Raw genomic sequence first — 51,877 nt, 5'->3', positions numbered from 1 at the left:
TGCTTTCGTTACCAAAGGTGTGGTCAGCGCAAAAGCCTGGTATTCTTCACGGCCTTCTTTACGCCTGATCAATTCAGTGCCAGTCGTGATATTACCCCATTGATCGGAGCCGCCCATCTGTAATCGGACATTCTTATTCTTATAGAGCCAGTAAAAATCATAGCCCTGCAATAACTGATAGGAGAATTCGGTGAAGGAAATCCCGGTCTCGAGCCGCTTCTTGACCGAATCTTTCGCCATCATATAATTGACGCTGATATGTTTGCCTGCTTCACGCAGGAAACCCAGGAACGAAATCTCCTTAAACCAGTCGTAATTATTGACCATTTCGGCGGAATTGGCGCCACTAGTAAAGTCGAGGAATTTGGTTAGCTGCTGCCGGACTCCTTCCTGGTTACGTCGTAAGGTCTCTTCGGACAGAAACTCTCGCTCAGCGGCTTTTCCCGACGGGTCGCCAATCATACCGGTTGCTCCTCCAACCAGTGCAAACGGTTTGTGGCCAGCTCGCTGCAAATGCACTAGTAACATGACGGTTGCCAGGTTACCGATGTGGAGCGACGCGGCTGTAGGATCGAATCCAATATAGCCCGCCGTCAGTTCTTTCTGGAGTTGTTCTTCAGTACCGGGGGTCATGTCGTTCAACATGCCTCGCCAGCGGAGTTCTTCAATAAAATTCATAAAGAGCGAAAGAGTGCAAGAGCGAAGGAGCGATTTGAGAAGGCGTTTCTTGTTCGCACTTGCACTCTTTCGCTCTTTCGCTCTTTAAATTCTAATAGTCGATTGCAAAATTAATAATTACGGTAAAAGCAACGACGAATCGCCATAACTCAGGAAGCGATAATCGTTTTCTAGTGCTTCCTTATATATACGCTTCCAATCATCGCCAATGAGAGCAGAGATTAAAAGAATCAGCGTTGAGCCGGGTTGGTGGAAATTGGTAACAATACCTTTACACAATTTGAACTGATAACCCGGTGTAATATAGATACCTGTATATGCTACGATTGATTCTTTACGAGAATCGATCAGTGACTGTAATACGACGTTTAACGAATCCTCTGCTTTGGGCTGTTCCTGAATGGGAACCTGATAGGCATAATGCTGGTCGAGTTGGAACGGGTTGGCATCCTGACGTATTAATTTAACGCCCATCCAATACAAACTTTCCAAGGCACGCATGGAGGTTGTCCCAACGGCTACCACAGTATCGATATGCGCGAGCAGATTGCGGAGATTCTGCTGTGTGTACACAACCTCCTCCGTATGCATGTGATGCTGGCGAACATCTTCCGTTTTAATAGGTTGAAATGTTCCAGCCCCTACATGCAGCGTTAAATAGTCATGATCAATTCCTCGGCTGGCCAATGCGTCGAATACAGCCGGGGTGAAATGTAGGCCAGCTGTGGGTGCGGCTACCGCTCCCTCCTGCTTCGAGTAGACAGTCTGGTATGTTTCCCGATCCGTTTCCGTAGCATCACGTTTGAGATAGGGAGGCAACGGAATTTCGCCCGCATAGTGTATGAGCTGAGCGAACGTTAATTCGGCAGGTTGCCAGCTTAATTCAACGGCCGATTGCTCATAAGTATGCCACCGTACCGACAACTTGACCTCTCCGTTTGGCGTTGGCAATGTTGTTTCCAGCGTTTCGTCTGGTTTCCAACGTTTACGATTACCGATCATTCCCTGCCAGACAGCCGAGCCTGTGGCTTCCATTGCCTTACTAATGGGCTGCGAATTCGGGAAGGGATTAAGTAGAAACAGTTCGATAACAGCTCCCGTTGGCTTGGTAAAATGCAGTCGTGCCGGAATGACCTTTGTATTATTAAAGACCAGAAAACTGGTTGCAGGCAATAAATCCGGCAAACTAGTGAATCGTTCATGACGAATCTGGCCCTGCTGGTACACAAGCAGCTTCGACGAATCGCGCTGAGGGAGCGGAAATCTGGCGATACGTTCATCCGGCAGATCGTACTGAAACTGACTCAGTAACAATTCATTTGTTTCAGTCATCGTCACCGGGTTTCATGAACAAACGTATAGGCAACCAAGCCAGTACTGCAATCAGGATCACAGTAGTCAGCGGTAATAACCAGGCGTACTCAATATATCGAATCGGGCGGTCAGAACGATTAAGGAATGAAAGTACCAATAGACCCAAGCCTAGTATCGTATTAATAGATGCGATAATCATGCTAAACCATTCCTTAAAGAGCACGTTGAGCTTTGGCCGATGATTCGCCCAAATAGCCTGATTAGGCACAAGAAGCTGGGGAGTTGGTACACGCAGAAAAAGTCGGGCTACGGCATTAACCAGTGTATTGTTAATCAGGAAAATAGCAATGGCGATGTAAAAAATTGTTTCGCGATTGATCGTTTGAAGTGAGTGATTCTGATCGTCGAACCGAACGTTGACCTCATCGGGATACGAAATATAACTGCTAAATAGCGCGAATAAGAATCCGGCAATGGACAAAATGCGCCACACACGGACAAAAAATGTACCTGCTTTCATTAATACTAATGAGTGATTGAGTGATTGAGTGATTGAGTGACTAGTCTTAATCGCCTGGAATCACTTATGAGATTTACAACTGGCTTTTTTAAATCAGCGCGCAAAGGTACGGCTCGAACGGGGGAAATCCGTTAGCTTAGCCATTTGTTGAGCATTTTGGTTTCGTGATTCTATGAAGATTTACACAAAAACAGGCGATAAAGGCCAAACGGCGTTGATTGGTGGGCGTCGGATAAGCAAAGCCGATTTACGAATTGATGCCTATGGAACGGTTGATGAACTTAATTCATGGATCGGACTGGTACGCGACCAGCCAGTCAATGAAAGTCAGAAAGGGCTATTAAAGGAAATTCAAGACCGGTTATTTACCGTCGGAGCCGAACTGGCCACTGATCCCGAAAAGGCTCCTAAACGGGCAATTCCTGTCATTATTCCAGACGATGTGCTTCTACTCGAGCAGGCTATGGATGCAATGGATACTGAACTGCCTGAGTTACGCGCTTTTGTTTTACCTGGAGGACATCAGTCGGTATCGTTTTGTCACCTCGCCCGAACTGTTTGCCGTCGGGCTGAGCGACTGGTGATTGCCTTAACGGAGGAATCTCCCGTAGATGAGCTGGTGATACAATACCTGAATCGACTGTCTGATTATCTGTTTGTCCTCAGTCGAAAGATGGCACAGGAATTGAATGCTGAGGAAGTAGCCTGGAAGCCCAGAACGTGATTTCAAGTTGTTTTCAGTACGCCATATTTTGAAAATATGGCGTACTGAAAACAACTTGAAAAAAAGTTGTCTTGACAACTAAACTTACTCAATCTAATTTTTTAGCTTTGCCGTAGCCTGACCATCAGCAGGCTAACTCATTAACCACAGCTGTTATGACGACGGACGTATTGCAAATTGAATTGCGGAAAGCGGAACGCTCCCGCCTTCAGGAGGTAGATTTTAATCATCTGCCTTTCGGAAAACATTTCTCGGACCACATGTTTGTGGCCGATTTCGTAGATGGTGAGTGGCAAAATCAAATGATTGTGCCATTCGACAATTTCACGCTAAGCCCCGCTCTGTCGTCGCTACATTATGGCCAGTCAATTTTTGAAGGCATGAAAGCGTTCAAGAACGAGGCTGGTGAAGTATTGATGTTCCGTCCGCAAGCCAACTTTGCGCGGATGAACGAGTCTGCAAAGCGGATGTGCATGGCTACCCTACCCGAAGAAGTATTCATGGGTGGTCTGGAAACGCTGCTCCGTATCGATGCTGATTGGGTGCCTAATACACCTGATAGCTCGTTGTACATCCGTCCGTACATGTTTGCGACCGATACGTATCTGGGCGTAGCTCCCTCAAAAACGTACCGTTTCTGCATTTTCACCTGTCCGGTTGGCGCTTACTATTCTAACCCACCTAAACTGAAAGTGGAAACCGAGTTCATTCGCTCGGCTCCAGGTGGTGTGGGTTATGCTAAGTGTGCTGGCAACTACGGCGGTTCGCTATACCCAACGCTAATGGCGCAACAACAAGGATACGATCAGTTGATCTGGACCGATGCTCGCGAACACAAATACATTGAGGAATCGGGTACAATGAACATCATCTTCGTTATTGATGGCAAAATTGTGACACCAGCCACCTCTGATTCAATTTTGAAAGGTGTTACCCGCGATTCGATTTTGAAAATTGCCCGAAGCTGGGGTATGGAGGTCGAAGAGCGCTTAGTTTCTATCGAAGAAGTAATCAGTGGTATCGAAACCGGCCGGTTGACGGAGGCCTTTGGTGCTGGCACAGCCGTAGGTTCCTCGCCTTATTCGCTTATTGGCTACAATGGTAAAGACTATATGCTGCCTGAGTTTGCTCCCGAAGATTCGGTTGCGGTTCGGGTGAGAAATTACCTGAGCGATTTACGCACGGGCAAGATTGCCGATAGCTTTGGCTGGATGCACCGAGTTTAATTTTCACACTCTTTCATATAGAAAAGCCCCGGCCGTTTGGTCGGGGCTTTTCTATTTTATGACCATTGCTCGCTGTACATGTATCGATTTAGAGGCCCAGCAACCTTAAAATAAAATTTAACATAGGTTTAATTGACCTTTTTCAATTAAAGTAGTTATTGGAGCAACTTTTCTTCCATACATATTTATCTACATCTCTACATTTTTGTTATGAAAGCGGCCCCAGTACTTCTGTCTCTACTCACTATTAGTTTCTTGTTCAATTCCTGCAAAAAGGATGAAGCTCAACCTATGCAAATTGCGAATGTACTTACGGGTGGAGATTTTGAAACATCACCTTACTCGACCTGGAGGACAGACGTTCTCAAAAATAATACGACTCGCCCTACTAGCTACACAGTCGATTATTCGACCGAAGCATCCTCGTCGCCCACTCACTCTATAAAAGTTAGTTGCAATCTGGCCCCGAATGATTCGACCTATCAACTTTTTCAGCAAGATCTTTTTACCTCTACAACACCTATTCCTACGGGTGCCAAGCTAACCTTAAAGGTCAAAATTAAGACTGTTAACATACAGGGTAATGGCATTTCAATTGCTATTGGAGGCAACCTGGGCGTCAACGATAACTATGCCCCTGCTTTCTATACATCGACTGAGGGGAAAACCTCGATTACTGGGACCAATGATTTTAAAGAATATACCATAACCTTCGATTCGTTCCCTGCGAAAACCTATAGCTATTATGCGTTAATCTTTTTTCTGCCCAAAACTACGGGTACTGCTTATTACGATGATGTCTCGTTATCGGTGAATTAAGGAAACGGCAGACGTTGATAGTTATCTGGTAGAGTTCACTTCATTATTCGGTTATGTTAATGCCCTGTCAAGTTTTTCGCCTGATGCTCCTCTTTGTATTCAGTCTGTTTGTGGCAAGTTGCAAAAAGACTGACCCTGATCCACTGGCAGACTTATCTTCTGACAAAGTCAGCGTTGTTCAGGCGTTTAACAAAATTATCCTGCCGCTACAGGACGCTGATCCTACGCGTGATTTTACCGAGTTGGCACCCCTTGATACTATTCTGGCAAAAGCGCAGGTGGTGGGTCTGGGCGAAGGCACGCACGGTACGCGAGAATTTTTCCGAATGAAAGATCGATTGTTTCGCTATCTGGTTCAAAAACATGGCCATCAGACCATCGCTTTTGAGGCTAATTTCGGACGGGCAGTTATTGTAAATCGGTTTATTCATGGCCAAAGTACAGGTCTGTCGGCCGCAACCTCAGCGGCTAAAAGCATGTATTTCTGGACGTGGTCGACCGACGAGGTACGGGAATTACTCCAATGGATGAAAGACTACAATGTCGGTAAATCGGCTGACAAACAACTATCGTTTTACGGTTTTGATTGCCAGTATGCTGATGATGAATTTCCATTAATTACCGAGTTTCTAACTAAAGTCGACCCAGCCTCTGTACCACGCGTTGATTCGTTAGTCACTCAATTTGCACTTCTTGGTCAATCATCAGTAACAGATCAACTCCGGCAACAGTATGCAAACAAGTTGACCGCGTTATCTAATCTTTTTGTCTCGAATGAGAGTCAATGGGTTGCTTCAGGGGGGCGGCAGGAGTACGAAATTGCCAGGCAAGCGGCTCGCGTTCTCTTCCAGCAACAGGATTTAGGCGATGCAAGCTCCTGCAATTATAGTGTCAAACGAGATCGGTACATGGCTGAGAATGTTCAATGGATGTTAACGAGGGCGAACATTGGCAAACTAACCTTATGGGCCCACAACTATCATATTGCCAATATTCCTTATGCGTTCTGTAACTTTCCGTCAATGGGCGCTATCCTGAAAGAGCAATTGACCAATAAGTACCTGATGGTGGGTCAATTGCTCACAAATGGTTCGTTTACCGTAGTTGATGCCTCTCAGAGCAGTCGTAATTTAAAGACCCTATCAGTTCGTACTGAAGGTGTAACTAACTCATTTAACTACTTACTTGGAAAAGGGCAATACGCCAACTTTGCCTTGAATCTTCACGATGCAAAAGTAAGCTCAACCTTAACCGATTGGCTGAGCGCCAAGTACCCGCTCTTCGAAGTCGGTGCCCTGTTTGATGAAAGTAAACCCGAGCAGTACTATAGTATAACAGCATTGACAGGCCGTTTCGATCTGTTAATTCATTTTCGGGACACCACCCCTAGCCAGCTACTTCCCTAAAAAACACCTTTACCGCAACGCCCTACCACTAGTTTACGCATCTATTCATTTTTTCCACCCTTAACCATTATGATTCGGCTCGTTCTATTGCTTTGCACCTTATCTGTTTTAAAGACTTATGGCCAAATCGTTGTTTACAAAGACGACAAAGGGCAGATCTTAACAAAATCGGATAGTTATGCCTCAGGCCGACAAACGGCCACAACAGCGACCTACACACAGGTAACGTTTCTGGAAAGCCCTTTCTACACCTTTCCCGTTTGGCAAGAGGGCAAAGTTCAACTGGATAAATCAGGAAAAGAGCTGGACTGCGAGCTGGCTTATAATCTAGTTACGAGTGAAGTCCTGTGCAAGTTTGCCGGTGATTCTGCAGTGAAAGTGATTACGCCCGAATTGTTTACCATCAACAATACCAAGTTTGTACGTTTGCAAAACAGCATAGCTGGCCTGGACTATCGAACGTATTTTTCAATTGTACATAACGGACCAACTAAGCTTTGGACGAGTTTGACCAGTCAACTAGAGCCGCGCAACAGTGCCGAAGAAGTAAAAACCCGATATTATAAAGATCTAAATATTCAGGGCATCTACCGCGTCAAAACAAAGTACTATATCCAAAAAGGCGACCGAGAACCTAAGCTCATCAATTTATCCAAAAAATTGCTGTTGGAGGCTTTTGCCGATCAAGCCCAGGCTCTGGAATCGAAAATTCCTAACCGGCAACTGACCACGAACGATGTCATCGATATTATAAATGTCTATGATTCGCTGGTAGTCGCTAATCAAAAAAGCCTTGCTCATTTAAGTAAAGAAGAATTATTTAAGCGTAGTCTCGAATCCCAGATCACGTATCCTGGCTGGGTTGGGAAACAAGGGATTTACGGGCGTGTTTATGCCGGATTCGATGTCGATGCACAGGGAGGTATTCAAAATGTGGTCATTCTTAGCCCGGAGAATATTGGGTTTGGCTTCACGGCTGAGGTGAAAAAGGCACTGGAAAATCTAACAAATGTAAGTCCCGACTTTAAAGGCAGATACGCAGTACCTATTGCATTCATCTATACAAACAAAAAGGAAAAATCAGGCCCGCACATACCCATAAATCGCTTACCCGAAGACCGTGTAGGCGATCGTCAGATGCTGGACGAAATTGCGGTACCCTATGTAGTGACAATGCCCGTAATTGCCAGCAGAGAGGTTTGGGGCTACTATAAATAACGTGAATAATGGATAGAGCCTAAAATTTCTCCCTGATTATCAACGATTTATAATGCTATTTTTTGTCATCCCGACCTCAGGAGGGATCTTTGGCAATTGGTTATTTACCGAAGATCCCTCCTGAGGTCGGGATGACAGAAAACTAGTATGATTCTATTCGTAAATCCTCCATAATTCACGTTAAATAGACAGCAAATGGTGCGCTAGCACGGGGTATTTGCAGCAGGTGGAAGCAAAAGTAATCTGGCTATTAGAAGAATAACTACGGTCTCAAGTAGAGATTTATTGCCGTGGCGCACCGGTTTTGGTATGAGTTTTGCCGGTAGCATTTACTGTAGCAATTTTCAGTCTTGAACCAGTACGCTAATGACTATAGTCCGTTACTTGTGGCTATGTTGCTTTCCTCTTTTTTGTTTAGGCCAGCAATCAGGCGGTATTAAAACGCAGAAAACAGTATTTACTATTTCGGCGGTAGATGACAAAACATCAGCAGAAGTAGCCGCACAATTTACCATTGAGGCAAATCAATCCAAGAAAAAATTTGTTGGCAAAAGCCAGCTTGATGGCAAATCCTTTGCCTTTATACTGACGCGTACCGACACGCTGAATGTGATAACCAGTGCTCCCGGCTATTATGAAGCCGAAGAATTGATGGTGGTTACGTGCGATACCTGCACCGATTATGGTTACGTTGTGCGGCTTGAAAAAGAAGAACCGAAGCCCGACAGTATTTTCCGAAACCTACAGGTTAATCAGGCTTTCAGGCTCGATAATCTGTATTTCGATCAAAGCAGCTATTTACTTCGTCCAGAATCATTTCCCCAGCTGGACAAACTCGTAAAAACATTAGCGACTGCGCCAAACCTGGAAATCGAAATAGCCGGACATACCGATAATGTTGGTGACCGACGACTGAATAAGGCCCTCTCGGAGAACCGGGCTAAAGTAATTGCCAGCTATATCTCTCGGAAAGGAATTGACGAGAAACGGATTCACTACAATGGCTACGGCGATACAAAACCGGTTGCCCCCAACGATTCAGAAGAAAATAAAAAAAAAGAACCGACGCGTTGAATTTGTTGTCTTAGCGATGTAAGCTTTGTCAGACAATTGTCAAGTTTTGTCAGAAGTAGTCAGAGAAGTCAAAATAGCCTGACCCTGACAATGTTTTGACTATAGCTGACCATTTTTGATCATCAATGACAACCTATTTCGTAAAACCCGGCTCTATCGTACGTCAGATTTGGGGCGATGCCGATGTGATTCTGCTTGTTTTCGCTGGATCAGCTGCCGAATTTGCGCTGAACAAAGCCGTTGACTGGCTTTTTTATACAGGCAAGCTACCCGCCGATCCCATCGGTCGTTTGTTCTCAACAGTTCGTTACGCCCAGGAAATCGTATTCTTTCCTGAAGATAAAGCCCGACAATCGATTAGCCGGATGGGTGCTATTCATACCGGCATTGAGAATAAACGAGGCTACCAAATCCCCGACTGGGCCTATCGGGATGTACTTTACATGCTCATCGACTACTCCGAGCGAGCCTACGAAACCTTAAAACGACCCCTTACTGCCCCCGAACGCGAAGAGCTGTTCAGTGTATTTCAACAGGTTGGGGTTGGTATGGGGGTTCCCAATTTACCCACTACCTATGCCGATTGGAAAATTGATCGGGAGGCTCACCTCAATCGGGATTTGGTTCATAGTGAGTTTACCGATAAATTGTTCCGGCGATACCAGGAAGAACTTGGTAAATGGCGGTACAGTTTGCTTCTCCAGGTACAGGGTATACTCGTGCCCGAGCAAGTACGGCAGTTGCTGAACCTTTCAAATAAATCGCTGCTGAATTATTCCCTGGGTTTGTATGGTCTGCTGAATGCCCTTGGTCTCCGATCGGTTGTGCAGCGAATACTATTACCAGCCCAATATCTGGACCAGATTCGAAGTTTGGACCAGTAACCGACTCTCATCAACATGCCTACTAACCCTATTACAACCTCCATTTTCGATCTGTTTAAGGTCGGGCCGGGGCCGTCTAGTTCACACACAATCGGCCCGATGAAGGCGGCTTTCGATTTTCGGCAACGACTAGCCCAGCTCCCCCCTGAAACTCAGCAGCAGGCTACTGCCATTCACGTGCATCTGTACGGTTCGCTGAGTGCGACGGGCAAAGGACACGGCACCGACCGGGCTATTGTTGCTGGCTTATTAGGCTGGCAACCCGAAACTACCGACCCCGATGCGCTACTTAAACTGCTGCGTGATGGCTCTGTAACCTATCCAATTCCAGTTGGTGATCAGCTTATTGAACTTGGCCCCCAACAGATTCATTTTGAGCGCATTCGATACGACTCTCCCTATCACAATACGATGGTGCTGCGGCTCGCCAACGGAGAACAGACCCTCTATTCGGAAGAATACTATTCTATTGGAGGTGGCTTTATTATCCGTAAAGGAGAACCCGAAATAGATCCCAATAGTCTATCGGTACCCTATCCATATGCAACGATGGCGGAGCTGAAAAACCAGCTCAAAATCAATAAGATTTCGCTGGACGAGTTGCTGATGGCCAATGAAATGGCGCTAACTAATCGTACTAAAGCGGAAGTAAACCAGCGGCTCGATCAGATACTGGACTTTATGCACAAAGCCGTTCGGCGCGGGCTTCGACACAAAGGCATTCTACCTGGCTCTATTAAACTGACCCGAAAAGCACCGATTCTGTTCCATCAGGCCAAAGGCATGAGCCAGTCGTCGGATAGTTTTTTGATCTTCCTGAATGCCTATTGCCTCGCGGCATCGGAAGAAAATGCCGCCGGTGGTATTGTTGTCACGGCCCCAACTTCGGGGGCTTCGGGCGTCATTCCGGGTCTTACGTATTTGGCTAAACACCACTTTCACTACGATCGACCAACGTTGCGGGCCGGTATGCTGGCGGCTGCGGCTATTGGCTTCTTAGTAAAACATAATGCCAGTATTTCAGGTGCCGAAATGGGCTGCATGGGTGAAATTGGGACAGCCTCGGCTATGGGAGCCGCATTTTTGACCCGTTGCGCGCAACCGATCGGCGATATTGCCCCCATCGAAGCGGCCGCCGAAATTGGCATTGAACACCACCTCGGCATGACCTGCGACCCCATTGGTGGTTATGTCCAGATTCCATGTATTGAACGCAACGCGATGGGTGCCGTAAAAGCGTATAATGCGTTTCTACTGGCAACTTCCGGTGCGGCTTCGTTCCAGAAAATCTCACTCGATGCGGTCGTCAAAGTAATGAAAGCCACTGGCCGCGATATGTCGACAAAATACAAGGAAACCTCCGAAGCTGGATTGGCGCTGAGTGCTACTGAATGTTAAAAATTTAAGGGGAAGGGGGAAGAAAGGGACAAGAAGGAGGAAAGGAAAGTCAGGGATAGGCGTTCTTCATTTTTTATCCTTTCTCCCCCTCGTCCCTTTCCTCCCCCTTCTCCTTTTTTAAACAATTGAGGCTGTTTAATGCGTTTTTAATAAAATGCGTACATTCAACGCAGCACTTAGTTGACTTATGTCCAATATTTACACACCCCAACAGCAACGGGTTTTACTAATTACAAGCCTGATTGTCATTGCAGGCTTTATCATTTATGGCCTCAGCGGCTACATATCGGCTTTTCTGGGGGCAGGCATTCTCTACGTCGTCTTACGACCCTGGTTCACGGCGCTGGCCATCAAACGAAACTGGAACCGATCGCTGGTGACGTCTATCCTGATCGTCTTCTCAGTGGTTGTGATTATTATGCCGTTTCTAACGCTGAGTTTATTACTCATCGACCGAATACAATATTATTCGCAGCATACCCAGGATATTCTAAATTTAGTCAAGAAAGCCGAAGAGCTGACAGGTTATAAGATTACCAGTCAGCAAAATATTCAGACGCTTCTCCGTCAGGGTGGCACTTATGCCAGTAGATTACTTCCCTCATTAGCAGGTAGTACACTCGACTTTATTGTCATACTGGGCCTTATGCTGTTCACCATGTACTTCATGTTTGTGCAACAGGAAGCCTTTCAGAAAGGGCTTCAGAAGTACCTGCCGTTCAAACGAGATACGCAAAAGGAGCTGGGGGAATCACTCAAAAACAACGTCAATGCCAACGTGCTGGGTCAGGCATTGGTTAGTTTGGTACAGGGTATACTAACCGGATTAACGCTGTGGATTTTTGGCGTACCCGATTCGTTGTTCTGGGGGACCGTGGCCTTTTTTATGGCGTTTATCCCCGTCCTCGGAACCCCAATCATTTGGGCTCCAGCCGGCTTAATTCAGCTCTCGCAGGGCAACACGGCTCAGGGGGTAGGTATTCTGGTTGTCGGAGCTGTGGTAATCATCAATATCGATAACTTACTCCGCATTATGTTAGCCAGACGTATGGGCGATATTCACCCACTCATTACGCTGGCGGGTATTGTATTAGGCGTACCTATTTTTGGGATTCTGGGCCTGGTCGTTGGTCCATTACTCCTCTCCTACTTCATCGTGCTCATTCAGGTTTTTGAACGCGAAAACAAAAAGCAGGAAAAAGAAGTAGCTGTGGCCGAGGGGAAAGTAGAATCTGCGGTGGAAAAGAGTAAACATAAATGAATAATGGATAATGTAGAATGAATAATGACTTATGAAGACAGTCTATTATTCATTCTACATTATCCATTATTCATTCCACATTAATCTTACTGGTGCGTTACCTTACTGGCACCTGAGGTTTCAGAATCAATCGTACCAACATGGCCAAGGGTAGCATGACTGGCTCCGCTGGCATCAACGTGGGCTCTATCGACCTCCATACCATTGGCTTCGATTTTACTAGCGCCACTCAGATCAGCCTCTAATTGGTTAGCATGACCGCGCAAGACTACGTTCGAGGCCCCCGATAGTTCGATATTCAGCTTCTCCACAGAACCATCGAAGACTGTCCGACAAGCACCACTCATGTCGATATCCAGTGTTTTGAAGTTTCCGAATTCAACTAAGCTGGCTTTCGAAGCTCCTGATAGTTTTAATTCGTCGATGGATGGAACAGTGATTGTTAAGCCGATGCGTTTACGATTGCTCCAGTCGAACAAACCATTACGATCAATGGACACTTGTAGCTGATTACCAGTCACTTTTACGTTTATATCATCCAAATCCTTTTCACGTCCATCGGCGACAACTTTATAGGTCGTTCCTTTACGGAAACGTACCACAAATGCACCACCAACATCTACTTTTGAGAACTCGCTGACATTGAATTGCCGGGTATGGTCGCCAATGTGATCGAAGTCATCACCTAATTCGCTGGCAACTGCATTCTGTACATCATCGGTAAGATCAGTTACGTCATTATCCTCGCTGTCGTCTTCCTGATCTTTTTCCCTTGGATAGTTGATACAAACCAGGCCATCATTTTTGGTAAATTTCCAGATACTCGACTCCATTCGGTCAAACTCTTTCTCCCCAAATTCATTGCGAATAAAGCGAGCGAAATCGCGAGTCATTCGGAATGGTTTTTCATACGGAACTAACAGATCCATGTCCAAATCCTGCCCCCGGAAACGAGCATTCGGTGTCAATTCGATCGTTTCGTTGAAACGTACCGTTGAATCTTTAATCGAATAGGCATACTTAATTTGGCGCGCATTTGCTTGAGCATCAGCCCGAGTACGGCCCTGCGACCGGAAATACTGCACTAGGTTCAAGGTTGTTCCTTCGTATCCTTTCACATCAATAGATGGGCGCCAGTTGTCGTCATTTTCTACCTGATTCATGGCAAAGGTTGGAATGGCTGCGGACACACTCAATACCTTCGTTTCCTCAACCGTTCCCCGACGTTGGAAGCTAGACAGTACAGGCGTAGCGGTACCGGCAAAAACTACCAGGCTAGCGAGCCAAACCCCAGCCAGTGTAAGGGCAGTACGGCTACTCAACACACTCTTCATCGTGATAAGCATAATCCCCAGAATCGCTAAACCAAACGCCGGAAGCAGACCAACTAAAACCCCGGAAAACACCATCGGAACCGAAATATCATGCCGGAACATTTCAATCGGGAAATCACTGTTTGTAAAGGAGTTACCTGTACTGATACCGATAGCGGCTCCTAGAAATGCTAGGCAAACAATCATCCCAGCGAAAGCCAGAATCAACATCATAACACCAGCAAATACCCGAATCAGCGAAACAACGCCATTTAACAAAGGCCCAAGAGCGCTACCTAATCCGCCAATGATCGTTGCAATGGCCCGGAAAGGGAACAACAGTAAACGGGTCAGCGTGCTTTCATTATGAACTGTTTCGTTGATATTCAAATTTTGCTTGATGCTGTGCTCAATGTTGGAAAGCGTGATGGGTTGCCCCTGCATTTCCATCTTTTCGGTGAGTGTATTTGCCTGAGGAGCAATCATCCAAAGTACGATATACAAAAGAAATCCAACGCCAAAGAACACAATACCCAATACAAACAGCAGTCGGATAATACCCGTATCGACTCCGAAATAGGCTGCAATCCCTGACGCAACGCCCCCAAGTACTTTATCTTCAGGATTTCGGAAGAACTTTTTAACCGTTTTATCATCCTCAATCGTCGTGACGCCTGGTAGGGCAATCCACATCGCGATGTACACGATAAAAACGAAGCTCGACACGCCCGCTCCAAACTCATGTCCCAACGGAGGCAATGCTAAAAACAGGGTCAAGAAGATTAAACGCACCCACACTACATCAATATTAAAATAGTGTGCTAAGCCCGCACATACACCACCAAGGGTTTTCCGCCGTACATCGCGCACTAGTCGACGTGGTTCGAACGACGATTGCGAAGCCTGAGATGAGGCACCAGAGGCAGAACTTGGATTTGACGTAGCTGTGTTTCGTGCACCTTGCCCCGTGCCTGATGCTGAATTACGGCCACCGCTGGTGACCAGCACTTCTTCTTCCTCAACGGCTTCAAAGTCGGCAACGGTACCCATTGCGGCAACCAGCTCATTGACATCCTCTAACGAAACAGCCTGTTTATCAGCCGCTTTTAATTTAGCCAGAAGTTTCTCAGCGATCCGGTTCTCAATATCGGTTACAATTTCCTGACTGTCTTCGTAGGTCGAAAAGTATTGTTGTACAGTAGTCAGGTAATTTTTCAGCTTGTCGTAGCCATCCTCTTCTATGTGAAAGATGACGCCACTTATATTAATACTTATTGTCTTTTTCATGACGGTCCGACGATTCGGTTTATAGAAGAGAATAGGTTAAGCGTTGGCTGGTGGGCTAGTTGGATCGGGTGAAGGCGAAACAGACACTGCGCCGTTGGTAAGCTTTTTATGCTGCTCAACTTTCCCGACAATCGCATTAACGGACTCGGCAAGTTCCTGCCAGGTTTCGTTCAGGGCATCTAACGAATTGCGGCCAAGGTCGGTCAGAATGTAGTATTTGCGTGGTGGCCCGGATGTGGACTCGACCCATTTATAATCGAGCAGACCGGCATTTTTCAAACGGGTTAGCAGTGGGTACAAGGTACCCTCCACAACCATGATTCGGGCGGAGGTCAGCTCGTCGAGCATATCGGAGGCATAGATTTCGCCCCGCGATATGATGTGCAGAATGCAGAACTCCAGGATGCCCTTCCGCATTTGCACTTGAGCGTTTTCAATATTCATTCGTATCTACTGGTTTCGTGAATTTCATGAATCAAAGGTACAGAAAGGTACTATGCGATGCAAGGTACTTTGCCATTTTCCCCTTATACCTATGATAAAAGGTCTAAAAGATGGTTGAATGGCATATTGAGATGGCCCTAAAAATCCGGACACGAAGCTTTTTTAACTTCGTGTCAAATGGCCAAACATTCAACCGCCACGACGGACCGTTCCCAAACGAAAGTATACCGCTGAATTCAACGGGGCCGCCCGCACGGGCCGATGGGTTGCGGCCAGTTGCCAACGGCGAACCCATCCTTGCCCTAGCTCGTAAAATGGGCATCAGCGATAGCATCATTCATGCCTGGCGAGCGGCTGAAAAAAAGAGTATAGGGGAAGAAAAACAAACTTCTGCTCTGGAAGTCGAAATCGAGTCACTCAAACGACAACTTCGGCAGAGCGAAATGGATCGGACGGCCGAAGCCGCGCGAGATTAAAAAAAGATGTCGCCATGTTCAGCTGACAGATTTAAGGCTGATCTATCAATTCATTAAACAAGAAGCAGCCAATTCTCCGGCAAGACTACTCCATAATACTTTGGCTATCAGCTATCTTCTTCCTATCTGGGCGGACATTTCACTTTTGAGAGTTTAACAAATTAGTGTGGTGAAATTGGTTTTCAAAATCAATTGGGGAACGGTAGCCCAACCCCGAATGCAACCGGCGAACATTATAATACCCATGCTCCGGCGACCCGGTCAATACGTTAGTATTCGGCTAGTAACGATAACCACTTGCCGGCTGAAGTAACCCACACCTCTTTGTAGGTAGCATTATTGATGGCCGGCCACCAGGGAACATCGTCGTTATTGGCGGTTCGTATGCCGACCGGTATTTCCCCGGTTATTTCACCGGAAGAAAAACTATCCAGTTGCGGATACCTGTTTCCTTCCCCGTAAATGAGCGATTGACCAAATGGGTTTTTTCCGACCGTCCAGTACAATTGTTCACGCCCGATCTGAAGTAACTTTTCATCGTTTAAAAAATGCCCACACATGGCAGCCGCCTTGCCGGTAGATAGATGGACCGCCGTATTGCCATTGAAAATGCTGAACCAAACGGGGAATCGCTTCAGGTAATGCTCGTCATCCAGCTTTACCCCTTTTGTCAGTTGTTCCGTATATAACTCTTTGGCGTTGGCTGGCGGAAATAAATGCAACGAGTAGAAGGACGCTGAATCCGACGCTTCATCTTTATGGTACACACCACTCGGTATCATGCCGTATGGAGCCGTGTAAACCAGGATGTCTTTGAGGTAATTGCCATACAACTGCACCGCCTGGTACCACTTCGAATAATCAGGATGATTGCGCTGCGTTTGACATAAGAGAATAAGTGCCTGCATATACACCTGATCTCGGGACTGATGTACGAAATGCACAATGGACTTTCGAGTCGTATCCCGGTAAAAAAAACCTTTAGTTCCCTTCGCATCACCCAGCGGAGTGGTCCGTTGACACTTGAGTGTATAACGAATAAAATCGGCGGCCGTTTGGGCGTATTGCTTTTCACCCGTCAATTGGTAAAGCATACTGGCTGCCCAGGAAACAGTGGCCATATACTGGCTTTGCGACGTATTATAGTTATGTTCATACATCTGGGTGAAGCCCCCATACCCATTTTCCCGATACGTCTTCATCGCCAACGAAAAGTCCTCCCGGGCTATTTTTCTCAGGTATTCGCTAAACGCAGGATCTCCATCCAGGGTCATGGCGGCATAAGCCTCGTAAGCGGCATAGAGAAACGTATCAAACGAGTTATTCTGTACCCGCACCGATTGAATATCATCCAGCGTGCCTATTACACCATCCTGCCAAATAAGCAATCCCATGCTGCTGGCCCGATAGCCGTCGTCATACCGGTTCTTCAATACAAAATTGAGTCCCCATTCGGCCTCTTCCCGCAAGCGGGCTGCCAGTAATGGATCTTTTGTTCGCTGATTTTTGAACGATTCCAGCAAGGCAAACGTAACATCGGCCGTTTGCAAGGTTTGCTGAGAAAGGTCGCCTGCGTCATGCCAGCCACCACTGTAGGAAATCTTTTTCCCCTTATGTTCAGAAAACAGGTCAAGATGACACTGGCCGTGTATTTGCGGCACCGCATACCCGCACCGCTGACAGAAAATATAATTTAATACCCGCCACTGGGAAGCCGTCCAGATACGAGTGCCAATCCCGAAGGAAGCCGTTTTTATCGAACCGAAGACGAGATGGTAGGTCCCGACTTTTGTGAACGAACTAAAATCAAGTACCTCGTAATCACCCGTAGACGTTTGTACACGCTTGGCGTTCGCTTCATAAGCTATCTGGTGAGTCGCTTCATTGATAAGTTGAAAACGAGTATTGGGTTTACCGCTTACCCGGTTAGCAATAGCCGTTTTTTTGCCTTCGGCCATGTAGCCCGATGTGGAATAAACAATACTGTTGGGGGCTGGCATCCACCCATGACTTATTTCCTGGGTTTTTACTTGTTTTAAAACGGGCTGATCAATGTAATAAATGACCGAGTCGCCGGTGGTTAAGTTCTTGCCTTTTAGCGACACGTAAAAAGCAATTTCATCTACTTCATCTCGCCTTAGGTCCGACAAATCCAGATAACAGCGGTTCCACTGGTGGTTGGTCAAATTGATAAGATGATCGGCGGAAGCCGTCAGCGTTCCTTTTTTGGCGGATCGGTTCCTATTTCGACAATCAATATTGATATTTACTACCTGCGCCCCTTCGGCCTCCGGGTAAATAAAAAATTCAAGTCGGTTGTAGGCTTCCCAGTTCGCCCCATTCAAGTCCAATTGCATGCGGCAGTTGCCATAAGTGGCATAGTCTGGGTCATTGACCGAGCCCACAGCTCGTTTTCCGGTAGCTGTGGGCAAACTCAACCGCAATGTAGGCTGACCAGATTTTGTGCGACTAGTAACCATGGCCAGTTTTCCATAGCCCGTATGTTTCCAATTGTTGAAAACAGCCGCGGCACTCAGCGGCTGCGCTTTTAGGACTGGCTTTGTCAGCGACATGGCTTCAAAAGACCGGGCATGATCAAGTGGTAAGGGCCGATGAAGGAGACCACTTCGAACAATTTCATTAAACAGTCTACGATCAATTCCATTTTCTGGTGTCTGGGCATGAAGGATCGAAGTTGTAAAGGCCACTAGCAACGTAAAGAGTACTCGTAAAATCATTCGTGCTCGTCAATAGAAGATGTCAATCAAAAGTAATTATTTAACCTACAGCTACGTCAAGAAATGGGGCATTTAAAGGAACAGTGAACCAGAATGATTTAGTGAACAAGCTTGTCAGATGAATTGGACTGGCAGTTCAGGGGGATAATTAATGCAGCTTTGTGCAATTTCTATAGAGTATCACGATCATCAGTTGTTTTTGTCCCGACTCCATTCCAACCGGAGCCGTAAATGCCCCTGAACCTGATACTCCTGATACGTTTTAGCTGTTTCACTAGGCCTGAAGGGATCGCTATCGGGCGCGTCCTCATCGTAAAGATTTATGCTGGGCAGAACGCCACTTTTAGCTAGAAATCGTACCCGACAGGTATAGGAGGCTGTACCCGCCAAACGTAAAATGAGATAACCACTGGTTTTGCCTGTTACCTGATAGTCGGCCTCATCAATAGGGTAATCAGCAAAGACAATGATTGGTACGCTGGCGAATCGTTTATAGGAATAACTCGTCAGAATATAGGCTAAGGCTCCCCCGTAAACTTCCTGACCGACGGCTCCGGCCTGCTTCCAACCTGTCGATATATCCTCCAGGGGAATGGGTAACTCCCGGATGATTCGTCCTTCTTTGGACGATTCGCAGACAGAATCAGCGGCTAGTTCCGATGGATAATAATACTTTCCCCGGTGTAGCAAATACTTCATGTACTCCGAAAAGAACAGTCGGATGGAATCAGGAACATCACGGCCTACTTCCTGGAGGTAATTAATCATCGTGGCTACAATTTCACCTTCCTCATAGGCGGCTAAGTAGGGGGCATTCCGAAGGGGAGCCACCCCCAGAAATGTACTTCGATGCTGGCCAAAACCGAACTGGCAATCCCAGATCCACAGGCGAGCGATGACATTAGCCAAACCTTGCCGACTCAGATCGAAATACAGACGGTTACCCGTAATTTTCCAAAGCTTGGCCAAGGTTAGCGCACTCATAATGGTAATATTGCTCTGATAAAGCAACTCAAACCCCTTGCCGCGCAACCGTTCAGCAGACCTAATGGCTTCATCCAGATAGCGAGATTCTTTGGTGAGTTCATAGATCTGCACCATGACGTGCGTATAGAGTCCCGCTACGTCCAGCTCCCCGCCTTTTCCTTCATCAGTTTCGGCCTTGATTACAGCCAACGTATGGATGTCATAGAATACCGGCCAATCATAGGCGAAATGATGCGCTGCTTTAATGACAAATTCCAGGGAATTAAACAGTAACTCTTTGGCCTCCGTATTGCCCTGGTCCGCTAATCGGCCCAGATTCATTAGCGTATGTAACAAATACCACGAATCTATTTTAGTTGGATCCTGCTCCTCACTACGTTGGCTAACCTCCTCTTTAAACCTACCGCCTGGCAACCACCGCATGAGTGTTTTTTGCTGCGCATCATAAAACGTGGGCAGGCTCTTTTGCAAGCTTTCGACCAACGGTAGTGATTTTTCGCTCCATTGCTGATACTCCCAAAGTGGCACTAAGATCGCCAGCTGCACCATGCTTTCGGGAGGTTTATAGGTAGCATCGACGTAGGCATTTAGGTAGAAGTGCTTCTGAATCATACGCCCGCAACCGGCTGATTCACTTAAGGCCTGGATCGTTCGTTCAGCTGCTTTGGGCCAGTGATAATACTCGGTTTGGGGTTTGGGGAGGTGCCGGTAAATGCTGGCCATTACGTCCAGAAACTGATCAGCCGCTTCGAATTCACTCTGGGGAATGACGTCGCTTAAATAGAGAAAGGCATCGGAAAGCGTAATTTCTGTTCCGGCTGGTAAAGGCGAAGTGGCAGTCGGCAACGCAAAGCCAAGCTCCGGCCATTGAACGCCAACGGTATCCGAAGGCTCGGTTTGGCTTGTTTGAAAATAGTCGTTCAGAGCCGTAAAGTTCTGGAAATACAGGAGCGAACCTTCGGTTGGTTTGGTCACTGATAGATAGGCGAGTCCGGAGGTTGGGCCGGTCTGCGTAACATAGACCATGCCTTGAGTCATAGCCGGATTAAAATCGCAATCCAACACATATACATCCCGGGGAAACGCCTGAATGGTGAAGGGTTGGTTAGGTATCAACGAGGTCGTATAACGCAGTAGCGGATAATTCCCTTTTGGCAGTTCGACTAGTACCCGAAATCGACCCAGAGCACCGTCAATCAAGTACTCAACTTTAGTTTTACTCCTGCGCCTTACCCTGAAGCCCTTGATCAATTGAGGGTCAAAGCAAGTCCGAATCGCTAGCTTACCCGCTTTGCCAAAACTATATACCAACCAAAATGAGTTCGTTGTCAGACAGATGGCCAAATGCCCTTGTTGAAGTTGCACATGAGCATCAGCTCTGTGGGTGGCTTGTTTAAGCTGTTCATTGAGCCCCGTTACCCACTGGGATGTTTCTTCGGTTTTGGTAAAGGATTGCCAGTACGTTGGACTATTGTAGGATTTACTTCGCATCGATAATTACGCTAACTAGCTCCTTAAAAAAGAACATGATGAAAAGGGCTTTTACTGCTTTTTATAAAAAAGAAATACGGCCAATAGAAACTAAGTTACTAACCCGTTAAATTAATGCGATGTTTTAAATTGGAAGGACCATGCAAACGAGGCAAACTATAAAATGCCAGTAGTGACATAACAGGTTACTACTGGCATTTTATCAAGGATCAATGTATCCCTACAGAGGCTGTTGCAAAAGTCTCGGATGAGTTAAGTCACCCGCTTTGGCCGTTAAATTGTCAGCTACTGACTGTTTAAAAATAGGTAGTAAGTATAGTCCTGCTAGCCCTTAGCCGACCGTATGCGACGGATGGTGTTGGACAGATATTAAAAAAAACGTCTCGTAAAATGCTCGATCTTGGCATTAAACTCGATTAGTTTTAGCGACTCCTGCGCCAGTTCTTAACGATCGTTCGAATACCAAATACGAGAGCGACAGGGATGGCCACATATCCCACTAGCTTCAGGACCACAACTAACCAATACAAAACGTAGTTCATACCATTTCGAGACAGCCTGATGAAGGTTGCTTGACGAAGATACCAGGAAAGCTAACCATTTTCTACCTATAGCCAACGTAAAGCATACCTATTGACTTCATTCGACGAAAATATGTCATGAACCAATCCATCCAGAAACCGAAACGATCAAACGCATTTGGCCTGCTCGCTCTGGCATTGGCACTTATTGGCTGGGCCATACCCATAGAACTTCTTTTGAGGCTGTTGATCGTAGCAGCTGCTTGTGCGATCATTGGATTGGCGAGCGACCGAACTAAACTGTTGAGTGGGCTAGCGATAGGTATGGGTTTACTGGTGTACTTTATACGGTATCAATATGACTTGGGAGCAGATGCGTTAGATAAGCAGCAGTACGAAGTACGCTATGAGGTAGATTGCCAGGATTGTAGTGTCCGATTCACGAATTCTTCGGGTGGTGTAGACGAAGAAAAAGGGGTTCGTGGTGGCTGGAAGAAGGTCATTCATGCTCCTGGAAATTTATTTATCGACCTGACTGCTCAACCGAATGGCGCTGACCCAATGGCATCTGTTCGTCTGTTTGTGAATGGGGTCTATATGGCTGGAGCGCGTTCGTCCGGTCATTACCTGGCCGCCTTTGCAAGTTGTCGCCCTCGTGATTACTACGATAAACGCTAAGTTGTTCGAGACAACCTTGACAGCATTATTTTGCTTCAGCTTGCTGGTTTAGCTGAGGTAATATCGTCTCACTAAATCGCTCCTCTCTGAGACACATCATTCATTTCCTGCCTTCTAATGCGTAGAAGCATTCAACTATAAACGCCGTTATTTAAGTGAGCAAAGATCCGAGCTATTGCATTGCTATACAGCCAAGTTTGGCAGACCTTATTGGGCCGGGCCGATGGTGGCCCAGTGAAGGGACCGGACCACCATCTCGGCAACATAGCCCGTAAGCGAGCCGGAACCTTGCCAAATAGCCACACCCGATAAATCCAATGGTTATGAGGGCATGTTAGGGGAATTGAGGTAAGGCGAAATCGCTTGCGAAAAAGCAGCAAATAGCGACGACTTCGGGCTGGGTGATTTGAGGAATGTGGTATTAGCCGCTGCTACAAGCAGTTAGGTGCCCAAGAAATAAGTCGCTTTCAGATATTCCCGCAGCGAAGTTGGCTTGCGGCCTAGCAGACGCTCGACGGTATTGTGCGTCTCGGCCAGCATGCCATGTTGGGTGGCGGCACCCCACTGGGCAAGGAACTTGGCGACGACTTCGGGGAAGCCCGCGGCAACTTTCTGGGCAATGTAAGATGCCACCTCAATGCTTTTGTAAGCGATGGGCCGGGCCGCTAACGCGGAGAATTCCTGAGCAATATCATCAAAAGAATAGGATTCGCTCCCCGACAGAGTATACTCCTGGCCCTCATGCCCTTCGCTGGTCAGTAGGGCGGCCGTGGCGGCAGCTAATTCGGTTCGCTTAACGAATGCTATCTTGCCCTTTCCCGCCGGGAAAAGAATCTCCGTCTCTGGCACCTCGCTCCCAATCAGGTAGCTTAGACCTTCAAAGTAGTAGCCGTTTTTGAGAATGGTGTAGGTTAGGCCGGACGCTTTGAGGTAGGCTTCCGTGGCCAGGTCGCTTTCGGTGACCTCCTGCAGCACAAAATTGGTGCTACGCTGGATGCTTGTGTAAAATAGGTGCTTTACCCCGGCTACCTTTGCAGCGTCTATAACGTTTTGATGCTGGTGCACCCGGTCGGTAAAGGCCACGGCGGAAACCAGCAGCACCTTATCGATGCCCCGAAAAGCTTGCACCAGTGCGGGATAGTCAACGTAGTCGGCTTGCCGGACGTCTACGCCCCGCTTGACGAGGTCCGTAGCTTTGCTGATGTCGCGCACTAGGGCAACAACTTGAGTGGCCGGGGTGGTAGTAAGTAAAAAGTCAATGGTTTGGTGGCCTAACCCACCGGTGGCTCCAGTTACTAGAATCATAATAAGGAAGAAATAAAATCAGCGTACATTTACTTGCTTTTTGCAAGCACAAAGGTAAGTTAAAATACTTGCAAAAAGCAAGTAAAATATAAGTTCGTTTTTTATGAAAGAGCTAAAACAACGTTCTACTTGCCCCATCAGCACATCGCTAGACGTACTGGGAGACAAATGGACCCTACTGATTCTGCGGGACATGGTGTTTGCGGGGAAGTCTACTTATGGGGAATTTTTGCAGTCAGCAGAAAAAATGGCGACCAACATTCTGGCCGATCGCCTGGCGGTTCTGGAATCGCAAGGCATCTTAACCAAAGCTGTGGCCTCCGATAAGAAATCGAAGTTCACTTACCGCCTGACAGAAAAAGGCATAGACACCGTCCCAATTATTATAACGCTACTTGTGTGGGGAACCAAGCATTGCTCCACCATCGTCGACCCTGGCTTGCTGAAAGAACTTGAGGCTGGGCAAGAAGAGGTCGTTGAGAAGTATCAACAGCTCGCCCGCGAAAAGTCCCTGGCTTAAATAACAGGTGTGCATCTTCATGAATGAAAGGCATGGATGACCTTTCAGGGCTTTTTCATAATAGGTCAGGGCCTGGGGATATAGGCCATGCCTTTTTTCCAGGTCAACTGCCGGCCAAGTACCAAGGCCTGATTAGCATAGTTGATCCCCTCATCAGGTTAATATCGACTACCTAAAACTTAGTTGATAAAGCAGCTTGACCCGAACTGTATCGGGTTTGACGTGGGGCAATTCGGCCAGCAATGAATCCAGCTGGGCTTGCTCTACTTTGCGTTGGGTGAAGGCAGGAGTTACGGTTATACCGCAGAGCAGGCAAATCAAGGTAAGTCGAGCCATGTAGTGGTGTGGCAGCAAAAGGAAGCGAGCCGACAAAGTAACTTGAAAAAGTTGGAAACCTGACAGGAGTAGGATTAAACGGGCAAATATCGATTGACTTTAGATGTCGCATAGCCCACGTTTGAGAACGGCGCCTATTAGTGTATATTGGCAGATCGCAGAAACCATCGTCTCATTGAGGAGTATTTCTAGAAAATACGAAAAATGCCCCACTCAATTCCATTAACCTAACTAACATGGTTACTCCTGATAGCAGTTCGAATCAAGATAACAGCTGGGTGCTGCTGGTAATGATCCTGGCCTCCAGCATGGCTTCCCTTGATGCGTCTGCCCTCAATGTGGCTCTTCCGGCTATTCAACGAAGTCTCCAGGCTGATGCTACTCAACTAGTTTGGGTCGTCAATGCTTATGCCTTACTGTTAGCCGCTCTCATTCTAATGGGGGGAGCGCTAGGAGATCACTTTGGTCGAAAGAAAATAATGCTTATTGGCATCGGTCTGTTTGTTGGCTGTTCAGCCGCCTGTGCAGCAGCCCCTTCGATCGAGTGGCTCATTGTGGCGCGCACTGGTCAGGGACTAGGGGGAGCCTTCCTGATCCCCGGCAGCCTAGCCATCATTACAGCCGTATTTGCCGATAAGCAGCGAGGTAAGGCTATTGGAACTTGGTCTGCCACAGGAGCTTTGACTAGTTTGGCTGGTCCCCTTCTGGGGGGTGTACTAGCTGGAGAAGGGCTTTGGCGAGCTGTTTTTTTGCTTAACCTACCGCTTGGTCTGGCTGCCTGGTGGATCATTTACCAAAAAGTACCTGAGACTCGGGATGAAGCCGCAACTGGGTCTGTCGATTTGATCGGAGTGGTTCTGTCTTCCTTAGGTCTGGCCAGTTTAACGTACAGTTTTACGATGTGGTCAACTTGGGGACCTACTCATCCGTTCATTTATGGAACCTTGCTAGGCGGCCTGATTAGTCTGGCAGGATTCATTGCGTATGAGTTACACCATCAGCAACCCCTGGTTCCCATGTCGTTATTTAAGGTGTCCAGTTTTGCTGGAACAAACTTGCTCACCTTATTTCTATATGGTGCGCTGAGTGTTGTCTCCTTTTTCCTGTCCTTGAATTTAGTGCAGCTCCAGGGATATAGCCCTTCTTTAGCAGGCTTGGCCTTCATAGCGCTTCCGCTACCACTCATACTCCTTTCTCGCTGGAGTGGGAATCTGTCCGATCAATATGGTCCTCGACGGTTGTTAATTATCGGTCCGGCGATTATTGGCTTGGGATTTTTAGGGCTATCCTGGATAGGGCTCACCAGCGGGCCGTCTCAATACTGGGCTACTTTTTTGCCGGCTTTATTAACGGTTGGTATTGGTTTGACCTTGACTGTAGCCCCACTGACCAATACGGTGATGGGATCGGTTCCAGCCCATAATGCGGGGGCAGCTTCCGGCATCAATAATGCTATTGCTCGTACTGCTGCCGTGTTAGCCCTAGCTGTTGCCAGTTCAATAGTTCTGGCAACCTTTCGCTATCAACTGAGTGAACAAATAAAGCCATTACACTTGTCTTCAGCGATTATAAAGACTTTACAAGAAAAGTCTAATCAATTGGGTGCCACCCCTGTTCCAGCTCAAGTTACTTTAGCCAACCAATCTTCCATCCATCAGGCCATTCGAGAAGCCTTTTTATATAGTTTCCAGGAGATTATGTGGGGCTGTACTGGTTTAGCCTGGCTCAGTGCCGTCGTAGCTGCTTTTTGGATAACTCCTGTGGCGAAAAAGTTGACTGGAAAATCGTCCTAAACTCGTTGTATTTCTCGAAAGGTTTCTCGCAGAGAACGATATACATAAGTAGAACAATTAGTTCTTCATCTCACTTCAGAGAGCGTTTTAGGCGACACCTGTATCCATTGCCAATCGCACCACTGGGCAAATCTGCGTTCTAAATTATGTTGGGGTCGTTCTAGTAGAATAATAGTCCTTTGCTCTGGATGATAAGCTAGGATAGGTTGGTCTACCCTCAAATCGCGTGATTGGCGATAGTCAAGTAAGCTCTTGAAAGGCCTTGTCAAAAGCGCTTTTATAAAACCCCTTTCAACTCAGTTGATAGCGTATCTATGAAAGCCATCTTATCCCACGTTTAAAGCAAATCCATAAATACAAATACACTAACAAATTAAATCTACTATTCTGATTACCAACCCATTGTCTTAATGTAAGTTTAATGCCGTTCACTCAATTCATGATAGGTAGTCTATGGCCTATGAATGACATTTGAAAGCACCCGTTAAACATTCAAGAGTCACAATGGAAATGAACTTGAGTATAGCAAGCCCTCTCCGGTTTGCCCATCATTTTTTTACGCCTACCCCAATTGATCAGCGTAGAACAGTCCTCAATGTGGGAAATCGAATGACCAATTTTGTATGGAGTAAGCTATTTCCCTTTTTTAATTCGAAATGATATAACAAGCTGAATGTCAAAACTTGCTCAACGATAAGTTCATACCTCACTTATGAAGTACTTTATCTGTTTCCTGTTACTCGTCCTCATTTCCTGTAAGCACAATCAAGATACCCCAGTAGCGACCAACACAAATGCGCCGGCCGCATTTGACCAGATCAGACAGGTAGCCGTTCGCTCAGCCGACAGCCCGCTGGGACAGGTTTTCCATAGCCCCGACATCAACAAAGATATACTGGTATTCGGCACCAAAAACAGTTACGGTTACCTCAAGCAGGTTCAGTTCGTGCTCGTTACGGATGCCAGCACAAAAGAGTGGATTTTATACGAATTCAATTCCAGCTACTTACCCATCTGGGCGCGTCTGTCGAAGGGCTATACGATCGGCTTTACGAATTATAACATGACCAGCAGAACGGTGACCATAACGGGTTACCAGACCGACACGCGGGCTAAGTTGGGTACTATGGATGGGGTCAAACTAGACCAGAACGTATTTGATTGGGCCAGTGGTGCGCAGACGATACTGGATCAGGACCTGCGAATGGCGCGGGTAGCTAGTCAGTGCAGTCAGAGCCAGTACAAGGCAGCAGCAGCCGGGTATTTTGCGGTCAATGCAGCTGGCTGCGCGTTGGGAATCAGCGAATTCGGTACCGGCATTGGCATTCCTGCTGCCATTCTGAGTATTTACAATACCTATCAGAGTTGTAAAAGCGCACTGGGTGTGTTGGGCAATATTGCCTCCGGCCAGCCAGCTATCGGTTGCCCCTCGGCTCAGGATATTGCCAATAATGGAGCGTCCTGTCTGGAAGGTGAGCTGAACGCATTTTCGGGCAATCCCTACAATTTTGTGCAAAGCTGTGCGTCGGGCATTCTGGCCAACGCAGCCTCAGAGGCAGCCTGTGACTGTAAGCCGAACGACGATCCCCTACCCGCCCGCAGCACCGGCGACCCGCACCTGCGTACACTCGACGAACTCTATTATGATTTTCAGGCTTACGGCGAATTTACCGCCCTAAAAGCGACGGCGGGTGATCTGGAAATCCAGGTTCGGCAGGAAGATTACAACAATACGGGTGTGGCCACGGTCAATACGGGCGTGGCCGTTCGGATGGGCAGTGATGTGGTGTGCGTACTGGTGAACCCCAACCGGTTGTACGTCAATAAGGTGCTGAAAACGGACGCCTTCACTAGTTTACCGCTCAGCAATGGTACCACGCTCACCAAAGATGGTAACGACCTGACGCTGACCAACTCTCAGAACGAAAAAGTAACGATTGAGTGGCGTGGCGGTTATTATTTGCTCGACTATCTGGTAACCCTTAAAGCGGCCCGGGCCGGGCAGGTAAGCGGCCTGTTGGGTAACTTCGACGGTACGCCGGGCAATGATCTTATGCTCAGTACCGGTGCGGCTGTCAACCGCTTTACCGACAATATAACGGGTTCGTACGCCGATAGCTGGCGGATTCAGCAAGCTCAGTCGCTGTTTGTCTACGAGTCCGGGAAAACGACGGATTCCTATACCAATCGCAACTTCCCACGCACCAGCGTGACCCTGACAGATGAGCGCAAACAATGGGCCGAGGGTATTTGCCAGAATGCTGGCATCTCTGATCCCAATTATTTGCAGGACTGCATTTACGACGTAGCCATAACGGGTGAACCAACAATTGCCGAATCGGCCGCCTGGGGCCAGAAAGCGGACGGCGTTCCAACCGCCCTGCCCCTGGCGGCCAACAGCGATTTTAACCAGTTCCTGAACGTACGTATGGAGCTTTCGAGTACACAGACTGATCTGGACCAACTAAATCTGCTCGACTTCGATGCTGGTAAAGTGTATAAACTGCGTGACGGTGCAGCCCACGCAGCGACTATCGACGCCGTTGGAAGCCAGTACTGCGGTAGCAATCTAACCACCCCTGCCACAATCAAAACATGCGATCAGTCGTGTGGCACGGGCCCAATCTGGAACGTGATCAGCAGTCAAAACTGGCCGACACTTCAGCGGGGAACGTTGCTTTATGTGGGCGCTAACAATAATCCGGGCCTTCTGTTAAGCCAATGGAACAGCATTCAGCAGTCCAGTGATATAAAAGCGTTGGTTCGCTCTAATTTCGACAAAGACAATACGTTCTCATCAGTGGTACTGGAGAGCAGTGGTACCGATCAGAATACGTGTTTGCCGACCTACCTTCAGAATCGGTTTCTGTATACGTTTATAACGGGTCAGGGCAAGCTTGGCCTGTTTCGGATTACGGGCAATGGCACCACGGCCGAAGGACGCCGATGGTATACTATGGATATTAGAATTCAGAAATAGGGTGTTCGCATCGTTGATAGGACCACCTGCCGGGCTCTATGCCTGTGGCGACGGCTACCGAAAGTTTTTGGGGGTTGCCGTAGTCATTTAGACAACAAACCTAAAATATTTGTATGCCTGGAAAATGGAGGGTTATTCGAGAATGTCAACATTACTGTCTCTGAAGCACTAATTTCATTAACCTCTTTAACTCGTCAATCTGAGCCTGTTGCTTCTTGCTTTCAGATTCTAACTGCTGATCTTTTTGATGAAGTTGTTGATTCATCTTCTCTAACTGAATACTATACAATGTCAACTCCTCCACCTTCTCTAGTAAAATGGCGTTTATCTTGACCAGATCAACGCCATCTTTAGCGACCTCAGTGGCCGAAGGTACATTGGGCAAATGGCCATTCGCATCAATGTACTTCTTGACTTCAGCAAGTGGCGTTAACTGATAGTTCGGCACAAATACCTTATCGCTCCATTCAGAAGGATCATTAATGCGTAGTTGGTACCGAGCTTTAACCACATCGCCTTGCTCATTCACAGTTAAGAAATGATCGGTCGAGCGAGAGGTAGGCGAAGAACTCGTTAATTGTTCTAGGCGAAAGCCCGACTCGTTGGCCACAGGACTGTTCACGTGCAACGGCTTGGAAGGCGATGAAGTGCCAATACCCACGTTGGCGTTATTGCCTAAAATAAGGGCGTTGTTTATTGACACTCGGCTGTTTGATCCGATGGCCGTGGCGTTGTGAAGGCCATTTTCGGCTTGAGCGTTGTAGCCCATTAAAACGTTGTCGTCTCCGGTTGTAATGGCAGTTCCCGAGTTGGGGCCAATAATAATGTTGTTGGAGCCGGTGGTGTTATTAATACCTGCATTAGACCCTATAAATGTATTATTTTGGCCTGTGGTAGTATTCGCCCCTGCATAATATCCAAAAAAACTATTGTTATTGGACTTGGCCAAAGAGCCAGAGTAATAGCCTGTAAAAGTATTATTAGAACTATTTATTGCGGCATAGCCTGCGTACGATCCTAAATAGGTATTCTTTCCTCCTGTCTGATTAGCGCTGCCAGTTAAATACCCCATTGCTACATTACCATCTGCAGTAGTATTTGATTGACCAGCTGCACTTCCAACGAAAGTATTGTAGTTTCCGGTTGTGTTTTTCCAACCGGATAAGGTTCCCAAAAATGAATTATAGCTACCAGTATTATTTTCGTTACCAGATTCACGACCAAAGAAAACATTGTACCACCCCGTAGTATTGGCTTTTCCCGCATTAGCTCCAGTGAATGTATTGGAGTAGCCGGTTGTATTATTATAGCCTGAACTTATCCCAACATACGTATTGAAAGCGCCATCTGTATTAGAAAAACCGGCTTTTGAGCCTATAAAAACATTTTCAGATACAGTGTTGTTCAGTCCAGCCGAATCACCAATAGCTACAATATTACTGCCTATTCGATTGAAGTATCCAGCGGATGCACCTACTATAACATTGCTATATCCACTTTTGCTATAATAGCCCGCAGTATTCCCAATCATTATATTAGAGCTTCCCGTTTCATTAGAATTACCAGCAGCGCCTACAAATATATTCCCCCCCCCTCTAGTATTTGCAAAACCTGCGTTAATGCCTAAAAATGTATTTGCGTTTCCAGTCGTATTGGATGCACCGGAATTATAGCCTAAAAATGAATTTGCTGTTCCTGTTGTATTTGATTTCCCAGAGTGGTTCCCAAGAAACACATTAAAAAAACCATTAGTATTAGCAGTGGCGGAAAAAGCACCGATAAAAACATTTTCATTCCCAGTCGTGGTAGGATTGCCCGCATAGGGACCAATTATTGTATTATTATTACCAGGTAATGCCGCAAGGGGCGAAGTAGCTACGTAGTTATTTTGGGCAAAAACTGAATAAAAAGAAAACAGTAATCCTATTGAAAAAAGGGATTTCAGGATGAGGAAGGTAAAGGAGTATTTCATTAATTCAAATTAAAGGTAAATTCTAATAACAAATCTTGCAGGGCACATACCCCATAGTTCTAGCTTCACTAACAAGGCTTACTCCTGATCGGCATCGATTGAGTCCATGACATTCGTAGTCATGATAGGCATTGGCACTCCGACTACCACAAACCAATACTGTGGCTACTTCTGGCCGTTTATTATCATGGCTGCTGTGATGGGTACGAGGAGCTGCCCCCTGGCCAAATGAAATGACCGAACAGAGAATGTAAATACAGGAAGGCAGTAGAAGTCCTTTCATGCAATTGCCAGACAAAGCCTCAAAGCAATGTTCTTTACTGTTGGTACAATACGGAAAAAACACCCTTTTTTCTCCCGTATTTCTCCCGTTTCAATACAATTGATCGAAATAAGTACTAAGTATCATATTTACTTATTATCTATAAGAAAAACTATTACTTTTATATTATCGCTTTTAATAAACAAAAAATGGAATTGTTTGTACGTTATGATCTTGAACGTTTAGCAAAATACGCGACTCTCCCTCAAAATACTTCCCGAATACGGATCTACGTTACGACAAACTATGCATGTCTACACTTCGCCGATGTAAGCTATTTCAATTATTGCATTTGCCTGGACATCCAACAGATTCGCCAAATTGTCGAGGAGACCAAGCGGTTTTATCAGGCAACGCCCCATCGGTTACTCGTTGAAGATACTGTGCAACAGGCCGACATCCACCTTTTTCTCAAGCAGCAAGGCTATTGTTCAAAAGGCCGACAGGTGGTGTTGGTGGCGCCAGATCAGTTTAGTAAACTGAACGTAACGGAAGTGGTGACGGATTTAGAGCGGGTTTCGGTAGTAAATCTGCACCCGTTTACCCAGGATTATCTAACCGCTTTTGAATCAAATCGAACAGATGCGGAACCGGTTGCGATCAACTTTGGCCAGTTACTTCGTTCCTCCGATATTCTACTTTACCGAGTTTTAGCTGACCAACGACCCGTTGGCATTGCGGCTCTATACCAGCAAAATAAGCATTTCCTGCTGGCTGGAGGGGCCACGCTCCCCCTTTACCGAAATCAAGGTTTTCATACCGGTGCTTTAATTAATCGGCTACGTTATTGTTATCAACATCAGCCAGCAAGTATTTCCGCCTGGGCTTACGAAGGTAGCGTTAGCTATCAGAATATGTGTCGCCTGGGTTTAGTCCCTCACAAACGATACTGGATTTATGAACATGGGATTTAGTGAGCGGTGGAACACTGTCGCGGAACAGTTTGCGCAGCATGAAGCGATCCGCAATTCAGCACGGCAGGTCACCTATAAGGCGTTGGGCGCTCAGGCGAATGCGTATGCTTGTCAACTAGCTAACCTGGCCATTTGTAACGGTTGCATTGCTGTGCTTATCCCCGATCCAATCGATCATATAGCAGCTCTACTGGGGATTCTTTTATCTGGTAACTATTACTATTCGATTAGTCTGGAGCGTACTTCGATGATAAGTCAGGTGTTAAAAAGCACCGGTGCTGAAGCCTTGATTACCTCCGCACATAGTATTGTAGCTGATCAGCTAGACGACTCCGTTTTGCTGATTCAATCACCAATAAGTTCACTTAAGCCGCCCCCCCCCCCGGGTCAACTTACGTATCGATCCATCGGCAGCTTTCTGCTTATTCACGACCTCTGGTACTACGGGTGAACCAAAACAGGTCATTCATTCGCATCAGTATATCCTCGCTGACACTGATCGACAGATACTAGCCAATCAGATTGAGCCGGTTGATCGGATTGATTTACTGTTTTCCCTGGAGTTTAGTGCTTCTCTGGCCTGTATTTTCCCGGCCTTACTGACGGGAGCTACGCTGGTTGTTCATGATCTAAAAAAAGAAGGGGTATTATCCTTGGCGACCTTTTGGCAGCGAGAACGGATTAGTTTTAGTACGCTTTCGGTCAGTAGCTTCCGGCTTCTAATGAAAAGCTCCTTTGATTTCAAGTCGCTCGAGAGGTTCCGCTTTCTATCGATTGGCGCCGAGCCAGTTCGTCGCCGGGATATTGAATGTTTCCAGGAGCGGTTTGGCGCTACAACGATGCTCCAGGTCGCCTATGCCACTACCGAAACCCGGACGATTACGGAGTATAAAATTTACCCTACAACCTCCTGGACAGAAACCCTAAATTCAGTGGGTAGAGTTGTTGAGGGACGTACCATTCAGATCCAGTCTGAAACAGGCAATTGGTTAGGAGCCGGAGAAGTGGGCGAAATCCTGATTCGGGCTCAGGGAATGCCCCAGGCTTACGCCAATGGGTCAACGGCCAGCCAACGGGCTTACCAACGTCAACCTGACGGATCCGTTTTTTATGCAACTGGTGATGTAGGGTATTTGGATGCAGCAGGGTACCTTTTCTGGTGTGGTCGTACAGACTTCATGGTCAAACGAAATGGACAGAAAATTAATCTGCTTCTGGTGGAAGACGAACTTCGGCAAGCCCCTGGTGTGGAAGCGGTGGCTATTGTTTGCGATCTTAATGCATCTGTTCAACCCCTCATCCAGGCGTTTGTGAAACCAGGCGACCTATTTGATCTGCCAACCGTAAAGCGCTGGCTGGCCAACCGGTTGCCAATTCTACTGCTCCCTGACATCTATCACATAATCCAAGAATTACCTCGTACCCAGACGGGTAAACTTGATCGCCCCCAGTTGGTACGTCTGTCCAAAGAGACCCCGCTGGGAAGTTCGGTTAGGTTCGGTGATCCAGCAAACGAGCTGGTGAATCGGATCAAAGAAATCTGGGCACAAGAACTAAATTACCCAGAACCTATTGCCGATTATGATGATTTTTTTCGAGATCTGGGTGGTGACTCATTGCTTGCCGAAGCTTGCTTAGCTACCCTTGAGTCAGCGATAAAGCAGCCTTTACCTATGCAACTGGCCTTTTCTTACTCGACGCCCCAGGCACTGGCCGCTTTTATTGGTACGCCCCCTGAAACGGGGGTACAATGTATTTCACTCAATCCGCCAGTCGCCGGTCGTGCTCAACTCTATTTTATTCCTCCCTTGTCGGGCGACAAACGAATTTATCAGGGATTAGAAGATGCCCTGACTGATCATGCTAATTTGTACTGCCTGTATTTTTCTCCGTTCACACCCAGTGGGCAGTTACGGAGCTTGACTGAGTTGAGTGATTTAATAGCTCAGTTAATCAATACAGACTCACCTAACCTATTGCTTGGCTACTCATTCGGAGGTATTTTAGCCTATGAAGTGGCGCTACGGTTAGATCAACATTCCCCATCCCATGGATTGAATCGCCTGGTGTTGATCGATACTCCTTTATACAAAAGTCATCCTTTATCTTGGGTGCTGACTCAAGACTTGAAGCGAAGTTGGCGTAAGTTGCAGCGCGGTATTTTTACCCGCGAACCTCTGCATGTACGAGCTAATCTAAAACAGTTGCTAACCCGGTATTACGGTCGCTTAAAGCCATCGAGTGCTCTGTTGAACGAGACCAATTGGCAACAAAAAGCAGATTTTGCGGCTCGGTCGTTGAGCCAGCAGATCAACCTTCGGGAGCCCATTCAACGGCCTATTTTGTTGATCAGGGCAACCGACTCGTCTTTTTTTGATCGTGATATCCAACCTGATTATAGCTGGCAGGCTTATACCAAATCCTGGGTCGATGAACACCTAGTTAATACGAATCATTACCACGTATTAAATCCAACCCATAGTGCGAAAGTAGCCCGTATCTTAATTGGTATCCTAGATCTTGAGGATAAGATTTGAATGAGTCATTTCTATTTAGAGTGGGAAGACCCTACTCCTTTGCTCTTTCTGCTCTAATTTCGCTCCGAACATTGTGATTTATCAAAATAAGTTTCGCACTGTCAATAAACGACGGCCATTGTGGCCAAAGAAAGACTGCTTTTTGATGCGGTAGATCGTCAGACAATATCGAGGGTTCTGTAAGACACTCCTTATTTATGGTACTATGAATTAGCAAACCGATATTTCATAAATTGTCGAACACTAGTTACAATAATTTCAAAACAGTTGTTCTCGTGGGGTTGAAGAAAGAATATACGACGCCTAATTTAGATGCGTGTTTAATAGTTGTAGATCGAGAAGGCGAAGTCAGAACTAGTAGTTGGTAGTGGAACCTGACAACTTTTTTTTTCAGAGAATAGACTTATCGGCACTGCTCGTTACCCTCGCCTGCCCATAGAACTTACGAAACCTTTCTACCATAAATTCGGCAATGGCCTCATAGTGCGTGACCATTTTCATCGATAACATCGCAGTTTGAGGGCACTTAATATTTAGTTGCTCAATTCGCTCATTAAATGCGGCTAGCATCTACTCAAACTGGAACAACACCGCCGTTATCGGGTTGGGTTGCCCCGTATTTGTAAAACAAAATGGCATCGCCTTCTATTTCGGAAAGTTGAAAATCCAGTGTATTATTTCTAATAATGGAGCCTAATAGGCTTGCTATCACACTAGCGCCTGTAATATTATTGGCTTGTTTAACAAACTGGGAATAGCCGCTGATATCCACAATCAGAATAGTACCTTTTTTTTCGGTAATGGCCTGTTTCATTATGATATAACTGGCTGGGTTTCTCCAAAAACGATCCGATTTCTTAGCTGTAGGGCTATAGTGGTCCCGCTTTTTTGTACCATCCCTTAAGCTTGTCGAAATGGTTACTAACTTAGTTAACCATGAAAGCAAAAAGCCGTCGTCAATTCACCTCCGAGTTTAAGGTGAAGCGGGGCCGCCCGAGCGGTAGTTTTAGAAGTATTGCGTCAGGACAAGACCCTCAATCAGATCGCTAGCGAGCATGAGCTGCATCCACAGATGGTGCAGACTTGGAAACAGGCATTTATAGCTGCGGCTCCGCAAGTATTCGACCGGCAAAAGGGAACAGAAAAGCCCTTTGCTGATGAAACAGGACCACTTTATGAGCAAATTGGGCGACTCCAAGTGGAAGTGAATTGGCTCAAAAAAAAATTAGCGACCAACCCTTAAGCCAGCGAAGAGCCATGATCGAACGGTCTTATACGAACTTGAGTCTCCGACGACAATGCTGGCTGTTGAGTATTAGCCGGGCCGGTCTGTCTTATCAACCTGTGCCGGTCGATGAGCAAAACTTGCAGATTATGCGCCGGTTGGATGAATGGTATGTTGAACATCCTGATCTGGGCCATCGGCGTTTGGTGGTCCTTCTCAATCAGGAAGGTTGGACAATCAATATTAAGCGAGTCCGCCGTTTGCGTACTCTAATGGGTCTGGAAACACAGTTTCCTAAGCCTAATCTATCAAAACCGGGTGTGCCCCGGCAACGTTTTTTCTATTTGTTACGTGACTTGGTCATCCATACTATTCATCAGGTGTGGGCCACTGATATTACGTATATTCCCATGCCTAAGGGCTTTTTCTATGTAATGGCCATCTTGGATTTGCATAGCCGATATGTACTTCACTGGCAGTTGAGCAATACCCTTGAAGCGGATTGGTGCGTAGAAACGTTGCAGCAAAGCTTACAACAGTGGGGTAAGCCCGAGATTTTCAACACTGACCAAGGGAGCCAATTCACTAGCGATGACTTTGTGGCTGTTTTACAAGGCCATCAAATTGCCATCAGTTGGGATGGGAAAGGCCGAGCCCTAGGCAATATATTTGTAGAACGGTTCTGGCGGACGCTGAAATACGAAGACGTTTATTTACGAAACTACCAAACTGGTTATGAGCTTCGAGCCGGTTTGAGTAAGTACTTTCAGTATTACAATCACCAACGGCCCCATCAGTCTTTGGGTTACCGAACGCCAGCAACAGTGTTAATGGAAGGGAAAGAAAAACAACATAAATCTGTCAACTAACCATTTCGTTTGCCCAGATGGTGGTACAGAGATTGGGGTACACCATAGGGCCTGCTTTACAGATTGGCCGATAAGATTTGTTGTCGGAATAGTTTTTGTGCAAAGCTTCTTTTCTTCGGTCTGCCTATTTTCTATGGCTGCACAATAAGATATCCTTTATCTACTTTGCTTGTTGTTATGAGCTAAAAAGGAGTGGTTAATTTTAGCCACTCCTTTTTAGCCTGTAATTTTCAATGACTGTATCAATTCATCAGCTATTTTTAAATGATAACTCAATACAACAGGACTTCCGTCAAAATTTCCTGAAACTTCTACTTTTAAAAGACTTTCCGTTTCTTTTTCTTCAAAGCTGACGGGCTGCATTGTAGCCTTGTATCGCTCGTTGGCATCTGCAATCCAATCCTCTATTTCTTGGATCAAGGACAATACTTGTGGAGGGCGTTGTATTTTTCTAGGTTTATGTTTTCACCAAGTCTAGCTCGTTTTGGAAAGTTTCTTGCCTTTAGTCGAACACCTCTTACCGGAGTTCCTTCTAACTTATTACCAACTAGCTCGCGTCGAGCCATCAGCGGATTTACTTCATCTCTATTTAGAAGAGAAAAACTACCAGGAGTCGGCTAAGCCCAAAGCCGAACTATTATCCAAGGGCTTTCTGCCCGAAATCACCATTCAGGACTTCCCCATCCAAGACAAACGTGTGTTTCTGCACATCAAACGCCGTCGCTGGCTCAATACCAAGACGCAAAAAGTAGAAACCCGAGATTGGAACCAGGTGGCACAGGGCACGCGAATGACGACAGACTTTGCGCTTTTTTTAAACCAGATCGACGGATTCATCCCCCCACAGTACCAATAGCCTTGTCCGTCTTTATGGCGTTGATGGTAATCGGCTGACCCGCCAATACCGAACCGAGTTAAGTACGTTTTCGACTTGGGATCAACGAGCCCATGCCAAAGACTGGCTTTTGTATCCTCAGAATCTGGGTCCACACCTATCGCTGGATGAAACGAGCCTATCGCAGGGTGAGCTCTACACGATTCTGACCAATAAAGCCGCCAAAGGGGGCAAGGGCGCTATTGTGGCCATTGTCGCAGGAACTAAGGCCGAAACGGTGATTGAGGTCTTGCGTAAGTTAGCTGAAAGCCAGCGCAAAAAGGTACAGGAAATTACCCTGGACATGGCGGGTAATATGGCCTTGATCGCTAAAAAATGTTTCCCCCAGGCTACTCAAGTAACTGACCGTTTCCATGTGCAACAATTAGCTTTGGAGGCTGTTCAGCAGATGCGCATTCAATACCGCTGGCAAGCCTTGGACGCCGAAAATGAGGCTCTTGAGCAGGCCAAACTAACCGAAAGAGCTTATGAACCGGAGCTGCTTGCCAATGGCGACACGGTCAAACAATTGCTGGCTCGCAGTCGCTATGTGCTTTATAAAAGGGCCACTGACTGGACGATTAGTCAACAAGAGAGAGCGGCTTTGCTTTTCGAACGGTATCCGGATTTGAAGACCGCTTATGAGTTGAGTCAGAGTCTGAGTCACATCTTTGAAAACACGACCACAAAGCTTTATGGCTTAGGCCGGTTGGCCAAGTGGCATGAGCGGGTTCGTCAAGCCGGTTTCAAAGCCTTCAACACGGTGGCTCGTTCGATTCAAAACCACTATGAAACGATTCTGAACTACTTTGACAACCGCAGCACGAATGCCTCGGCGGAGTCGTTCAATGCTAAGATAAAAGCATTCAGGAGTCAATTCAGAGGGGTTCGCAATGTGGAGTTCTTCCTTTACCTGCTGACTCAGTTATATGCTTAATCCAAGTTACTCCACAACTTTTGACCTTGATCCTATTTCTTTTCGTCCATGGTGGGTTTTTCCCTCATCGAAAACTACGGCTGTTTCAAAAAAACAAGTTGCATAGGCAACGCTATCAAAGTTATTTTGTGCTAGCACTAGTTCTGCTACTACTTTTGGTAAGTTCATTATTTTAAAAAGGTTATTAAATTGTAGGTATCGTACCGCCATCGATTACAAATTCAGTCCCTGTCAAATAACTGGCCCTTGGTGAAACAAGAAAACCTACTAACTCAGCTACTTCTTTCGGTTCGGCAGGCCTGCCATAAGGAATTCCACCCAATGCATCCATTACACTTTGTTGCGCTTCTTCTACAGTACTATTCGCGTTTCTTGCAATTTCACCCAGCCAAGCTTCCGATGCTGTCGTATTGATCCATCCAGGTGAAACAGTCAGCACCCGAACACCCTTGGGGGTAACTTCATTGGATAAACTTTTACTATAATTGATCAATCCGGCTTTGGCAGCTGCATAAGGCAAAGTAGATTCAAATAGCGGCAGTTTGCCTTGAATCGAAGCGATATGAATAATAACACCACTTTTTTGATCGATCATTGTTGGTAAAAAACCTCTGTCCAGTCGAACAGGAGCCAGCAAATTAGCTTGTAGGGTTGATTCCCAATCGTCATCCGTTAGTACGGTAAAACCACCCGCGGGTGTTACTGAAGAACCAAGGTTGTTGATCAGGATGTCTAGCCTCCCATAAGTCGATAGCACCTCGCTGATTACTTTTTGTGATCCTTCTGCCTTACTTAAATCGGAGGGAATGAAATGAAACTTGCTGTTTTCTTTTTCCGGTGCGTTTCTTGCAGTAATAATAACCGTTGCCCCTGCTTCTAAAAGCCTTTCTGCAATGGCTCTTCCGGCTCCTTTTGTACCTCCTGTTACCAAGGCAATTTTGCCTGATAATTCATTGTTGAAATTAAACTGTTCCATTTTATTGCCCCGCTTTTAAGAATTTACAGGGCAAATTTTGGGTATAAAAGCAGTCGGTACAAGTACGGCATTACGATTCATATAGGGATAAATTTATCCCCTATTGCTCAAACTAAGACATACTTTTAGTTTTGTAGTATGTATGAACGGAAAACAAAACCGAACCTAAATTGTGGGCTTGATCTAGTCGGTGAAGTACTTTACGGCAAATGGAAAATCCGTTTGCTGTGGTTTATCAATACGGGTCATAAACGCCCAAGCGAACTGCAACGCAAAATCCCAGATGCTTCACGTAGGGTTTTGAATATTCAATTGAAAGAATTAGAAGAGCACGAACTGGTTACGAGAAAAATTTATCCCGTTGTACCGCCAAAAGTAGAGTACAGCCTTACCGAATTTGGAAAGACGTTAATCCCCGTAATTGCCGCGTTAGGGCAATGGAGCGATGAACACGAAGACCGTTTGCGAGATGTGATTTCGAGACAAGCTGTAAGTTCTACTTTGGACATCCCCTCTAATTAGTTAATCTGTTTATCAACGGTAGCCCATTGTCAGTACAGCAGGTAGGCAACACAAATTTTTCTCATCCCCCCCCGAATTATACATACTCAAATCTCTCTTCGTCTCATTTGGGAATATTTATTGAGACAGGTAATAGATGAGTATTTTCCTGACATTTAATGCCTTACCAAACCTATTCGCACCTATATAACAAGTCGAAATCAATAAGAAACATATTTGTGCTTCTAGCCCTCCTGGTAGTTGGTTGTCATGATTCGATTCCAGCCACGAGTACACATAACCCGCTTCGCCTATTATGACCGTCAGGGTAGCCTTCAGGATGATGAGAGGATTGTTGGTGTACAGATTCAGCTGATAGGCTGCCCACTCACCCCTGAGTAGAGGGGATGGTATCAACCGACCTCCTGGTTCGCCACCCATCTCCTGATTAGGAGACAGGCTTTGTAACAGATTGAATTGGAGAGGTAGCTATGGAATCCAGGATTGGATTAATGGAACAACCCTAGCGGGTAGATAAGGGATCTCAGAACAAGAGTTCATATTACTGGATTCGCATACTCTGCTTTACTCTGTTACCTCAATATGCATTTCATAAATGTCTTCGATGTAGTAGCTCGATTGGAAAATCGTCGTCACCGATTTTTCATACGCCTGATTTGAATCCAGAATGCGGATGTAGAGCGGTTGGTTTGTTGAGATGCGACGAGCTGATACCCGATACTTGCCAATAGGCACGCCTTGCGCCGTGTAATAATCGGTATGGAAGGTGAGCGTTTCGCCTTGTGTGCCATCAATGAGGGCAATTGGTTCCAGCTTGAATTCGATATCACCGGTGCTAAAACTGGTGCGATTCGTTACTTCTACGGTGCCCCCGTACAGACCTTCGTCGCCAAAATTACCTGTTTTTTCGCCCCAGAGCTTAAGCTGTAAATTTTTAACGGCTCCTTCATCAGGCATAAAAGTGTCATCATCCTCAGTAAACAAAGGCAGTTGATACGTCTTTCCTTCGAATTTCATCTTCACGCTACCCCGCACGTAAAACGCGCCGATGCCGGGCTCGTTGGGTAAACTGATTTTGTAGTTCCCATTCGCATCTGTTGTGCTGATTACGTTCTTACCAACCCAGATGGAATTATTGGCAATGATCGTTGCGCCCGCCAGCGGACGACCCTGGGTATCGACCACATGGCCTTTGACAAAACCGGCCTGAATCTTACCAGGATCAGTAGAGAGGGAATCTTTGGTGCAGGCTGCCAGACTGAGTATACCGGCGATCAGCAAAAAACGGTTTACAGTTTTCATCGTAATTTGTTGTTTAAAAAGAGGAGTGCGAAATGGATTAAACGATTAGATCAATGTTGTCTGCTTCTCAGCTAATTCGGGTGACGATTCGCTCAGCAGTTCTAAAATATATTTTTCACACAAGCTGTTAGTCGCGTATTGCTTGAATTCAGCACCCAGCCGCTGGACGTTGATTCGATAGTAGGGATCGCTCAACACCTTCTCGATACTCTTTCTTATTTTGGCCGCCGTTGGCGTTTCAGTTTTCAGATTAATACCCACTTTAAAGTAGCCAATTCGGGCTGTAATCTCGTTTTTGCCTTCGTGTACACCAGCAGCTACTAGTGGCAGACCGTGTTGCAGGGCCAGCATGGTTCCGCCGTACCCCCCATTGGTCACGTAGACATCGGCAAACGGCATGACGGAGTTAAAGTCGATGAAGTCGTCAATAATGACGTTCGACTGCGGGTACTTCGCTCGCAGTTCTTCTGTCCGAGAGCCGCCCGTGGTCACAATAACCAGCGTTTGGGAATCGTCTTTAAAGGCTTCTAAAGTGGGGATGATGATCTTTTTCGGGTCGCGTTCTACCGTACCCTGAGTCACTAAAATGACTCGCTTATGCTGTTGAATTTTAGCCGTATGCCTGAATGGATGGCGACTACCCGATTGGTAGGGTAGCAATGGCCCGACAAAGCGAATATTGGGGCTCATGTCCGGCCGGCTGTATTCAAAGCCAGGGGTACCACTTTGTAAATAAAGATCAGGCTCACGGGTAAGCGCATCGAATACGAACTCGCCCGTAGGTTTTTGGCCGTGATCGATCAGCACCTGATTGTAGACGTCGGTACAGGGTTTTAGGAGAAACTTCGTAACCAGATAGCGCAGCATATCCTGCTTCAATCGGCCCAGCAATGTACTCGAAGGCTCTATACCCAACCCTGACGGCGGCAATCCTTTTGAACTCTCGCCCAAAGGCCCAATACCGATCGATACCAGTGGCACATTTAATAGCTTTTGAAGAATCGGCCCTCCGGTAAAGGCGGCATCGCACAGGATCAGGTCGAAGGGGAATTCGCCGTAGATGGCTTTTACATCACTCACCAGCTCGGGGGCTCTCAGAAAAAAGACGTTGTTAAGGTCGAAGCGCAGCCGCTTGATGGTGCCTTTCATAAGTAGGCGTTCAGGAAACTCGGTGTCCAGATTAAGCTGATTGATTTCGCGGGTTTTCCGGAACGGATAGAACGGGATACCCAGCTTACAAATTTTGTCTTTGTAGCTTGGGCCAGTGTACCAGCGAACATCGTGGCCAAGACTTTGTAAATGCTTAGCAAGACCCGTCAGCGGGTTCAGGTGGCCATCGAGCGGCATGGTGGCAATGAGAATGCGTTTGTTATTCATTGGATTGTTGTTTATAGTTTGTGTAAAAGAGAAAATTAGCTAACAGTGACCCAGTGCACCAGCGCCTGCGTAGAGGGAAGTTTGTCCTGTATGAAATCGGCGAATACCAAGGCATAATCGATTAATAGCCAGCTAACGGCCCATAGAAAGATCAGCAGTAGGGTCAGAAATGTGACGGCATTCACCAGGTCAGTAGAAAGGGTTAATTTTTTCATGTGTATGGATTGGTTGTGAGTCAATTTTGTTGTTTACTGTCCGACAAAATTCTGATCCTCAACCAACTCCTGAAATCCTGCCCTGTCTAAAGTATCATTCTGAGGCATCGAAACGGCATGAGCGTCATTTTAAGCAGCCTGGGCTAGTCACATCGTCTCGGCTAGCGTACAACTTTTACCTCTTCTCATAGTCATACACTTGACGCAGCAGACTGGCAGGGGTACTACGTAGCTGCCAAATGATGGTTTCTGCCTGCTTCGGTTACTGCAAGTGCTACTTCGAACAGATACCAATTGGTCATTGGGCTTACCCCACCTCAATTTTGGATAAGCAAACCAATGCCAGACCCGAACACCGGGCCAGTTCTTAATCAACCGATTATTAAGACACAAAGGAATGACAACGCCACCCCGCGCCGGACTACTTACCGGGCGAACCATAACCAACCCCGTACTAAAAGAGGACACTATTTTCCTGGAAATCAGCAGAGAAAGCGATGGGCGTCATACACTGGTTGATGTGCTACTAGCCCCCGGAGCCGGAACCCCCATGCATTACCATACCGATTTTTCGGAAGAATTTACCTGTCTGGAAGGTGAGCTGAGCCTGAAAATTGATAAGCAGATTATCCGACTAAAACGGGGGAAATCCGTTAGCGCACCCGCCCGTTGCAAGCACCGTTTTTTTAATCAGTCTGGCGAGCCCTGCCGCTTCCAGTGCCGCTTTACACCTGGTTTTCCAGGCTTTGAGCAAACATTGCAGATTTCCTACGGCCTGGCCCGCGATGGGAAAACCACGGCGCAGGGAATACCTAAAAATCCATACGCACTGGGCTATCTGGTCCTGATTAGCGAAACGCGTATGACAGGTTACCTGGGACTTTTTCAGCCACTATTTAACTGGCTGGGTCGCCAGGCGCTCAAAAATGGCGTAGCCGCCGACCTACAGCGTCGCTATCTGGCGGTCTGGTAACCATCAAGGCAAAAGAACTCTCTCAATTTTTACAACAACTAATGAATCTATCAACTCTCTTTTTTAACCATGAACCGTTTCTTATATGTACCCCTGTTTTTTCTCGTCGGTCTACTAGCCTGCCAAAAATCAACCGACGCTGTCAATCCGGTTGACACCACCAAACCAGCCGACACGACGACCCATACCCCCTCACCTCACACCGGTGTCGTGTATGAGCACGGTGCGCCGGTAGGCCAGCCAATTCAGAAAACAATCGGCCCCGAAGGCGGAACACTGGCTTCTGCCGACGGCACCCTCAGTATGACTATTCCCGCCGGAGCCGTTTCCAAAGCAACTACCTTCACCATGCAACCCGTTACGCCTACTTTACCAGGACTTATTAACGGTCAATCGTTCCGGCTGCTTCCCGAAGGACAGACCTTTGACAAACCCATTAAGCTCCAGTACAAATACAATGTCGATAGTTTAGACGGCACGTCGGCTCAGGCATTGTTTATGGCCTATCAGGGTAGTGATGGCTATTGGAAGGCGTTACTAAATACGGAGCTAGACGAAACGACGCAAACCCTTACAGTCAGCACCAAACACTTCAGCGACTGGGGCGCTTTTGCCGAATACACCTTAGAAGCCAAACCTGATTATCTTTCACCCGGCCAATCGTCGACACTTCAACTGTATAGTTATAGTGGCGATTTAGTGTCATCGCTGACAAGCAGTGATTTGGAGGTGCATTTATCACGACAAAAGACACTGGAAGACCCTAGCAACATCCGTAATTGGCGGGTAGTCGGCAAAGGAAAGTTAGACGTGGCTGCCTCCAATGTACAGGCAACCTATTCGTCGCCGGCAGGCTCGGCGCAAGGCGCTGATTTGGTAACGGTTGATGTCTACAACTTTTTGCCACCTGATCAGCAACCCCGCAAGGGTGCTACCGGCAAGGCTGTGTTGATGAAAACTATCCGCTATGGCGGCACTTATTTTCGGGTTACAATTGATGGAAAGCCCATCAACAGCAAGGGAAACTACGGCTTTACGAGCCCTTCTATCCAGACGTTTGGTACCATGCTTGATGGCGGGCAGACGCTGAGCCTGCTTATACATAAGCCGAGCCTGGCACCAGGTGTAACGCCTTACGCGAGTATCGAAACGGAAGGGCGAGCGGAAGTTGCTTTGGGGGAAGGCAACCGTAACCTAACCAGTAACCACGCATACTGCGATTCGGACGGTTGGATAAGCTACTCGGAAGCTTCCCCGTGGAACGCATTCATCGATGAGGTGAAGGTCATCAATGGGGTGACCTTCGTGACAGGTACCTTTAAGGCGGAAGTGTACTGGGTGGAAGGAAACTGTCCCAACCTGAAAATTGACAAGCGAATGGTGAGCGCTGAATTTAAGGTGGCGATGGCTAATTAACGATCAATAGATACGATGCATCGCTTACCTCAAACCCTGTTGCACCTGCTGTATTCAGGGTCACTCATGCTGCTACCACGAATTGGCTTTTGTCAACCCGTGGTAGCGGGTCCTGATCAACCCATTGATGCCCAAACGCGCATGGTTGTCATCCAGTCGCTTCTGCAGCAACTGGGTTCCCAGTATGTATTTCCGAAAGTAGCCACCCAGATTCAGGAAGTTATTCAAGCCAAACTGAACGCTGGCGACTACGACTCTATTACCAGCAGCAAGGCATTTGCCGATACCCTGACCGTTCAGATACAGCGGATTAGCCATGATAAACATTTGCAACTGTTTTATCAGAATAAATCGGCTTCCTCAGCGAGCAGCGATCTTACCGCCAAGGCTGACGGAAATACTACTCTGGAGCAATACGGTCGGCAGATCAATTTTGGTTTCGGCAAACCAGAACTCCTGCCGGGCAATATTGGCTATCTCCGAATCGATGAATTTATGCCCGTCGAATTGGCGGCTCAAACGGCTACAGCGGCCCTAACGCACCTGAACCAGACCGATGCACTAATTCTGGATTTACGACACAATCGGGGTGGTGAACCGGCAATGGTTGCTTTTCTGGCCAGCTACTTTTTCGGTTCCGATTCGGTTCATCTAAACGATATTGTTAGCCGGGGTGGTAAGTCGGTTCAGTCTTTCTGGACGCATTCGCAACTTCCGGGTAAACGCTATGTCGGCAAATGGGTATACATCCTTACTAGTAAAAAGACCTTTTCGGCGGGCGAAGAATTTGCTTACGATCTTCAGAATCTGAAACGCGCCACACTTATTGGCGAATCAACGGCCGGTGGCGCTCATTCTGGAGAGATGGTTCGAATCGGTGATCATTTTTCGGCTTTCATCCCAGCCGAATATGCCTTGAACCCGATTACGCATACGAATTGGGAGGGAACGGGTGTGCGACCCGATCTGGCAATAGCCGAACATAAAGCTCTGAAAAGAGCCCAGATAATTGCTTTAGAAACACTTATTTCAAGCACCGATGAGGCTAGGAAACGACGGAAATTGACCAGGCTCATCAAGGAATTAAAAACAGTTGACTAAGCGATACAACATCCTTGTTTAATCAGGCTGATAAGCTATTTTTAACGTCTCCATCCATCAACGCATGAACCGCCCGATCCACGATTTTTGGATACGCGTCGTCGGTATTAGCCTACTGGCAATCCTGTTTATTCTAGACGATGACACGATTCAGCAACCGCTAACCTCGCAGGGATTGGCCTCGATTGGTCTCAACATCGTGTCGATTATCCTGATCTGGCACCTGAATCGAGCCATCAATATCTATTGCCGATACGTAGTGCTGGCCCACCTCAAACCTGCGTATCGACTGGGCCTTACCCTGTTGGCCTGTACCATGGTGACTACGCTGTTTTCCTGGTCGGCCGATTTGATGCACTATAGCTACACGCGGGGCACATTTGTTGGGTTTCGGATTGGTGAACGCCCAACAGTGATTCGTATGGGCAATCATGCGTTTCGGTTTAGTCCGAACGGGATTGATTTCTTCCATGCCATTTTCATAGGGCTATTTTTCGTGACCGTCTATGAATTAGTGTTCTATCGACTGGATTCATCGCACTATAAGGCTCAGTTGCTCCAGTCTGAGCAGGAACGGGAGAAATTGCGGGTGGCTAATATGCAGAGTCAGCTCGACGCGTTGAAGCAGCAGGTAAACCCTCATTTTCTGTTTAACAGTCTCAATTCGCTGATTGCGCTAATTCGCAAAAACCCTCGTCAGGCCGAAACCTTTGCCGAAGAACTTAGCTCCGTCTATCGCTACATTCTACGCGCTAACGAGCAAAACCTAACCGATTTAGCTACAGAATTGGAATTTATCCACTCATATGCGCATCTGCTCCAGACTCGTCATGGTACCGGTTTCGAGTTAAGCATTCAGGTTGATCATCGCTTTAACCGGTATCAATTACCTCCATTGACCTTACAATTACTGGTTGAAAATGCTGTAAAACACAATATTGTGCTAACCAATAAGCCATTACGGGTTGAAATTCAGACGGATGAATTGGCCAATCTGCACGTTCGCAACAATCTACAGCAGAAAAAACAAGGCGTCATTTCCAATGGTGTGGGGCTAGCTAACATTATGGCCAAATATGAAATGCTGGGGCAAGCCAAACCGTCGGTGCGGGAAGAAGCCGGGCAATTTGTTGTCGCTCTGCCGCTTATACCTATATAAGGTCCCGTTTCAGCATGCCACGGTTTGGCTGCCTGGAATCTACTTTTGACGGGTTCGGGCTGGCATTTAATCAGTTCGAACAGGATCTTATTCGACCTCCGCGTATCCATTTCTTACTTTACCTTCGAAACAAATCACCTGGCCTACCGGCAGCTTCCTCAACGCCGGACACGATATGAACGTACTACTGATTGAAGACGAAGAATTAGCGGTCTTTCGGTTAACTGAACTCCTTTCGGAAGTGGCTCCACAGGTGAGAATTGTTCAGACCACACCTAGCGTTGAAGCGTCGGTCGCTTATCTGAAAACGGCTCCCGACCTAGACCTGATCTTCATGGACATCGAACTGGCCGATGGACAAAGTTTCGAGATTTTTGACCAAACGACGGTTTCGGCGCCAATCATTTTTACCACGTCCTACGATGAATATGCCATTAAAGCGTTTAAAGTCAACAGCATAGATTACCTGCTGAAGCCCATTAAGCAACAGGAACTGGCTGCCAGCCTGGAAAAATATGATCAACTCAACCACCGACTCCACTCTCAGCCAGTCCAGGTCATTGCCATCGATGCATTGATTCAGCAGTTGCGCCAACAAACGCAACCGGCTGACTATCGGCGTCGCTTTCTGGTTCGACATCTCTCACAATGGCTACCAATTGATGTGACTGATATTGCCTATTTCCACTATGAAGAGCGGGTCACCCTGCTTCGGACGCTCGGCGGCCAGAAATATTCACTGGATTATAATCTCGAAGAGTTAGAAGATATGCTTGATCCGTCTCTCTTCTTCCGTGTCAATCGTCAATTTCTGATCAGCATCAATTCAGTACAGCAAATCCATTCCTATTTCCATCATAAACTGAAGCTGGTGTTGAAACCGGCTCCTACTGACGAGGTATTAGTGAGCCGGGAACGTGCCACGGACTTCCGAAAGTGGATGGGAAAATAAGCCTGACGCTTGTCCAAGCAGCCTATGGTGTTATTTATAGGACTTACGCAAAAGTGGTAAATTGAAATAAAAAATAGCTTGAAGGTCACCGCACAACTTTACGGACAGTTTCTACTGAGTAGCCAGATCAACTATACGGCTACCTACTTGGCTGATCACCTGGAAGGGATCACCCATGACAATGTGCAGTACTTTCTCAAAGCTAGCCGAGTGGCACCTCGCCAGGTCTGGCAACATGTCCGCCACCAAATTCAACTGGATACCGATGGCTATATCCTCTTTGATGATACCGTGCTCAATAAAGAACATAGTCATAAAATTGAACTGGTTCGTCGGCAATACAGTGGAAATGCTCATGGAATCATCAAAGGCATCGGTGTGGTTAATTGTGTCTACTTCAATCCTAAAATTAATCAGTTCTGGCTCATTGACTACCGTATTTTTAATCCCGATGAGGATGGAAAAAGCAAGTTGGATCATGTGTTGGACATGCTTAACCAACTAGCACCCCGCCAGATCAGTTATCGAATCGTCTTAATGGACAGTTGGTATGCTGTGACCGACCTCTTCAAGTGGCTCATTACCAATGAAAAACTGTTTTACTGTCCTATCAAGAGCAACCGTAAGGTCGATGATTCAGGTGGCAAAGAACCGTATCAACCTGTCAGCTATCTGAGCTGGTCAGCTCAACAGGTGCAGCAGGGTAAGCTGGTTAAAGTACACAAGATGCCTCAAAACACCTATCTTAAACTGTTCCGCGTACTGGTGTCTACCCACCGGACGGACTATATCGTCACCAACGATTTAGCTCAAAATGAGACGAGTGCCGCTGAAGAAAAAAGTGGTATTCGTTGGACAATTGAGCAGTTTCATCGAGAAGATAAGCAGATCACGGGTCTGGAATGTTGTCAATGTCGATTAGCTCGTAGTCAACGCAATCACATTGGCTTAGCGGCTCTGACTTGGTTACGTTTTAAACAGTTGGCTTATCAGACTAAGAAAACGGTTTACCAACTCAAACAAGGCTTATTAGATGCTTACCTTCGTCAAGAGTTGGCGAATCCTTCAGTTGCCTTTGCGTAAGTCCTAATTTAGTTAATCACGAATCAGTTTGACAAGTTTACGGTAGTTAATCTGTAGATACCGATACACTTTAGACCGTTCATTAACAAATTGCCCTGCCTGAATGGATGATTCATCAATCAGAGATGACGGCTTTTGTACGATCAATGCCTGCATATCGCCTTTGAGGCCCCATCAGAAACCAGCTGGTAATATACCAGATACTGGTTTATCCAATCACTGTTCAGTCAGTTCTTACTACGGTTCATCCGGTTACCTGACCAGTCCATACAACTCACTCTTCAATTGGCCCCATAGCTCCACTACTTTTGGGTCGATCTGTAAACAATCCTCACATGAACAAACTTCGTACCCTCGGAAAATGGATCGGTGGCATTTTCCTCACCCTGATTCTCTTAGTCGTAGTTGCCTATTTTACGATTTCACACAATATCAATCAGCGAATCCAAAAGCCGTACTCGTTTACTACCGAGAACCTAGCTATACCGACCGACAAAGCCACTCTGCAACGGGGAGAACACTTGGCCACCATTAAAGGCTGTACCGATTGCCATGGCAAAAATCTAGCAGGAAAAATCTTTATGAACGACGGGCCTATTGGCAGGATTGTAGCCGCGAACCTGACACGAGGCAAAGGTGGTCGACCCGCCGATTACAGCACCTCCGACTGGCTGATGGCGCTACGTCATGGCGTTGACCGCAAGGGGCGGCCATTGTTGTTTATGCCTTCACACGAAAGCACAGTGCTGGCCGAGCCAGATCTACAGGCGTTGATTGCCTACTGTCAACAAGTGCCTGCTGTCGACAACGAACTCCCCGGCCATGATATCGGGCCAGTGGCAAAGGTAATGACCTACTTAGGCAAAATGCCGCTATTGCCCGTCGAAATGATTGATCATCAAAAACCGATGGTTGCCCGCGCCGATACAACGCTGGGTATCGGACAAGGAAAGTATCTGTCAATTACGTGTACAGGTTGCCACAGGCCCGATCTGAAAGGCGGTGATCCTGTAGCACCAGGCTTCCCTCCTACCCCCAACCTAACCAGCACCGGCGCGACTGGACGCTGGACACTGGATCAGTTTGTCCATACATTGCGCACCGGCAAAACGCCAAACGGTCACCAGATTAACAACGATCACATGCCGTGGAAAATGACTGCTGCCTACAGCGACATTGAGTTAGCGTCACTCTATCAGTACTTCCGCTCATTGAAGTAATTCAACCGTCGGGTAGTAGCTGCTACGCATACCTTCAGAAAAGCAGAAAGGTGGACAAACTGATACGTAGAGCGTTGATAATAAACCAACTAAACATTACAAGCATCCGAATCGCAGTTCATACGTTGCTTTCGCCAGTTCATACACAACTACCTGTGTTTAGGCAGTTGAGCCAACTAGTTTTGAGTAAGCAATCAGGACAGAAATCAATTCGTCAGTCGCCAATTCTCTTATCCTCTTTTTTATGAAAATCCTTGAACTTGATCTGTATACAAATAACCTGGAGGCCATTCGCCTTTTCTACGTCGGTCGTCTTGGACTGCCCCTCTTAAGTCGTTCCGTCGCCCATCTGACGGTGCTGGTTGGTTTCACTCAGCTCACGTTTCAGCTCGTCGACAAGCCAGTGGCTCCTTATCACGTCGCGATCAACGTACCGTGCGATTCGCTTGATGTGCTTATGTATTATTACGATCTGGATTATTTATCGACGCAGGAACCCGGAAAAACCATTGCCTATTTTCCTGACTGGCGCGCAAAAGC

48 protein-coding genes and 1 pseudogene (2 of these 49 only partly in view) are annotated in these 51,877 nt (G+C 46.8%); 31 read left to right on the top strand and 18 right to left on the bottom strand.

The window, feature by feature from the left end; translation table 11 throughout:
- From tyrS to H3H32_RS09170, 3 genes and pseudogenes are all read right to left on the bottom strand, one after another.
- Nucleotides 1-678 (bottom strand): annotated as a pseudogene (tyrS, locus tag H3H32_RS09180) (tyrosine--tRNA ligase); it reaches 610 nt to the left of the window's first position.
- A 117-nt stretch (nucleotides 679-795) separates the two neighbouring features.
- Entirely contained in the window at nucleotides 796-2,010 is a 1,215-nt protein-coding gene (locus tag H3H32_RS09175; RefSeq protein ID WP_182462388.1) for an S-adenosylmethionine:tRNA ribosyltransferase-isomerase, read from the bottom strand.
- A complete protein-coding gene (locus H3H32_RS09170) occupies nucleotides 2,003-2,512 on the bottom strand; it encodes a hypothetical protein (RefSeq protein WP_182462387.1) in 510 nt (169 codons plus the stop codon). Before H3H32_RS09170 ends, H3H32_RS09175 begins: the two co-directional genes overlap by 8 nt.
- 172 nt (nucleotides 2,513-2,684) lie before the next feature.
- On the opposite strand from H3H32_RS09170, the gene H3H32_RS09165 reads away from it, so the two are divergent.
- The 9 genes from H3H32_RS09165 to H3H32_RS09125 all read left to right on the top strand — a co-directional run bounded on the left by H3H32_RS09165 (nucleotide 2,685) and on the right by H3H32_RS09125 (nucleotide 12,522).
- Nucleotides 2,685-3,236 (top strand): cob(I)yrinic acid a,c-diamide adenosyltransferase, encoded by a 552-nt coding sequence (locus tag H3H32_RS09165; RefSeq protein ID WP_182462386.1) that lies wholly within the window; start codon nucleotides 2,685-2,687, stop codon nucleotides 3,234-3,236.
- 155 nt (nucleotides 3,237-3,391) lie between these two features.
- A complete protein-coding gene (locus tag H3H32_RS09160; RefSeq protein ID WP_182462385.1) occupies nucleotides 3,392-4,462 on the top strand; it encodes a branched-chain amino acid aminotransferase in 1,071 nt (356 codons plus the stop codon).
- A gap of 210 nt (nucleotides 4,463-4,672) precedes the next feature.
- Entirely contained in the window at nucleotides 4,673-5,281 is a 609-nt protein-coding gene (locus H3H32_RS09155) for a hypothetical protein (RefSeq protein ID WP_182462384.1), read from the top strand.
- A 59-nt stretch (nucleotides 5,282-5,340) separates the two neighbouring features.
- Nucleotides 5,341-6,687, top strand: coding sequence for an erythromycin esterase family protein (locus H3H32_RS09150; protein WP_182462383.1), 1,347 nt, complete (start codon nucleotides 5,341-5,343; stop codon nucleotides 6,685-6,687).
- 69 nt (nucleotides 6,688-6,756) lie between these two features.
- Nucleotides 6,757-7,905: a hypothetical protein gene (locus H3H32_RS09145; RefSeq protein ID WP_182462382.1), complete on the top strand. Its 1,149-nt coding sequence runs from the start codon at nucleotides 6,757-6,759 to the stop codon at nucleotides 7,903-7,905.
- Between the two features lie 366 nt (nucleotides 7,906-8,271).
- Nucleotides 8,272-8,979, top strand: coding sequence for an OmpA family protein (locus H3H32_RS09140; protein WP_240543731.1), 708 nt, complete (start codon nucleotides 8,272-8,274; stop codon nucleotides 8,977-8,979).
- A gap of 125 nt (nucleotides 8,980-9,104) precedes the next feature.
- Nucleotides 9,105-9,863 carry an oxygenase MpaB family protein gene (locus H3H32_RS09135; protein WP_182462381.1) on the top strand — a complete coding sequence of 253 codons (759 nt, stop codon included), beginning with the start codon at nucleotides 9,105-9,107 and terminating at the stop codon, nucleotides 9,861-9,863.
- A 15-nt stretch (nucleotides 9,864-9,878) separates the two neighbouring features.
- The gene (locus tag H3H32_RS09130; protein ID WP_182462380.1) at nucleotides 9,879-11,261 is read left to right on the top strand and encodes an L-serine ammonia-lyase; all 1,383 of its coding nucleotides are present in this window, start codon (nucleotides 9,879-9,881) and stop codon (nucleotides 11,259-11,261) included.
- A gap of 187 nt (nucleotides 11,262-11,448) precedes the next feature.
- Entirely contained in the window at nucleotides 11,449-12,522 is a 1,074-nt protein-coding gene (locus H3H32_RS09125; protein WP_182462379.1) for an AI-2E family transporter, read from the top strand.
- Nucleotides 12,523-12,608: 86 nt separating this feature from the next.
- Here H3H32_RS09125 and H3H32_RS09120 read toward each other — a convergent pair whose 3' ends face one another.
- Together H3H32_RS09120 and H3H32_RS09115 are read right to left on the bottom strand one after the other, a co-directional pair.
- The gene (locus H3H32_RS09120; RefSeq protein ID WP_182462378.1) at nucleotides 12,609-15,122 is read right to left on the bottom strand and encodes a PspC domain-containing protein; all 2,514 of its coding nucleotides are present in this window, start codon (nucleotides 15,120-15,122) and stop codon (nucleotides 12,609-12,611) included.
- A gap of 36 nt (nucleotides 15,123-15,158) precedes the next feature.
- Nucleotides 15,159-15,566, bottom strand: coding sequence for a PadR family transcriptional regulator (locus H3H32_RS09115; protein ID WP_182462377.1), 408 nt, complete (start codon nucleotides 15,564-15,566; stop codon nucleotides 15,159-15,161).
- 170 nt (nucleotides 15,567-15,736) lie between these two features.
- Here H3H32_RS09115 and H3H32_RS09110 point away from each other — a divergent pair, with 170 nt between their 5' ends.
- Entirely contained in the window at nucleotides 15,737-16,042 is a 306-nt protein-coding gene (locus H3H32_RS09110; RefSeq protein WP_182462376.1) for a hypothetical protein, read from the top strand.
- A 269-nt stretch (nucleotides 16,043-16,311) separates the two neighbouring features.
- On the opposite strand, the gene H3H32_RS09105 is transcribed toward H3H32_RS09110, so the two are convergent.
- Together H3H32_RS09105 and H3H32_RS09100 are read right to left on the bottom strand one after the other, a co-directional pair.
- On the bottom strand, nucleotides 16,312-18,780 hold the full coding sequence (locus H3H32_RS09105; RefSeq protein ID WP_182462375.1) for a glycoside hydrolase family 9 protein: 2,469 nt from the start codon (nucleotides 18,778-18,780) through the stop codon (nucleotides 16,312-16,314).
- Between the two features lie 189 nt (nucleotides 18,781-18,969).
- The gene (locus H3H32_RS09100; protein ID WP_182462374.1) at nucleotides 18,970-21,258 is read right to left on the bottom strand and encodes a hypothetical protein; all 2,289 of its coding nucleotides are present in this window, start codon (nucleotides 21,256-21,258) and stop codon (nucleotides 18,970-18,972) included.
- A gap of 659 nt (nucleotides 21,259-21,917) precedes the next feature.
- On the opposite strand from H3H32_RS09100, the gene H3H32_RS09095 reads away from it, so the two are divergent.
- Nucleotides 21,918-22,457: a hypothetical protein gene (locus H3H32_RS09095; protein ID WP_182462373.1), complete on the top strand. Its 540-nt coding sequence runs from the start codon at nucleotides 21,918-21,920 to the stop codon at nucleotides 22,455-22,457.
- 441 nt (nucleotides 22,458-22,898) lie between these two features.
- On the opposite strand, the gene H3H32_RS09090 is transcribed toward H3H32_RS09095, so the two are convergent.
- Nucleotides 22,899-23,762 (bottom strand): SDR family oxidoreductase, encoded by an 864-nt coding sequence (locus H3H32_RS09090; protein WP_182462372.1) that lies wholly within the window; start codon nucleotides 23,760-23,762, stop codon nucleotides 22,899-22,901.
- A gap of 103 nt (nucleotides 23,763-23,865) precedes the next feature.
- On the opposite strand from H3H32_RS09090, the gene H3H32_RS09085 reads away from it, so the two are divergent.
- On the top strand, nucleotides 23,866-24,282 hold the full coding sequence (locus H3H32_RS09085) for a winged helix-turn-helix transcriptional regulator (RefSeq protein WP_182462371.1): 417 nt from the start codon (nucleotides 23,866-23,868) through the stop codon (nucleotides 24,280-24,282).
- 168 nt (nucleotides 24,283-24,450) lie between these two features.
- Here H3H32_RS09085 and H3H32_RS09080 read toward each other — a convergent pair whose 3' ends face one another.
- Nucleotides 24,451-24,618 (bottom strand): hypothetical protein, encoded by a 168-nt coding sequence (locus H3H32_RS09080; protein ID WP_182462370.1) that lies wholly within the window; start codon nucleotides 24,616-24,618, stop codon nucleotides 24,451-24,453.
- A gap of 236 nt (nucleotides 24,619-24,854) precedes the next feature.
- Here H3H32_RS09080 and H3H32_RS09075 point away from each other — a divergent pair, with 236 nt between their 5' ends.
- Both H3H32_RS09075 and H3H32_RS09070 read left to right on the top strand, forming a co-directional pair.
- Nucleotides 24,855-26,411: an MFS transporter gene (locus H3H32_RS09075; protein ID WP_182462369.1), complete on the top strand. Its 1,557-nt coding sequence runs from the start codon at nucleotides 24,855-24,857 to the stop codon at nucleotides 26,409-26,411.
- A 712-nt stretch (nucleotides 26,412-27,123) separates the two neighbouring features.
- The gene (locus H3H32_RS09070) at nucleotides 27,124-29,391 is read left to right on the top strand and encodes a VWD domain-containing protein (RefSeq protein WP_182462368.1); all 2,268 of its coding nucleotides are present in this window, start codon (nucleotides 27,124-27,126) and stop codon (nucleotides 29,389-29,391) included.
- Nucleotides 29,392-29,542: 151 nt separating this feature from the next.
- On the opposite strand, the gene H3H32_RS09065 is transcribed toward H3H32_RS09070, so the two are convergent.
- A complete protein-coding gene (locus tag H3H32_RS09065) occupies nucleotides 29,543-31,363 on the bottom strand; it encodes an autotransporter outer membrane beta-barrel domain-containing protein (RefSeq protein WP_240543730.1) in 1,821 nt (606 codons plus the stop codon).
- Between the two features lie 22 nt (nucleotides 31,364-31,385).
- Nucleotides 31,386-31,646, bottom strand: a complete 261-nt coding sequence (locus H3H32_RS09060) for a hypothetical protein (protein ID WP_182462367.1) — start codon at nucleotides 31,644-31,646, stop codon at nucleotides 31,386-31,388.
- Between the two features lie 188 nt (nucleotides 31,647-31,834).
- Here H3H32_RS09060 and H3H32_RS09055 point away from each other — a divergent pair, with 188 nt between their 5' ends.
- The 3 genes from H3H32_RS09055 to H3H32_RS09045 are packed head-to-tail and all read left to right on the top strand — an operon-like array spanning nucleotide 31,835 to nucleotide 35,136.
- A complete protein-coding gene (locus tag H3H32_RS09055) occupies nucleotides 31,835-32,599 on the top strand; it encodes a hypothetical protein (protein WP_182462366.1) in 765 nt (254 codons plus the stop codon).
- Entirely contained in the window at nucleotides 32,583-33,050 is a 468-nt protein-coding gene (locus tag H3H32_RS09050; RefSeq protein WP_182462365.1) for an AMP-binding protein, read from the top strand. The genes H3H32_RS09055 and H3H32_RS09050 overlap by 17 nt, the downstream gene beginning before the upstream one ends.
- Nucleotides 32,998-35,136 carry an AMP-binding protein gene (locus tag H3H32_RS09045; RefSeq protein ID WP_240543871.1) on the top strand — a complete coding sequence of 713 codons (2,139 nt, stop codon included), beginning with the start codon at nucleotides 32,998-33,000 and terminating at the stop codon, nucleotides 35,134-35,136. Before H3H32_RS09050 ends, H3H32_RS09045 begins: the two co-directional genes overlap by 53 nt.
- A 574-nt stretch (nucleotides 35,137-35,710) precedes the next feature.
- On the opposite strand, the gene H3H32_RS09035 is transcribed toward H3H32_RS09045, so the two are convergent.
- The gene (locus H3H32_RS09035; protein ID WP_182462362.1) at nucleotides 35,711-35,950 is read right to left on the bottom strand and encodes a DUF2652 domain-containing protein; all 240 of its coding nucleotides are present in this window, start codon (nucleotides 35,948-35,950) and stop codon (nucleotides 35,711-35,713) included.
- Nucleotides 35,951-36,208: 258 nt separating this feature from the next.
- Here H3H32_RS09035 and H3H32_RS09030 point away from each other — a divergent pair, with 258 nt between their 5' ends.
- Nucleotides 36,209-36,379: a hypothetical protein gene (locus H3H32_RS09030; protein ID WP_220472623.1), complete on the top strand. Its 171-nt coding sequence runs from the start codon at nucleotides 36,209-36,211 to the stop codon at nucleotides 36,377-36,379.
- Entirely contained in the window at nucleotides 36,346-37,230 is an 885-nt protein-coding gene (locus tag H3H32_RS09025) for an IS3 family transposase (protein ID WP_374191819.1), read from the top strand. The genes H3H32_RS09030 and H3H32_RS09025 overlap by 34 nt, the downstream gene beginning before the upstream one ends.
- A gap of 216 nt (nucleotides 37,231-37,446) precedes the next feature.
- On the opposite strand, the gene H3H32_RS09020 is transcribed toward H3H32_RS09025, so the two are convergent.
- Nucleotides 37,447-37,650 carry a hypothetical protein gene (locus tag H3H32_RS09020; RefSeq protein WP_182462359.1) on the bottom strand — a complete coding sequence of 68 codons (204 nt, stop codon included), beginning with the start codon at nucleotides 37,648-37,650 and terminating at the stop codon, nucleotides 37,447-37,449.
- Between the two features lie 64 nt (nucleotides 37,651-37,714).
- Here H3H32_RS09020 and H3H32_RS37125 point away from each other — a divergent pair, with 64 nt between their 5' ends.
- Both H3H32_RS37125 and H3H32_RS09015 read left to right on the top strand, forming a co-directional pair.
- Nucleotides 37,715-38,086, top strand: coding sequence for an ISAon1 family transposase N-terminal region protein (locus H3H32_RS37125; RefSeq protein WP_220472622.1), 372 nt, complete (start codon nucleotides 37,715-37,717; stop codon nucleotides 38,084-38,086).
- A 34-nt stretch (nucleotides 38,087-38,120) separates the two neighbouring features.
- The gene (locus H3H32_RS09015; RefSeq protein ID WP_220472681.1) at nucleotides 38,121-39,041 is read left to right on the top strand and encodes an ISAon1 family transposase; all 921 of its coding nucleotides are present in this window, start codon (nucleotides 38,121-38,123) and stop codon (nucleotides 39,039-39,041) included.
- 6 nt (nucleotides 39,042-39,047) lie between these two features.
- On the opposite strand, the gene H3H32_RS09010 is transcribed toward H3H32_RS09015, so the two are convergent.
- Both H3H32_RS09010 and H3H32_RS09005 read right to left on the bottom strand, forming a co-directional pair.
- Complete coding sequence (locus tag H3H32_RS09010) at nucleotides 39,048-39,209, bottom strand: hypothetical protein (protein ID WP_220472621.1); 162 nt, start codon at nucleotides 39,207-39,209, stop codon at nucleotides 39,048-39,050.
- A 16-nt stretch (nucleotides 39,210-39,225) separates the two neighbouring features.
- Nucleotides 39,226-40,017, bottom strand: a complete 792-nt coding sequence (locus tag H3H32_RS09005; protein WP_182462358.1) for an SDR family oxidoreductase — start codon at nucleotides 40,015-40,017, stop codon at nucleotides 39,226-39,228.
- A 138-nt stretch (nucleotides 40,018-40,155) separates the two neighbouring features.
- On the opposite strand from H3H32_RS09005, the gene H3H32_RS09000 reads away from it, so the two are divergent.
- On the top strand, nucleotides 40,156-40,539 hold the full coding sequence (locus H3H32_RS09000) for a winged helix-turn-helix transcriptional regulator (protein WP_182462357.1): 384 nt from the start codon (nucleotides 40,156-40,158) through the stop codon (nucleotides 40,537-40,539).
- A gap of 249 nt (nucleotides 40,540-40,788) precedes the next feature.
- Complete coding sequence (locus tag H3H32_RS37825) at nucleotides 40,789-40,920, top strand: hypothetical protein (protein ID WP_256432988.1); 132 nt, start codon at nucleotides 40,789-40,791, stop codon at nucleotides 40,918-40,920.
- A gap of 183 nt (nucleotides 40,921-41,103) precedes the next feature.
- Here H3H32_RS37825 and H3H32_RS08995 read toward each other — a convergent pair whose 3' ends face one another.
- The 3 genes from H3H32_RS08995 to H3H32_RS08985 are packed head-to-tail and all read right to left on the bottom strand — an operon-like array spanning nucleotide 41,104 to nucleotide 43,433.
- Nucleotides 41,104-41,841, bottom strand: a complete 738-nt coding sequence (locus H3H32_RS08995; RefSeq protein WP_182462356.1) for a carboxypeptidase-like regulatory domain-containing protein — start codon at nucleotides 41,839-41,841, stop codon at nucleotides 41,104-41,106.
- 45 nt (nucleotides 41,842-41,886) lie between these two features.
- Nucleotides 41,887-43,218: a glycosyltransferase gene (locus tag H3H32_RS08990; protein ID WP_182462355.1), complete on the bottom strand. Its 1,332-nt coding sequence runs from the start codon at nucleotides 43,216-43,218 to the stop codon at nucleotides 41,887-41,889.
- Nucleotides 43,219-43,253: 35 nt separating this feature from the next.
- The gene (locus H3H32_RS08985; RefSeq protein ID WP_182462354.1) at nucleotides 43,254-43,433 is read right to left on the bottom strand and encodes a hypothetical protein; all 180 of its coding nucleotides are present in this window, start codon (nucleotides 43,431-43,433) and stop codon (nucleotides 43,254-43,256) included.
- A gap of 397 nt (nucleotides 43,434-43,830) precedes the next feature.
- On the opposite strand from H3H32_RS08985, the gene H3H32_RS08980 reads away from it, so the two are divergent.
- The 8 genes from H3H32_RS08980 to H3H32_RS08945 all read left to right on the top strand — a co-directional run.
- On the top strand, nucleotides 43,831-44,406 hold the full coding sequence (locus H3H32_RS08980; RefSeq protein WP_182462353.1) for a cupin domain-containing protein: 576 nt from the start codon (nucleotides 43,831-43,833) through the stop codon (nucleotides 44,404-44,406).
- Between the two features lie 69 nt (nucleotides 44,407-44,475).
- Nucleotides 44,476-45,822, top strand: coding sequence for a hypothetical protein (locus tag H3H32_RS08975; RefSeq protein ID WP_182462352.1), 1,347 nt, complete (start codon nucleotides 44,476-44,478; stop codon nucleotides 45,820-45,822).
- A gap of 15 nt (nucleotides 45,823-45,837) precedes the next feature.
- Nucleotides 45,838-46,923 carry a S41 family peptidase gene (locus H3H32_RS08970; protein WP_182462351.1) on the top strand — a complete coding sequence of 362 codons (1,086 nt, stop codon included), beginning with the start codon at nucleotides 45,838-45,840 and terminating at the stop codon, nucleotides 46,921-46,923.
- Nucleotides 46,924-46,987: 64 nt separating this feature from the next.
- Nucleotides 46,988-48,082, top strand: a complete 1,095-nt coding sequence (locus tag H3H32_RS08965; RefSeq protein WP_182462350.1) for a sensor histidine kinase — start codon at nucleotides 46,988-46,990, stop codon at nucleotides 48,080-48,082.
- A gap of 175 nt (nucleotides 48,083-48,257) precedes the next feature.
- A complete protein-coding gene (locus tag H3H32_RS08960) occupies nucleotides 48,258-49,034 on the top strand; it encodes a LytR/AlgR family response regulator transcription factor (RefSeq protein ID WP_182462349.1) in 777 nt (258 codons plus the stop codon).
- 78 nt (nucleotides 49,035-49,112) lie between these two features.
- A complete protein-coding gene (locus H3H32_RS08955) occupies nucleotides 49,113-50,117 on the top strand; it encodes an IS701 family transposase (RefSeq protein ID WP_182462186.1) in 1,005 nt (334 codons plus the stop codon).
- A 335-nt stretch (nucleotides 50,118-50,452) separates the two neighbouring features.
- Nucleotides 50,453-51,337 carry a c-type cytochrome gene (locus H3H32_RS08950; protein WP_182462348.1) on the top strand — a complete coding sequence of 295 codons (885 nt, stop codon included), beginning with the start codon at nucleotides 50,453-50,455 and terminating at the stop codon, nucleotides 51,335-51,337.
- A 244-nt stretch (nucleotides 51,338-51,581) separates the two neighbouring features.
- A protein-coding gene (locus H3H32_RS08945; protein WP_182462347.1) for a VOC family protein crosses the window boundary here: on the top strand, nucleotides 51,582-51,877 show its beginning. 439 nt of this gene lie beyond the right edge of the window; only the first 296 of its 735 coding nucleotides appear in the window; its start codon is at nucleotides 51,582-51,584; the stop codon falls past the right edge of the window.

Origin of the sequence: Spirosoma foliorum (assembly GCF_014117325.1) — a bacterium.
GTDB classification, from domain to species: Bacteria; Bacteroidota; Bacteroidia; order Cytophagales; family Spirosomataceae; genus Spirosoma; species Spirosoma foliorum.
This window is presented reverse-complemented; position numbering and strand designations above follow the sequence as displayed.

Coding starts and splice junctions, on each gene's coding strand:
- H3H32_RS09175 (WP_182462388.1), bottom strand. CDS start 2,010: ATGACTGAAACAAATGAATTGTTACTGAGTCAGTTTCAGTACGATCTG.
- H3H32_RS09170 (WP_182462387.1), bottom strand. CDS start 2,512: ATGAAAGCAGGTACATTTTTTGTCCGTGTGTGGCGCATTTTGTCCATT.
- H3H32_RS09165 (WP_182462386.1), top strand. CDS start 2,685: ATGAAGATTTACACAAAAACAGGCGATAAAGGCCAAACGGCGTTGATT.
- H3H32_RS09160 (WP_182462385.1), top strand. CDS start 3,392: ATGACGACGGACGTATTGCAAATTGAATTGCGGAAAGCGGAACGCTCC.
- H3H32_RS09155 (WP_182462384.1), top strand. CDS start 4,673: ATGAAAGCGGCCCCAGTACTTCTGTCTCTACTCACTATTAGTTTCTTG.
- H3H32_RS09150 (WP_182462383.1), top strand. CDS start 5,341: ATGCCCTGTCAAGTTTTTCGCCTGATGCTCCTCTTTGTATTCAGTCTG.
- H3H32_RS09145 (WP_182462382.1), top strand. CDS start 6,757: ATGATTCGGCTCGTTCTATTGCTTTGCACCTTATCTGTTTTAAAGACT.
- H3H32_RS09140 (WP_240543731.1), top strand. CDS start 8,272: ATGACTATAGTCCGTTACTTGTGGCTATGTTGCTTTCCTCTTTTTTGT.
- H3H32_RS09135 (WP_182462381.1), top strand. CDS start 9,105: ATGACAACCTATTTCGTAAAACCCGGCTCTATCGTACGTCAGATTTGG.
- H3H32_RS09130 (WP_182462380.1), top strand. CDS start 9,879: ATGCCTACTAACCCTATTACAACCTCCATTTTCGATCTGTTTAAGGTC.
- H3H32_RS09125 (WP_182462379.1), top strand. CDS start 11,449: ATGTCCAATATTTACACACCCCAACAGCAACGGGTTTTACTAATTACA.
- H3H32_RS09120 (WP_182462378.1), bottom strand. CDS start 15,122: ATGAAAAAGACAATAAGTATTAATATAAGTGGCGTCATCTTTCACATA.
- H3H32_RS09115 (WP_182462377.1), bottom strand. CDS start 15,566: ATGAATATTGAAAACGCTCAAGTGCAAATGCGGAAGGGCATCCTGGAG.
- H3H32_RS09105 (WP_182462375.1), bottom strand. CDS start 18,780: ATGATTTTACGAGTACTCTTTACGTTGCTAGTGGCCTTTACAACTTCG.
- H3H32_RS09100 (WP_182462374.1), bottom strand. CDS start 21,258: ATGCGAAGTAAATCCTACAATAGTCCAACGTACTGGCAATCCTTTACC.
- H3H32_RS09095 (WP_182462373.1), top strand. CDS start 21,918: ATGAACCAATCCATCCAGAAACCGAAACGATCAAACGCATTTGGCCTG.
- H3H32_RS09090 (WP_182462372.1), bottom strand. CDS start 23,762: ATGATTCTAGTAACTGGAGCCACCGGTGGGTTAGGCCACCAAACCATT.
- H3H32_RS09085 (WP_182462371.1), top strand. CDS start 23,866: ATGAAAGAGCTAAAACAACGTTCTACTTGCCCCATCAGCACATCGCTA.
- H3H32_RS09080 (WP_182462370.1), bottom strand. CDS start 24,618: ATGGCTCGACTTACCTTGATTTGCCTGCTCTGCGGTATAACCGTAACT.
- H3H32_RS09075 (WP_182462369.1), top strand. CDS start 24,855: ATGGTTACTCCTGATAGCAGTTCGAATCAAGATAACAGCTGGGTGCTG.
- H3H32_RS09070 (WP_182462368.1), top strand. CDS start 27,124: ATGAAGTACTTTATCTGTTTCCTGTTACTCGTCCTCATTTCCTGTAAG.
- H3H32_RS09065 (WP_240543730.1), bottom strand. CDS start 31,363: ATGAAATACTCCTTTACCTTCCTCATCCTGAAATCCCTTTTTTCAATA.
- H3H32_RS09060 (WP_182462367.1), bottom strand. CDS start 31,646: ATGAAAGGACTTCTACTGCCTTCCTGTATTTACATTCTCTGTTCGGTC.
- H3H32_RS09055 (WP_182462366.1), top strand. CDS start 31,835: ATGGAATTGTTTGTACGTTATGATCTTGAACGTTTAGCAAAATACGCG.
- H3H32_RS09050 (WP_182462365.1), top strand. CDS start 32,583: ATGAACATGGGATTTAGTGAGCGGTGGAACACTGTCGCGGAACAGTTT.
- H3H32_RS09035 (WP_182462362.1), bottom strand. CDS start 35,950: ATGAAACAGGCCATTACCGAAAAAAAAGGTACTATTCTGATTGTGGAT.
- H3H32_RS09030 (WP_220472623.1), top strand. CDS start 36,209: ATGGTGCAGACTTGGAAACAGGCATTTATAGCTGCGGCTCCGCAAGTA.
- H3H32_RS09010 (WP_220472621.1), bottom strand. CDS start 39,209: ATGAACTTACCAAAAGTAGTAGCAGAACTAGTGCTAGCACAAAATAAC.
- H3H32_RS09005 (WP_182462358.1), bottom strand. CDS start 40,017: ATGGAACAGTTTAATTTCAACAATGAATTATCAGGCAAAATTGCCTTG.
- H3H32_RS09000 (WP_182462357.1), top strand. CDS start 40,156: ATGTATGAACGGAAAACAAAACCGAACCTAAATTGTGGGCTTGATCTA.
- H3H32_RS37825 (WP_256432988.1), top strand. CDS start 40,789: ATGATTCGATTCCAGCCACGAGTACACATAACCCGCTTCGCCTATTAT.
- H3H32_RS08995 (WP_182462356.1), bottom strand. CDS start 41,841: ATGAAAACTGTAAACCGTTTTTTGCTGATCGCCGGTATACTCAGTCTG.
- H3H32_RS08990 (WP_182462355.1), bottom strand. CDS start 43,218: ATGAATAACAAACGCATTCTCATTGCCACCATGCCGCTCGATGGCCAC.
- H3H32_RS08985 (WP_182462354.1), bottom strand. CDS start 43,433: ATGAAAAAATTAACCCTTTCTACTGACCTGGTGAATGCCGTCACATTT.
- H3H32_RS08980 (WP_182462353.1), top strand. CDS start 43,831: ATGACAACGCCACCCCGCGCCGGACTACTTACCGGGCGAACCATAACC.
- H3H32_RS08975 (WP_182462352.1), top strand. CDS start 44,476: ATGAACCGTTTCTTATATGTACCCCTGTTTTTTCTCGTCGGTCTACTA.
- H3H32_RS08970 (WP_182462351.1), top strand. CDS start 45,838: ATGCATCGCTTACCTCAAACCCTGTTGCACCTGCTGTATTCAGGGTCA.
- H3H32_RS08965 (WP_182462350.1), top strand. CDS start 46,988: ATGAACCGCCCGATCCACGATTTTTGGATACGCGTCGTCGGTATTAGC.
- H3H32_RS08960 (WP_182462349.1), top strand. CDS start 48,258: ATGAACGTACTACTGATTGAAGACGAAGAATTAGCGGTCTTTCGGTTA.
- H3H32_RS08950 (WP_182462348.1), top strand. CDS start 50,453: ATGAACAAACTTCGTACCCTCGGAAAATGGATCGGTGGCATTTTCCTC.